The organism is Paenibacillus tepidiphilus (assembly GCF_008635795.1).
Lineage (GTDB): Bacteria > Bacillota > Bacilli > Paenibacillales > Paenibacillaceae > Paenibacillus_AQ > Paenibacillus_AQ tepidiphilus.
In genome coordinates this window covers 1-57,671 of sequence record NZ_VWRQ01000029.1, presented here as the reverse complement: position 1 = coordinate 57,671, position 57,671 = coordinate 1, and the positions used below count along the sequence as shown (strand labels likewise).

Genomic DNA, 57,671 nt, shown 5'->3' with positions numbered 1-57,671 from the left:
GCCGAAGCCGTACGCAATACGATTCTGCTGCCGGAGGGGTTCCGGGTCACAGGTGCAGCGATATGGACACGCGTCGATGATGAATACATCGGCCAGGTAGGCGGCAATGTCGGAAGAGGCCGGCGGTACCGCTTGTCGGAGAATGAAGGCAAGTCGCCTGAGGACGAGCAGATATTTGTCCTGAAAATTTACGGCACCCACAGCTGGGCGTTCTTTGGCCGGAAGCAGATTGCCCAGATTTATGTTCTGTGCTATGCTCTGGGCAAGGAGCATGTGCTGTCTGTACATTTTTCGGGTAATCGTGAACTGACCGCTGAACAGCTGAAATTTTATGTTGAAGAGGTTAATCATGATCTGCTGTCCGCCATCAAAGAGCTTATAGGAGGGATTTCCAGTGAATAAACGACCGCGAAAGACCAATGCCCGTCTATTCGGAACCGGTCCTGTGGCGGCTCTGAGACGGGAGGCGGGCTTGACAGCCCCGGGCAAAGCGGGACAAGAGCTGAAGACAACAAGGTATGTGGGTCCGTCCGTTGAAGGGATAGACGTGCAGTACATCGAGATTGTGAGCGGTGAAATTTCCGACCGGAAGCCATCATTTATCCGTTAAGCAGGAATAATATAATATTATATTGCATGAGGCAGGCGGAGACGTCTGCTTTTTTGCTGTCCGCAGAATTATCTTTAATTGTAGATATTTTTGACAGTATGGTATTTAATTGGGTTAATCATTGAAAGCAAATAAAATCCATGAACCCGGTGTGAAAGGAAGCTGGTTATGAGAACTCTGGTGATTGTTGACGATGAGCCGTCTGTGGTCCACGGGCTGCGCACCTATGTCGATTGGGGGCAGCTGGGCATCTCGCTGATCGGATCGGCCGATGACGGCGATACCGGCCTGGCCCTGATCCGGGAGCTGAAGCCGGACATTGTGCTTACGGACGTGCAAATGCCTGCCATGGACGGCATTACGATGGCGGCCGAGGTCCGCGAAGTTCTGCCCGGCACCAAAATCGTCTTCATCAGCGGGCATAATGATGCCGAATATTTAAAGTCGGCGCTGCAGATTCATGCCGCCGATTATATCTTCAAGCCGGTCAGCCGCAAGGAGCTGGCTGCGGTGCTGAGCCGGGTGACGGCGGCGCTGGATGCCGAGGAGCGCGAGCGGCAGCGGGTGAAGGAGATGCAGGTGAAGCTTGTACAGAGCATGCCGCTCCTGCGCGAGAAATTCCTGCTCTCTGTAATCAGCGACAGCATGGCACCGGACGCGATAGAAGAGAAGCTGCGCTTCCTCGGGCTGCCGCTGCATTCTTCGGCGGGCTACATCATTATGGTCATTGTGATCGACGATGTCCCGCAGGTGATGGATACCCGCTCGGAGCGGGATAAGCAGCTCCTGTCCTATACGGTGCTGAACATTATCCAGGAGCTGATCGACGCGCAGATGCGCGGCATTGCCTTCGAGAAGGAGGCTGGCGAGTATGTGGGCATCCTGCTGCCCAGGCGGCGCCTGCAGGGCCCGGGCGCCGGGAACGGCAAGCCCGGTAAAGCGGGGGAGACGGGAGAGGACGGGGAAGACATTGCCCGGAGAGACAGCGGGGTGAGCGCGAGGTATCACAGCAGCGATGGCCACGGCGGCAACGGGGAGGACGGATATCCCGCCGCAGGAGGCGGGGCGGATATGGAAGAGCTGACGGATAGCGAGCCTTCGCCCGAGCTCGAGCTGCTGACGCTGGCGGAAGCCATCCGGGACAATCTGCGCAAATATCTTAAGCTTAGCGTTACCATCGGGGTAGGGGAAGGCGTAGAGCAGCTGTCAGAAGCGCCTTCCTCTTACAGGCAGGCGAGGGGAGCCGCCGACCAGAAGTGGTACCTGGGCAAGAACCGTATCCTGACCATGGATAATATAGAGGGCGCGGAGCATCTGCAGCACCGGTTTGCGGCGGAATCAGGAGAGAAGGTCACAAGCCTGCTGCGGGCCGGGGACCGCGAGGGGCTGCAGGGCGAGCTGGCGCAAGTTTTTGCGCGGCTGGAGCTGAACCGGGGCGCAGGACCGCGTTATGCCCAGAATGTCAGTCTGCACCTGATTCTGCAGTCGGGACAGGTGCTGCTGGAGCTGGGCGGCATGAGCCCGGAGTGGGAGCAGCGCGAGCTGGAGGCCTGGAAGCTGGTGATGCGGCAGGAGACGATGCATGACCTGCTGGAATATACCGCGGCTTATCTGCAGCGCGTATGTCAATTTGTACAGGGAAAGCGCAGCGGCAAGGCCGGCGATATCATTGAACGGGTGCGGCGGCTGATCGAAGCGCGGTATGCCGACAACCTGACGGTGGCCGACATTGCCGGGGGCGTATATTTGAGTCCCACCTATGTCAGGCTGCTGTTCAAGCAGGAGACGGGCGAGACGCTGTCTGAATATTTGACCAAGGTCCGCATTGACAAGGCCAAGCAGCTGCTGCGCGACCCGCAGCATAAATTCTATGAGGTGTGCTCTGCCGTCGGTTATACCGATCCCAGCCACTTCAGCAAGCTGTTCAAGAAAATGACCGGCAGCACGCCAAGCGCCTACAGGGAGCGGCATTTATGACGCGTGCGCCGCTGGCCTTATTTCATGCCGGGAGAGAGGTGGTGTGCCTATGAAGCTGCGGTGGAGCGATCTGGCCGGACTGGGCCAGGGCATGCTGGCCGCGCGGAAGTGGCTGCTTGCCTACGCCATATTTATCCTGCTGCCTGCCGGGATTATGCTGGCCTCCTTCTTCGAGCGTTCCAGCAGAATTCTGGAACAGGAGGCGATCCGCAGCATGCAGCTCGCGCTGAAGCAGGCGGGGATGAATCTGACCTACAAGCTGGACCATATCCGTGACAGCAGCAACGCGATCTTCATGAATCATGTGCTATATGACAATCTTGCGCCCGGAGACAGCGTGACCGGGCAGCTGCAGCAGATCAAAGAGCTGCGTTATCTGGCCGAGAGCGCCCGTGTGAATGAGGATATTTACCGGCTGCGCCTGTTTGCCGCGCCTTCGCGGCTCTTCGCCGGGGACCGCGTCAACCTCTTTCCGCTTGCCGATATCGAAGAATATCCGTGGTATCCGGCGGTTCTGGAGGCCGGCGGCGGGCTGGTCTGGACGGAGGTCTACAGGGAGGACTACACGGATGCCGGGGAGAAGGCGGTCTTCTCGGCAGCCCGGCTGCTGCGCAACCCGGAATCCTACGATGAAATTATCGGTGCAATGGTGCTTGATATTCCCGGTGAGCTGATCGGCGAAGTGATGTCCGAGCTGCAGTTCTCGGAGGAGTACGCGCCCCTGCTGCTGGACGCCGGGGGAAGACAAATATACGGTCCCGCAGAAAGGGAACTGCCTGGTGCGGAGGCCGGCAAGCTGCCGGAGGCGCTTGCCGCGACCATTGCCGGGACCGGTGAAGGGGTGCTGCAGCGCCGGGAAGACCGCCGGGAGGTGCATGTGGTCTACACCACCATCGGGACGACCGGCTGGAAGCTGGTGGCGCAGGTGTCGCAGCGGGAGATCTCCGACCGGGCCGCCGGGCTGAGCCAGTTCACCAGCGTCGCTGCGCTGATCGGCATCACGGTGATGTTCCTGATTCTGGTGTTTGTGCTGCTGATGTTTATTGTAAAGGAAATGCAGCGCCGGGTGCAGCTGATTCTGAAGATGATGCGCAAGGAAGGCGTCGGCTGGCTGGAGGATCAGCGCGCCCTGCCGGGCGGTGATTTCCGGCTGCTGGAGAGCAGCGTCGATCACCTGATCCGCAGGCTGAACAATCTGATGGAGGAGTCCTATCAGGCGAAGATTCAGGAACGCGAGGCCCAGCTGCGGACGCTGCAGGCGCAGATCAATCCGCATTTTCTGTATAATGCCCTGGACATGATCAACTGGTCGGCCATTGCCCACGGTGCGGAGGATACAAGCCAGATGATCGAGTCGCTGGCCCGTTATTTCCGGCTCAGCCTCAATAAAGGCCGGGACAATGTCAGCATTGAAGACGAGCTGGACCTGGTCAGGGTATTTCTGGAGATTCAGCAGAACCGTTTCCCCTCCACCTTCACCTGCACCATTGAAGCGGAGCCCGGGCTGGGTGCGTACGTCATCCCGAAGCTTACCCTGCAGCCGCTGGTGGAAAATGCGCTGCTGCACGGCATCCGCAAGACGAAGGCGAAGCAAGGAAGCATCCGCGTCACCGCGCGCCGGGAGGACGGAGACATTGTGCTGAGCGTCGCCGACGACGGCATCGGCATGAGCCCGGAGCAGGCGAAGCGGCTCCTGGTCGAGCCGGCCCGGGACGATGCGGCCGGAAGCGCCGGGGGCTCTTACGGACTGTATAACGTCAACGAGCGCATCCGCTTTTTTGCCGGGAACAGGTATGGACTGTCCATTGAGACTGAGCCGGGCCGGGGGACGGTCGTTACCGTGCGGATGAAAGCGGTGGCTGTGGAATAGCGAAAGTCCGGGACTATGGGGCTCTGGGATTTACAGTCGCCTGAGACCAGAAATAATCGGATTACCTCCTACAAGCCTTGCCGGTCCCGGAATTATAATGAACTCATCAAAACATGGAGGTGAGTCATCTTGGGAGCGGGCATTACCGATTTGCAGCGGGAGAGCCGGACACGGGCGGTGAAAGCCAAATCCGGGGGCAAATGGCGGTTAGCCTGGAGAAACAGAGATTATTATATGCTGCTGATTCCCGGCCTCCTCTTTCTGCTGCTGTTTAAATATACGCCGCTCTACGGCGTGCTGATCGCATTCCAGGAGTTCAATATTTTTGACGGCATCCGGGGGAGTGAATGGGTTGGCCTGGAGCAGTTCCGCAAGCTGATGGAATCGGAGGAGTTCGCCCAGGTCTTTACGAATACGCTGCTGATCAGTGTGTACAAAATCGTGCTGCTGTTTCCGATACCGATCTTCATCGCGCTGGTGCTGAACGAAGTACGGCTCATGGCGTTCAAGCGCACGATCCAGACCATCATCTATCTGCCGCATTTTCTGTCCTGGGTCATCATTTCCGGCTTGTTCATCACGATACTGTCCACTTCGGGCGGACTCGTGAACAATATCATCGAATGGTTCGGCGGCGAGCCGGTCGGCTTCTTCGTCGATAACCGCTACTTCCGCAGCTTGCTCGTCTTCACGGCGGGGTGGAAGGAGGTCGGGTGGAACGCGATTGTCTTCATCGCCGCGATCGCCGGCATCGAGCAGGAGCAATATGAAGCCGCTGCCATTGACGGTGCGGGCCGGATTCGCCGCATGCTGCATATCTCCCTTCCCGGCATTCTGCCGACCATTGTGCTGATGTTCATTCTCCGCCTGGGCTCGGTGCTGGATGCCGGAACGGAGCAGATACTGACCATGTATAACCCCGTCGTGTATGAGACCGGCGATGTCATCGGGACGTTCGTCTACCGGATCGGCCTCGGCAAGATGGATTACAGCTTCAGCACTGCAGTAGGCCTGTTCAACTCGGTCGTCGGCTTTATCCTGATTATTTCGGGCAACTACTTCAGCCGCAAGTTCCTGAAGCGCGGCATCTGGTAACGGAAGGAGGTCGCGTTAGCGATGAATAAACGAACCAAAGGCGATCTGGTGCTGGATGTATCCGTGTATGTGTTCCTGCTCCTGCTGGGCCTGATGATGCTGCTGCCGCTGGCGAATGTCTTCTCAAAGGCGGTCAGTGCCGAGTGGGCGATTACTTCGGGGAAGGTGGGCATTTTCCCGGTTGATTTTCAGCTGGATACGATGACTGAAGTCATCTCCTCATCCACGTTCATCCGTGCGTTTGCAGTCTCGGTCGGCGTTACGCTGGTGGGCACTCTTATTTCGATTCTTATGACAGCGCTTACGGCCTACCCGTTGTCCAAAGGCAATCTGCCCGGCATGCCCTTTATCATGGTGCTGTTCATCTTCACCATGCTGTTCAGCGGCGGTCTGATTCCCAATTATCTGCTGATGCGGCAGCTGCATCTGATCGACAATCTGTGGGTGCTGATTCTGCCGGGGATGATCAGCGTCTTCAATATGCTGGTGATCAAAAGCTACTATGAAAGCCTCCCGGAGGCGCTGGAGGAATCGGCGCGGATTGACGGAGCCAAGACGTACACGATTCTGTTCCGGATTATTCTGCCGCTGAGCATGCCGGTCATTGCTACCATTGCACTGTTCTATGCGGTCGGATACTGGAATGACTATTTCGGTCCGATGATATACATCAATGACACCGCCAAAAAGACGCTGCAGCTCTATCTGCAGGATGTGGTCATGAACGCCAGCTCTGCCAATGTGCTGAACAAGAGCATTGATGATCTGATGAATATGTCGCCCGAAGGGGTGCGAGCGGCTACTGTAGTTGCTTCCACAGTTCCGATTCTGTTTGTCTACCCGTTCCTGCAGAAGTATTTTATCAAAGGAGTACTTATCGGCTCGGTCAAAGGCTGAGCAGGCACCTAAAGCATCGCCTGGTTGATTATAAGAATGGTGAAGCCGCTCCGGCAACGGCGCGTTTCATACAAGAAGCTGTTCCCCCACACAAGATTAGGAGGGTTATGCAATGAAGAACAGAAGATGGTTGGCACTCCTGCTAGGTACAGGACTGGTGCTGGCTGCAGCGGGCTGCGGTTCATCGGGCAACAACGGTGCAAATGGAAATAATTCCAGCGGCGGCGAAGCCACCAAGGCTCCGGCCAAGACGGAGGCGCCGGCCACGAAAGAACCTGAAAGCGATACCAAGCCGGAGCTGCGGGTGCTGAACCTCTGGTCGAAGGATGATTACAACACCCATCCGCTGGCAAAAGTGATCGAGGAACGGACCGGCTACAAGGTGAATTATGAGATGCTGCCGGCCGACAAGGCCATGGATAAGCTGAACCTGCTGATCTCCTCCGCAGAAGCTTATGATGTAATCTCCATCGCCGGCGACAAGGCCATTTACACGGATTATGCCAAAATGGGCGCGCTGGTGGACCTCGGACCGCTGATCGAGGAGTATGGCGACAACATCAAAGCCTCCATTTCCGAGGATTCGTTCGAAGCGATGAAGGTGGACGGCAAAATCTACAGCATCCCGAACCGCTCCAGCGAATTCGCCGGTTATAACCTGATGATCCGCACGGATTGGCTGGAGAAGCTGGATCTGCAAATGCCGACGACCCTCGACGAGTTCACAGCTGTGCTGAAGGCCTTCCAGGACAAAGATCCCGGCGGCACCGGCGGCAAGGGTGCGCCGATGTCCATCGACGGTGCGCTTGCAACGGTCGCCAACATTACCGGCGCGTTCGGCATCGCCACAGGTTGGTCGGACCAGGGGGGTAAACTGGTAGCCACCGCACAGAATCCGGGCTTCAAGGAGTACCTGACGTATATGGCCGATCTCTATAAGCAGGGACTGATCGATAAAGAGTTCGCTGTCAACAAGGATGCCACGCTGAAGGAGAAGTTCACCAGCGGACAGATCGGTGTCATCCAGCTGCCCTGGTTTGATATTCCGACCGTGGCGGACGCGCTGAACAAGAACTTCCCGGAGGCGAAGTTCGCTTATCTTCCGGCACTGAAGGGCAAGGACGGCAAAATGGGCATCGGGATGAGCGGAGGGTATGACCGCATCACCTTCATTCCGAAGTCGGCCAAACATCCGGAGGATGCGATTAAATGGATCAACGCGAAGCTTGAGCCGGAGACCTTCAAGCTGATCTCGCTCGGCGAGGAAGGCAAGCATTACACTTACAGTGACGGGGTATACAGCCCGATTCTGCCGATCTTCACCGATGAGCGCGGCCTGGCCAGCAGCTACCTGACCGGTATCGACGAAGTCAATTATCCGATTTACTGGCAGGCGCGGGTCAAGAAGGATGAACGGCTGTTCGCAGGCTTCTCCTATCTGAACAGGGAGATTCCGGCCGAGGGCCGGGTGGCTGATCCGCTGGCCTTTGCCCCGTCTCTGCCGGAGTACGCCAAGAACAATGCTTCGCTCAACCAGATGATCAATGATTTCGCGGTCAAGGTTATCGTCGGCGAAGAATCGCCGGATGCGGTGACTGAATTCGCCGCCAAGTTCGATGCGGCAGGCGGCGCGGCCAGCGCCAAGGAAATCAATGAATGGTATGCAGGAACGAAGAAATAGACAGTTGCGGCGGTGCCGGTAATACAGGCCCGTGCCGTCCGGAAAGAAACCGGTTCCGGACGGTCATGGGCCTGTCTATTTGCGGCTCGGAGGAGCTGGCGGGAGGAAATGACATGAAGACTTACACAATGCGGAGAAGCGAAATTCCGCTGCGCGATGAATGGGATGTCATCGTCGTCGGCGGCGGACCGGCAGGCTGCACGGCCGCTGCTGCGGCGGCGCGCGAAGGAGCGAAGACGCTGCTGATTGAAGCAACGGGAAGCCTCGGCGGCATGGGCACGTCCGGGCTTGTCCCGGCCTGGTGCCCTTTCTCGGACCACGAGAAGATGATCTACCGGGGACTGGCCCGGAAGGTGTTCGAGGCGCTGAAGGCGCAAATGCCCCATGTGCCGCAGGATGCACTGGACTGGGTGCCGATTGAGCCGGAGAAGCTGAAGGTGATCTATGACGATCTGGTACGCGGTGCCGGAGTTACCGTCCTGTTCCTGACCCAGCTTGGCTCGGTCGAGACCGATGACAAGGGCCGCATTAGGGCGCTAATCACCGCCGGGAAGAACGGGCTGCAGGCGATGCATGCCAAGGTCTACGTCGATTGCACCGGTGACGGCGATGTGGCCGCCTGGGCGGGAGCCGAGTATCTGAAGGGCGATACCGCCACCGGCGAGCTGATGCCGGCTACGCACTGCTTCAATCTGGGCAATGTCGATGAGTACGCCTATGTGAACGGGCCGCTGCTGCACGCGAACAACAAGAACAGCCCGATCTTCGATATTCTGCGATCCGGCAAGTATCCGCAGATTCCTGACTCGCATATCTGCAATAACATCATCGCGCCGCGGACGGTCGGCTTCAATGCCGGGCATCTCTGGGATGTCGACAACACCGACGCCTTCTCGGTGTCGGAGGCGCTGATGAACGGCCGGAAGCTGGCGGCAGTCTACCGCGATGCGCTGGCCGACGCGCTGCCGGCAGCCTTCGGCAGCTCGTTCGTGGCCGCGACCGGCGCGCTGATGGGCATCCGCGAGACGCGGCGGATCACGGGCGATTATGTGCTGAGCGCCCAGGATTATATCCGCCGGGCCAGCTTCGACGATGAAATCTGCCGCAACAGCTATTTCATCGATATTCACGGCACGGAGAAGGAAGAGAAGCAGGAGGGCGGCAAGCGGGAGGAAATCAAGCGTTACGGGCCCGGGGAATCGCACGGCATTCCGTACCGCTGCCTGACCCCGCGCGGCCTGATCAACGTGCTGGTCGCCGGGCGGTCGATCTCCTGCGAGCGCGAGGTGCAGGGCAGCGTGCGGGTGATGCCGGTATGCCTGGCGATGGGCGAAGCCGCCGGGATTGCCGCAGCGCATGCGGCAAGCGCCCCGGGGCATGACGTGCACGCCGTCGATGTGATTGCGCTGCGCCGGCGGCTGCGCGAGGAAGGCGCTTACCTGCCGGAGCCCGCAGCGGATGCGGCGGAACGGGCAGCGTCCGCCGGCACCTCCACCGGCGGCGTGCGTTACCACTGAGGGCGGCGGTGTACCCGCGGTCAGGCAACAGAAACAGGCAGTCCCTTGGCGATAGGGATCTGCCTGTTTTTTTGTGGGGAGTGCGGTTACCTCTTGGCTTTACCGGTGTCTACCGGGCGGAAACCACCGTTTAACAATATGGCGTTGATCTCGCCGCCGATCAGAATAATCATTGAGCTGATATAGAGCCAGATTAGGAGGACCATAACGCCGCCAAGGCTGCCGTAGGTCTTGGTGAAATCGCTGAACTGGTTCACATAGACGGAGAAGAGCACAGAGGTGGCGATCCAGCCGACGGTGGCGAATAGCGCACCCGGGACAACCTCCTTCAAAGCCAGGCGGCGGCTGGGGGCAATCCAGTAGAGCAGGGTGAAGACGGCAAACAAAATAAACAGCGGAACCAGATATTGCAGCAGATCCCACAGCTTCTGGAATTCAAGCGGCAAGTCCACCAGCAGGAAGAATTGGGTCTTTAGCCAGCTCCCCAGCACGAGCAGCAGAATGCTGAGCAGCACGACAATGCCGAGAATCAGCGTAGCCAGCAAGGCGATTCCGCGTATTTTCCAGAACACCCGGTCTTCTTCGATGTCATAGGCGCGGTTAAGGCCCTTGATAACGGCATTGATTCCTTTGGAGGCGGCCCACAAAGTGGCCAGCATCCCGAAGGAGAGCAGCGCCTCGCTCCGCCCCGCAGAGACATCCTCCAGAATTTCCTCAATAATCGAAACGGCTTCGACCGGCATAATCCGGTACAGTTCATGAATCCGCTCCTCCAGCGGAATGTTGGCATAGCCGATCAGCGTCATGATGAAGATCAGGAACGGAAACAGGGAAAGAATCAGATAATAGGTGAGCTGGGCGCTGATCCCCTGCACGTCGTCTGCCTTAATATGATGATAGAGCTGCTTGATGAAATCCAGCGGCCCCCCACGGATACTCTCGCGCATAGTGTCCTCCCGGTCTTTGGCGTGCTACAGAACGTGCATGTATATATTTGTATTATTAACACCGGTGTAAAAAGAACAAACCTGGATTGTTCAGCAAGGTTCATAATTCAGAGCAGAGTTCGCTGGATTGTGCAGCTATATAATATGAACCTAAGAGTTATCCGCTGGCAGCTAGCTCTTTGGATAAGATGAACGCTGGGCAGCCCTGTTCGCAGCCGAGTTGGAAAATCGCCACTTAATTTTACACATATGGAGGTTGAACACAAGTCTAGTTGGATTTCCGCCACTTATTATGAGTGAAAATAAGTAAATGCATCAAGATCGCCCAAAATAAGTGGCGATAATCAACCTAGATTGCTGAAACCTGTGAAAAAGGCAAAATTAGTGTGCGATAATCGAACTATTTGTTATGGGCGTTAGCATATCCGCAGCAGAGCTCGTATTCGTGGTATCAAAAAAAAGGCTGCCTTGTGATATTTTACCCACCGGAACATCAGTTCGTGTATTATATTGGAATAAGCGGCGGCGGGAGAGGCTGCCGTCATTATGAAAGTGAGGGATTAAGAGATGGAACGGTTATCGCAAGCGGACTTCACACGGATCGAATGGTGGATGCGGCGTAACGCTCGTCCGCTGGATATGGCCAGATGGAACTATCATTTTGCAGGTGGATCGCAATCGGATGTATTACAGGCATTGGCCGCTTATCAGAATGAAGACGGGGGCTTCGGGCATGCGCTGGAGCCGGACTCCTGGAATCCGCATTCTTCGCCGCTTCAGACTTCCACCGCAATTGAACTGCTGCTGGAGCTGGAAGTGACTGACAACCGTCATCCGATTGTTCAAGGCATTCTGAAGTACCTGCACAGCGGTGCCGATATGGACGGCGACACCTGGCACAATGTGATAACCTCGAACAACGACTATCCCCATGCACCGTGGTGGCATACCGATTCTTCCAGCACCTCGCACAGCCCCTATAATCCGTCCGCTATTCTCGCGGGGTTCATCCTGCGGGTTGCGGATCAGGACAGCAGGATTTACGGGCGCGGGATGGATATTGCTCTGAAGCTGTGCAACACCTATCTGCAGAATCCGGGCATTGAAAGGCATCCGCTGAAATGCGTGCTGATCATGCTGGAATGCATCGGACGCAGCGGCTTACAGGGGCAATTTCCGTATGAACAGCTGGTTGCTGCTGCAGAAGACCGAATCAACCGGTTGCTGGAGGCCAGCGCGGGGGATTGGAGCGGATACAGCACCCGTCCGTCCGTTTTTATCGAGACGCCGGACAGCCTTGGGTTTAAGGCGAATGCAGCCATGCTGGAACGGGATCTGGATTACATCATCGCCGGACGCAACAGTGAAGGTCTCTGGGATTTGACCTGGACCTGGGACGGCTACGATAAGGCGTTCGCGCTCAGCGAGAACTGGTGGAAGGCGGTCATAGCGATCAACAATTTGCGGCTGCTGCGGGCTTTTGGACGCCTGGACGGGGAGTGAAGGCTTTGAAATAATCGAATTAGAATCTGCTGCAAAAGGCAGATTGGCGCAATAAAGAGGACCGGCTGCGCCGGCCCTCTTTACTTGTATACGAATTTATTTGTTAATCCGGATACTTTGAACAATCTGTTCAATGGTCTCTTTATTTCTGTCGTAGACTTTCTTGCTCATCAGAATGCTTACGGCCAAGCCACGGGTGTTATAGCCTTCATCTGCTAATTGATCGTGGTCGAATACATAATAGATCATGACGTCATCCGCAGTGGATTCCGTATATTTGGTCGCCTTCAGACCACTCCGGGTTACGAATTCCTCAGCCGGTGAACCGGCCGCCACAGGCATGTTGAGCGTTCCGAGTTGACCTATGATCATGACCCTCTCTTCCGGAAGGTTCTCAACAAATATACGAATACTGGAATCGGGTATAGCCTCTCTGCTGTCCGTGGCTTCGTAGTTCTCGGCCCCTTCAATCTCTACTTCCCAATTGTCCGGAGCATCCACCCCGAAGTTAAACCGCGGATTATCATAGGCGACAAACTTCGGCGGCGGGCTATGCGCAGCTTCCTTGTTCTCTGATTGACAGCCTGCTATAAGTATACAGGCGAACAGCATTAATACATGAGCGCTGAATCTAACACGCAACACGGTCACCGCTCCTTTGATTGCTTGTCGGTTGGTTTATGGAGAAAGGTATATGTTTGCCGGCCGCCGCACGAACGGAAGCGGATAATATCTGCATTTACTTTTATATCATAATAAATGGTAGATTAGGTTAACAAAATATAACATTATTAAACAATGATTACACTTCATTGCCTTTCTGTATCTCCCACAGTTTTTCTCACTGCCGATTGCAAAGTCATTCCTTATAATAAGGAATGGTTCATTACCTTGGAGGTCAGGGGGATTGGTACAATGACACAGATTATCTGTTCGCCGGCAAAATATATACAAGGCAAAGGAGAGCTGAAGCGGCTTGGCGCATATTGCGCCGCGTTTGAGGTACATGGGGCTTACGCGATTGTGGACCCGTTTGTCCTGGCGAACTATGGAGAGGATGTCACAGGAAGCTTCACCGCCTCGGGCCTTCCGTTGGTACAACGGGAGTTCGCTGGAGAGTGCAGCATGCTGCAGGTGCAGCAGATCGTGGATGAGCTGCAGGGCGGCACAGCCGGAATTATTCTCGGAATCGGGGGCGGCAAGACGCTGGATACGGCAAAAGCGGTCAGTCGGTTAAGCGGCCTGCCGGTCGTTATCGTGCCCACCGTCGCTTCCAGTGACGCGCCTTGCAGCGCCCTGTCGGTGCTGTACACGGAAGACGGCAAGCTTGACCGTTACCTGCCGCTGCTGCACAGCCCGGATATGGTTGTCGCGGATGTGGATATTATCGCCAAAGCGCCGCCAAGACTTCTGGCTGCAGGAATGGGCGACGCGTTGTCCACCTATTTCGAAGCCCGGGCCTGCCGCCGCAGCGGAGCGGTGACCCACGCCGGAGGGAACGGATCAATTGCCGCCTATACGATGGCCCGGGCCTGTCTCGACACGCTGCTGCACGACGGGGCTCAGGCGCTGGCCGATGTGCGGGCAGGTGAAGCATCGGAGGCGGTGGAGCATATTGTCGAGGCCAACATCTATCTCAGCGGCATCGGCTTTGAGAGCGGCGGCCTGGCTGCGGCCCATGCCATTCACAATGGTCTGACCGTGCTTCCGGAATGCCGGCAGCTGCTGCACGGGGAGAAGGTAGCCTTTGCGACGCTGGTTCAGCTTGAGCTTGAAGGCGCGCCGGAATTTGAGATTGAGGAAGCAGCGAGCTTCTGCCGGTCGGTAGACTTGCCCGTAACGCTGGAAGCGATGGGTCTTGCGGCTGTGGAGCCGGAGCGGCTTATGCTTGCCGCCGTGGCCGCCTGTGACCCGGACGGTCCGATGGGCAATATGCCGTTTGCGGTTGCACCCGAAGATGTATATTCCGCGATAATTGCTGCAGACCGCCGCCACCGCGGGAACTGAGTCTGTCTGTTAATAATTAATCACAGCTGCAGTACATATTTAACCTCCTCACTTCAAACAATGAGAACTATGGTTGAAGCTGAAGGAGGTTTTCGATTTTGTTGATGAAATATCCTGTCTGCAAGCGCCGACGTCTGGCCACCACGTTAAGCGCAGCGCTTGCCGTGCTGTGCCTGCTGCAGCCTGCCGCTGCATACTCAGCTTCCGGCGGAGCGGGGACCGTGCAGGCGAGTTCGCCGAATGCGGCCAAGCCGCCTGCCGCAAGTATGGATAACAGAGCTACTGCGAGGCCCAAGGTGGCAATCATCGTCGATGACTTCGGCAATAATATGCGCGGGTCCGAGGACATGTTCAAGCTGCCGGTGCCAATCACCGTGGCCGTCATGCCCTTCCTGCCGACCTCGGAGCAGGATGCCCGCCGGGCGCATGAGCTTGGCTTCGATGTGCTGGTCCATCTGCCGATGGAGCCGCGCCAGGGCAAGCCGGAATGGCTGGGTCCCGGAGCGGTGCTGACGCAGATGAGCGATGCCGAGGTGCGTGAGCGGGTTGAGGCAGCGCTCGACAATGTGCCGTATGCCGTTGGCATCAACAATCATATGGGCTCCAAGGTTACCGGCGACGAGCGGGTGATGAGTGTCATCCTGGCGGTCTGCAAGGAACGCGGGCTGTTCTTTGTGGACAGTCATACGAATTACCGCTCGATTGCCGGAGCGACAGCCCGGAAGTTCGGCCTGCCTCCGGTAGAGAATCATATCTTCCTTGACGATGTTCATAACAGCGGCCATGTGCTGAAGCAGATGCGTCTGGTGAAGGACCATGCATTTGAGCAGCATTACTGCATTACGATCGGCCATGTCGGCATCCAGGGCAAAGAAACCGCTGCCGGGATTCGCAGTGGCATTGCCGAACTTAAGGACAGCATCGAATTTGTCGGAATTTCCGAGCTTGTGAAGTCACAGTGGCACTGGGAATCGCAGCTTACGCCTCCATAAGATAAGCGGCGATCCCGTCGGCAATCGCTTCGGCCAGGGCCTCCTGGCCTTGAGGCGTACATAGCTTTTTGCGGTCCGCCGGACTGCTGATAAATCCCGCCTCGACGATGACCGTTGTGGCGGTTATTTTGTTGAGCAGGTAGAAGGGCCGGCCCTCGCGCGGGTTCTCGCTTGTGCCGTACAAGCCGTTCAGCCGGTCCTGGATGGCCTGGGCAAGCAGATAACTGCGGCCTTCCTTGCGGTAGAGTACGAGCGGTCCATGCTTAGACGGCGATTTGGCCCAGTTGATATGAACGCTGACGACTACATTCGCCGGAAGGGTCTCCGCCAGCTCCTTGCGCTGGGCGAGATCGCGCAGATGGCGCGACTTGCTGCGCAGCCAGCGGTTCTCGTCGCTGGGCGCATAGTCGCCGGTCCGGTTCAGAATGGCGTCAAAGCCGTCGCTGCGCAGCAGCAGGAACAGGCGGCGGGAGATAGCCAGTGTAATGTCCTTCTCCAGAATGTCGCCGTGCGAAGTGCCGCCGTCAATGCCGCCGTGCCCGGCGTCGATCAGAATGATACGCTGGTCATGTCCCAGCATTTGCTGCTTCGTCTCGGCAGCCGACGCGGGTGAAGGCGGGGAATAGTCAGCCTGGGGCAGATAAGGCGGCGTATAAGAAGCGGCGGATGCGGCTTCTCCAGCCGCAAGGGTTAGGAGCGCGGCGGATACAAGGATGAACTTCAGCCGGCGGATTCGGCTGCGGTGAGTAGAATAAGCGTGCTTGTTCAAGTGGATACCTCCTTGTTCAGTTACTTCGGACACCGTATTTTTATAGATTGTGCCGGATTTGCCAGTGCTATTCGGGAATTGTACCGGAAGGTTTAGATGAGGCGTGGGCGGAGCAAACTAATGACAATAGAACCGGAGATAAGCCCTGAGCTTCTTTGGAGAATGGAGGTGGGAGGTATGGCGTCGAGCAGCGGTGATGAGCTGGTGAAGTACATTACTGAAAAGGTCGTCGACTATATGGAAGACCCGCGTGCCAGCCGGGAACGCCGCAAAGCGGACAGGCAGCCCTGGTCCCAGCGTTGGTTCGGCATGCTGCCGCTGAGCTGGTCCATCTGGCGCAGCAAGTGGAGCCGGAGCGGCAGGAAGTAGCTGATATGGGATTCAATGCCACGGTAGAGCGAGACTGCAATGTTGTTTAGAGCTGTGCGATGCTGATGCAAGTGTAAGGCAATCGTTGGACAACTTAAAGAAACCTTCCTCAGCCGGAACTCCGGCTAAGGAAGGTTTCTTTGCGTGCTTCGACAGTGGCGCGATTTGCAGAAACGTTGGGCGGCATTCGCATGGTCCGGCCAGTATGGCGAAAGGGTGACCAAGGGCCAAATTACGCCCCGGCCAAAGGGGCTAATTCCTCGGCAGAGCGGCAACGCTGCCCTTGGCGGCGGCCAGCGCATGCAATGTTCCCCGCTCCTCCAGCAGAGCGAGCGGGAGGAAGCGCCGGCCTTCGGGTCCGGATGCGGCATAGATCAGCGGCGCTAAATCGCCGCTGGTTCCCGCAGGTGCAGGAGCCGGGTTCCAGCATTGGTAGCCTGTTACCATGAACGGCGCGCCGAGCAGATCATTGCGCCCGGCCGACTGGAAGGCCAGGGCGTTGCCCTGGGCCAGCAGCAGGCTAAGGCTGCCAGCCTTGAGCTTGTCCAGCCGGGGAGCGCTCAGCCAGCGCAGATCGGCGTAGGGGTCGTCTTCCCCGCTGCTCCGGTACACTTTCTGGGGCGTGAAGGCTGCTCCCGGACCGGGGGACGACATGGGAGCAGCAGCCTGCCCCTTGAACACTGCCTGTGCCTTGGACTCGTCCCAAGGCAGCAGCTCGGGTTCACCTGCGGCACTAAGGTAGAAGGTCTTCTGCCCCAGCGTCATCTTCCATACCGGAAGCAGCGGGACATAGAGAGCGGTAAGCTCCAATTTGCCGGAATAATCAGAAGGGATAAGTGCTTCCTGCGCCAGTACCCGGCGCAGTTCGGTAAGGCTATACGGGAGGTTGTCAGTTCCGGCCCCGTATTCACTCAGATACAATCCGCCTTGCTCTGCGGCGGTGATAATGAGATATCCTACGCGCTGATCTCCCTTAAGCACATTCACCAGCCAGCCGTGCGTACCAGGCCCCAAAGGAAAGTACTCAGTCTTGGCGTTCTTCCAGTCCGTGAACGGTGCGTTCTTAGCCAGCTTTCCGAGGGTCTGCCGGGTAAATTCCTGCAGAGCTGCAGACGCAGGGAGTTGCTGCAAGGTCAGCGAAGATAGCTTTGCTTCTGCAGTAACAGCTGCAGTTACTGCTAAACGGCTGGAGGAAACCGCCTCTGCTGGATTTATGGCCGCGCCAAACGTAGTACCCAGCAGGCCAAGACAGAGAGCAAGGAGCAACCGGCTGCGGACCGACCGCGGCTGCCGCCTGACGATTTTATTCATGTCGCAGATCACCTTCCTATGCATTCTTCGTCTCTATACTATTTATTGTAGGGGACAAGCCCTGAAAAGGGTGTTGCATGCTGTCCGCTGGCAAAGCGGAATTTAGCTTGTTATTTTGCCTGTCTTTGGCGAGCAGGGTCGCATCCTACGTACTGCGCAGATGAAACAGCCCGTAAATGACGGCGGAAACCGAAATTTGCGGCTCGTACTGCCAGGTGGTCTCCTGGCGGCGGCGGTTGTATTGCTCTTCAATTTCCTTCCGTTTCTCCTCATCGGGTTCTTTGAGCAGCTCCGCATAATAGAGATCGACAATCGACAGCTCCAGCTCCAGACGCTCACGGGCACCATCGGCCCAAGCGAAGTCGAGCGCAGCAAGCTTGCCGGTCAGATAGCCCTCCAGCCGCTCGGCGCCTGCCGTAAGAGACAGCTCATACGGCTGCACATGCACATTCTCCGGCAGGCGCGGCGACAGCTCCCGCTGGCCGAGCATTGCATTAAAATCCGGAACGACCCTGCCGCTGACCAGCGAGATTCCGACAAAATGCAGTTCCTCGCATTTCAGGTCACAGGTCATCTCCGCCTTGTAGCAGACACCGAGCCACGGCTCGTAGGCAGCCGAGAACAGGGTGCTGCGCTGCCGTTCGCCCGGCGCTTCGAACAGGCAGAGGCATTCGCCTTCGGCCCGCGCCGCCGTCCAGATCTGCCGCAGCCGCTTGCTGCCGTATATAACATCCTCGCGGCGGATCATGCCGGGCCCGAAGCGCGGCAGCGCCGGGACGATGCCGAAGTAGCGCCCGAGGATCGTGTCCTGCGGCGCCGCCCCGTCTGGCGGCCCGCTTGCGGCTACACCGACATTCGCAGCGGAGATCACTCCCGGCGAATCCCCTGTGTTCCCGCCAGCGATGCCCGGCGCTCCGCCAGCGCTCCCGCCCGGCGCTTCGCCAGCGCTCCCGCCCGGCGCTTCGCCAGCGACCCCGCCCGGCGCCCCGCCAGCGACCCCGCCCGGCGCTCCGCCAGCGACCCCGCCCGGCGCTCCGCCAGCAAACCCGCCTGGTGCACCCGGCGATCCGTTCGCGCCGGCCTGCCGGCCCGGTGTCCCTTGCGGCTGAGCCTGCGCGTCATAGCTCTCGGGATCGAACACGAAGGTGAACGACAGCGTCTCCGGCTCTACGCCGGTGCGTTCCACGAACCCCCAGTAATAGGGGCGGTCGGTCAGCATCCGGTCCGCACGCGGCGAGAGCTTTACCGTTACATGCAGCGGGGAGACCTCGATCAGGCTGCATTCTGTCGCCTCCAGGTAATCCATGACCTGCCGGCGGACCTGCTCTGCGCTTAAAGTCATAACGGAGCCTCGCTTTCCTTGCGGATATCCCGGGTTAAGCTGCTGAGCGAATCGCCGATGTTATCGAGGCCGCTGCGCAGCTCCTCGTCGCTGCGGGATTCCAGCATGATTTTATACAGACTCTTCTCCAGCGATTCCTTCTGCTCGAACCGTTCCAGAATGACGTCCAGCCCGCCGATCACCATCTCGAACATATTGATCTTCTCATGCAGCAGATGAAGAATATGCTCCTCAATCGTGCCCTGCGTCGACAGATTGTAGATCGCGACATCGTTCTGCTGGCCCAGCCGGTGGACCCGGCCGATCCGCTGCTCGACCCGCATCGGGTTCCAGGGCAGGTCGAAGTTGATCATATGGTGGCAAAATTGCAGATTGATGCCCTCGCCGCCCGCTTCGGTAGCGATCATCACCTGGGCCCGGCCGCGGAACAGGTCCATCATCCAGTCCTTTTTGCCGCGGTTCATGCCCCCGGAGTAGCCGACGCTGACGAGTCCGTGATCGCGGAAATACTGCAGGAGGTATTCCTGAGTCGCCCGGTACTCGGTGAAGACAATCACCTTCTCGTTCATCTCGCGGATCAGCTCCATGGTCTTCTCCGCTTTGGTGTTCGTCTTGACCGAGCGGATGTGCTGAAGCAGGTCCATCATCTTGTCCCGGCGCGGGGAGTCGGCGGGGAGCTTTTTGATCAGATTTACAAGAGTGATGAACACGGCGTCGCGGCTGCTGCACACTTCCCGCTGCAGGGTGACGAGCGAAAGCATGCTGCTGAGATTGCCCCCCGCCTCCTGATATTGGTCTTTGACGAAGCCGGTCACGGCATCGTATAATACTTGTTCGTCAGGCGAGAGTGTGAGCGGAATATTACGCACCCTGCGCTGGGTGAATTGCACGGGCCCTTCGCCGCGCCGGTTGCGGATCATGACCTTGGCCAGCTCGCCGCGCAGCTGTTCTTCGTTCTTCGGCTGCCGCTTGTCGACGACAAAGTTGGCCGCAAAATCCCCCTGATTCCCAAGCTGCCCCGGCTTCAGCACCGTAATGAGATTGAACAGCTCGCTGAGGTCGTTCTGCACCGGAGTTGCGGTGAGGAGGAGGCAGTATTTTTTGCGCAGCTGCTGCACGAACTGGTAGTTGGTGGATTTCTTATTCTTCAGCTTATGCGCTTCATCAATAATCAGCATGTCGAATTCGCCCTGGAGCAGCAGCTCGCGGTGCGGATCGCGCTTTGCGGTGTCCATGGAGGCGACGACGATGTCGTTGCCCCAGGAATAGGCTTTCTTTTGAGCGATGGCGGAAATGCCGAATTTGGTATTCAGCTCGCGTACCCACTGCAGCACCAGCGAAGCCGGCACGAGGATCAGCACTTTGGAAACAAGACCGCGCACCAGATATTCCTTGAGCACCAGCCCGGCTTCAATCGTCTTGCCAAGACCCACTTCGTCGGCGAGAATCGCCCGTCCGGACATTTCGAACAGCACCTTGCGGGCCGTGTCGAGCTGATGCGGCAATGGGGAGAGGCCGGACAGATGCTTCATGCACTGCAGCTCCTCAAAGCTCGTAACCAGACCCGCTTCCTCGCCCTGCAGCGCGAGCCGGGCCAGACGCCAGTCGCCCCACGGGCCTCCTTTATCGAGCCTCCCCTCCAAATCTTGCAGCCAATTGCGGTCAAAAGACAGGGGAACAGGCAGCAGCGGGGCGGGGGTGCCGCTTACTTGCGGCAGGAAATCTCGGGATAATTGCGTCATGTTGCAGCCTCCTCCGGCGCTCAATTATATGAAATACGTAAAAGTAGTATGCGCTCAAAAGAGCAAGTTCATAACTTGGGCAAATTCTATATTTTTTAAAAAAACGAGCAAGAGCGAGCTATTCCCCCTTCTTTCGGCGATTTTCCGCCCGGAGGCTTCTCTTTTCGAAAAAGACCTGTGATACAATATGTGGTATAGTTTAAAGGCTGACGCACACAATATATTGTTACAAAAGCTTGAAATTTTGATTAAACCGGGCTATTGGCGGTTATTTGTTATTGACAAGAGAAACTTCTTGCTGCCTCAATTGCAGGCTATACGCGCGGGAGGTTTTTGTTGTGGGTTACACAAATAAGCCCACAAGTTGGCACGGAACATGAGCTGTATATTTTACACCGGGAGGTTTTTCTATTGAGTACAGTGGAACGCAAGCAGCGTCTGGAAGGTCTGAGTGAGAAAATTTTCTTGGACCGTTACGCCTGGAAGGACGCAGACACCAATAATGCCAAAGTAGGCGATGTGGTACTGGTGTTGACGAAGGATGATCCGAAATTTCCGACCAAGGAAGTCGGGGAGATTGTTGAGCGTAACGGGCGGGTCGTAACAGTGAAGACGCGCAGCGGCGAGCTGGTGAAATCCGACGTCGAGAAGCTGACACTTAATATTGAAAAAACTCCTGAGGAAATGTGGGACCGCCTGGCTGCAGCAATGGCTTCCGTGGAGAAGACCCCGGAGCTGCAGGAGGAATGGACGGCGAAATTCCGTTCGGTGCTGGATGACTGGAAGCTTGTGCCCGGCGGCCGTATCGCAGCAGGTGCTGGCGCCAGCGAAGAGCTGACGCTGTTCAATTGCTATGTGATTCCATCGCCAAAAGACAGCCGTGGCGGGATCATGGAAACACTGTCGGAAATGACCGAAATTATGGCCCGCGGCGGCGGCGTAGGCATCAACCTGTCCTCGCTGCGTCCACGGCGTGCCATTGTGCGCGGCGTGAACGGGTCCTCGAGCGGCTCGGTCTCCTGGGGCGGATTGTTCAGCTACACCACAGGCCTGATTGAGCAGGGCGGCAGCCGCCGCGGCGCGCTGATGCTGATGATCAACGACTGGCACCCGGACGTACTGGACTTCATTACCGTCAAGCAGACGATGGGCCAGGTGACCAATGCGAATCTCTCGGTTTGCGTCAGCAACGGCTTCATGAAGGCAGTCAAAGAGGATCTGGACTGGGAGCTGGTCTTCCCGGATACGACCGATCCGGACTACGACGACATCTGGGACGGCGATCTGGACAAGTGGAAGGCCGCAGGCCGGAACGTGATCCCATACCGCACCGTCAAAGCGCGTGATATTTGGCAGGTCATTATCGAATCGGCCTGGAAATCCGCCGAACCAGGCGTAGTGTTCATGGAATACTATAACCAGATGTCCAACAGCTGGTATTTTAACCCGATCATCTGCACCAATCCTTGCGGTGAGCAAGGTCTGCCGGGCTGGGGTGTCTGCAATCTGTCGGCGGTCAACCTGTCCAAGTTCTATGATGAAGAGAATCATGATGTGGCATGGGCTGATCTGGCGACGACGACCCGCTACTCTGTGCGTTTCCTGGACAATGTCATTGACAAGACGCCGTATCATTTCCCGGAAAATGAAGCGAACCAGCAGAAGGAACGCCGCGTTGGTCTCGGTACGATGGGACTGGCCGAGCTGATGATCAAGCTGGGCATCCGTTACGGCAGTGCGGAATCGCTGGAGTTCCTGGACAAGCTGTACGGCTTCATGGCCCGCGAGGCCTATCTGGCCTCTTCGGAAATTGCCGGGGAGAAGGGCTCGTTCAAGGCTTTTGATGCGGAGAAATATCTGCAGAGCGGATTTATGAAAAATATAACCGAAACCTACCCGCAGGTTGGCGAAGCCATCCGTGCGAACGGTATGCGTAACGTTACTGTGATTACGCAAGCGCCGACGGGAAGCACCGGTACGATGGTCGGAACCTCGACCGGCATCGAGCCTTACTTCGCCTTCAAGTATTTCCGGCAAAGCCGGCTCGGCTATGACGAGCAGTTCGTGCCGATTGCCCAGGAATGGCTGGAAGCCCATCCGGGCGAAGAGCTGCCTGAGCACTTCGTGACCTCGATGGACCTGTCCGCCAAGGATCATATCCGCGTTCAGGCCGCCATTCAGCGCTGGGTGGACAGCTCGATCTCCAAGACGGCGAATTGCCCGAATGACTTTACCGTAGAAGAAACGAAAGAACTGTATGAGCTGGCCTTCGATCTGGGCTGCAAGGGCGTAACAATTTACCGCGACGGCAGCCGCGACGTGCAGGTTCTGGAGACTTCGAAGAAGGACGAGAAGAAGGAAGAGGCTGCCTCCCAAGCCGCTCCGGAAGCCGTGGCCGAAGACAAGGCCATCGCGGCCGCTCCGGCACCAGCACCGGCTGCGCCAGTTGCAGTAGTCCCTGCACCGCAAGCGGGCGTAACGGACAAACAATACAAGAAACGTCCGCAGGTACTGCGCGGCGCAACTTACAAGATCAACACGCCATTCGGCATGGCCTATATCACCATCAATGACCTGGACGGCATTCCGGCCGAAATCTTTCTGAATGTCGGCAAGGCCGGCTCCGACGTCTTCGCTATGGCGGAAGCACTCGGCCGCGTCTGCTCCCTGTTCCTGCGCTACGGTGACCACGGCGAGAAGGTCGAGCTACTGATCAAGCATCTCAAGGGCATCGGCGGCTCCGGCGCTATCGGCTTCGGCGCGAACCGCGTGGAATCCATCGCCGACGCAGTGGCGAAGGCCCTGGAGACCCATGTGCAGAACAACGCACAGGACGACCATGCCGCCGCTCCTATCGCGGCCACGCTGGAGCTCGACTTTAACGAAGCGCTCAGCGCCGAGATCAAAGCGAGTGTCCCTGCTGCGGACCACGGCCACGGCGGCCATGGGGTGCACAGCCACTCCACCGCCTCGCGCGACCTCTGCCCATCCTGCGGCAGCGCCTCGCTGATTAATATCGAGGGCTGCAAGACCTGCGGGAATTGCGGGTATAGCCGGTGCGGGTGAGGCTGTAAGGGATTTGTGAAGTTTAAATAAAAGTTAAGCAATCTATAAACGTGGGGGCAATTTAATGCTTCCCACGTTTTTTTATTATAGCTTATAAAACTTATAGCAGCTTCTCCATCCCCTGCTTTTCGAATACACCAACCTGCCGATAACCCGTTTTCCAATTGTGATGGTTTTGGATAATGCGCGAATCCATAATGCAAAGCTGCTAGCATCGCTGCTCATAGAGATGAAAGAGCGACTGGAACTGTTTGTTCTGCCTCCTTACAGCCCTCAATTGAATATCGTTGAAGGTTTGTGGAAATGGCTTAAATCGGGTCTGATAAATAATGACTTCTACCACACGGTCACTGAAATTCGTACCAACGTGCAACAATTTATGGAGGAGATTATCAAAACGCCTTTAGCCATTGTTGACCGACTTTGTGTGAGGTTCTAGTTAGTCGTCTCTTTATTTCAATCTATATGGATAGGAAGTACTATACTTGCTTACAATATTGTAGCTTTGTCTTTTAGTCATAACTAGAATTTTAATACAACAGTGCTAAGAGGTTTAGGAATAATATGATACAATAGAACAAAATAACAAATAAATGAGGTTGAATTATGACGGGGAGTTATAAATACTTAGAGACTATCCATGAAACAGAATCCTCAATTATTTCTAAGCATTATGATGAGCAAAATGAAAGGTTTATTATAATCAAAGAGCTCAAAGGCTTAGATAAATACGATCGAATGTTTTTTGAGAGAGAGATAAATGCGTTACGACGGCTTAATCAATATAAACAAATAGTTAAGATGTATGATTATAATACTAATCCTGCACATTTCGATCTTAGTAATGGGAAAATTTATCTTGAGTACATTGACGGCGAAAATTTGTCGTTAGTAAATCGAGGACTCATAGAACCGAGTGATAAAATTAAAATAATTTATGAAGTTGTTGATGCGGTGGAAGCAGCTCATAGCCAAGCGATAATACATAGGGATATCAAACCAGCTAACATTATGATAGTCGATTATCAGCATGCTAAACTTATTGACTTTGGTATCTCCAAAATTAAAGGTATGATTACAGGAGACACAATACAAAATTTTAGTACAAACCGTTTTTCAGCACCGGAAGTTAATTATCACCCGGAAAATGCTTCTTACCAAAGCGATATTTATTCTGTTGGTGCAACTATATATTTCCTACTGACAGGTGATGAACCCGACCTACCTTCACACTTTTCAAAAAGCATCGAACAAAACCCAGATATAATTCCTTCCTTAAAAACTATTTTGCTTAAAGCTGTCGATCCTGATTTAAGACATAGATATGAGACAATTACTGATTTAAAGCGTGACCTCAATTCTATTTTAAACGAACTTTTATCCGAAACGAAATTCGCTTTAAGTTTCCCCTTAGAACTTTTAAATAAAGCAAAAAGAAGTAAATTAGTTCCTAACAATACAACCCTTCAAACATTTATTAGTAATCATCTTATGAGATGGTTTAAAGAGACATACGGATTTATTGATTCTAATATGGATGATCTTATGTTAAATGAAGATCATGAAGTTATATTCTATTCACCTGATGGTTATGCTTTAAATTGCTCATATAAGGTTTATGAAGAATACTTTATTATAACCGATATTTTTTATGTACCTCCAAAACAGAGAAACGCAAGATCAAAAAAATATTTAAAACTCCAAGCGAACCCACTATTCTTTCATTCTATGGGAACGATATCCGAAAATGAACATAAGACTTATGAAGTTGTCAATGCATTAATTGATCATCGGTTTGATTATCAATCAGATGAAAATAAACAAAATGAATTTGAAAGGTTTTTTGGTATTTGGACTGAATATTTAGACAAAGAACGTGATCTAATTATTTCTTCAGCTCAATTAGTACGATATGAATCATACTCGTATAACTCATCCGACCGAACTATGGAGTTCATATTGGATACTACTGATATTGATAAGTTAGGGTATTCCAATGATACCACTATGATGTTTGATCCTAAATTAAATGATCCGGAGAGCAAAAAAACAAAACCCACTATAATTGGTAAATTTAAGGAATTAGTTATTCATGAAGACAGAGCTATTTTAATTGTTAAAGTCTCAAAAGAAGTATCTAAATTACCTAAAAGTGGAGTATTAGTAGAAGACTACAATGTTAAATTGTTTTTGATTGAAAAACAAAAGAAAGCAATAAGAGGATTAAGGAATAACGAGTCACAATGCAATGGGAATTTAAAAGATCTGGTTCTCGGTTTTGAAGAGCCTGATTCCATTCAAAACTTTACCGATCTTAATTACTTCAATTCCAATATTGATTCTAATCAAAAAGAGGCAGTTAAAGTTGCTTTGAATACATCTTCGATTGCGCTCATACAAGGTCCTCCAGGAACAGGTAAGACAACAGTGATTCGTGAACTTGTTAATCAGATTTTAAAGAGAAATAATGAGGAAATAAAACAAGAAAAGTACAAAATACTGATTGTTTCTCAATCGCATACAGCTGTAGATCATGTTTTAGAAGGATTAGAAATAGGAGAAGAACTAAATACAAAAGTGATACGTATAGGTGCTAGTGATAATATAATGCCTTCCATTTGGGACACATATAGTGTTATCAATGCACATAATGCATGGGTTGAGAATACAAAGCTTTTATCAAATCAGAAAATAAAACGGTTGGTTTTAGATTATAATATTGATTACAGTTCTTTAATTCAATACGTTGAACTTTATACTAAAATGAAACACTCGACACTCTCAGAACAAGAAGAATTTGAGTTTAAAGCCTTTGAGGAAACATATAAAAGTGATACGGAAAAACAAAGAATAATTCGCACAATAATTATTCAAAATGAGTGGGTGAATCGATTAACTTTAGCGCGAGATTCTGAGTCTAGATTAATAGAAAATGCAACAATTGTTGCTGGTACGTGTACTGGATTCAACTCAAATCCTGCAATTAAAAATATGAAATTTGATTATGTAATTGTTGATGAGGCTGCTAAAGCGAGCGTTCCTGAGCTTTTAATTCCACTGCTTAGAGGTAGTCGTTTAATCCTAGTCGGAGATCAAAATCAACTTCCACCAGTGTTAAACAATAATGTTATAAAAAATTGCGAGAGCGGTAAGTTAGAGGATTTTGAAGATGGACTATTCAAACATCTATTTGATAAGTTCCCAGATTCTAATCGAATCAGACTAACAACTCAATATCGCATGCATAGAACAATCGGAAATATGATAAGTAGGGTCTTTTATGATGGTAATATACTTACTGGTATTAGTGATGAAAAACGAACTCATAACCTTACAGCGTTTAAAGGAAAACAACTAATTTGGATGAGTACAAGTAAACTATTTAATCGTAAAGAAAAGTTTAATGAGAAAAACAAAACTTATAAAAATAATTGCGAACGAGATGTAATAACTAAAATTCTAAAAGACATAGACAAAGATGAATCATCTAAAGAGTATGAAATTGCAATTATTACAGGTTATAGCCTTCAAAAATCTGTAATTAGAGAATACACAAATCGAACTGATTTCAAAAACATAAAAGATATTGAAGTTGATACTGTTGATTCTTACCAAGGTAGAGACAAAGATATTGTGATTTTTAGTACAGTCAGAAGTAATTCGAAAAAAGATATTGGCTTTCAAAAATCGTATAAACGAATCAATGTAGCGCTATCGAGAGCCCGAAAACTAGTCATTATAGTTGGAGATATGGAACATTTTAAGGCAAATCAAGAATTAACTAATAAAATGCCTGAGATAATTCATTATATTTCACAAACAGATGGTTGTAATCTAGTTGAGTGTAGGAGAGAAAATAATGCAAACTGAAAAACTCCTCGAGGTTAAAAGTAGAGTTCCTAAGCTATATGATGGACTTAATTTTCTGAGATCAATATCCGTTGGAGTCCCTTATGCAAGGATGAAACTTAATATCACAACTCGCAAAGAGTATCAAATACCATTAACTCATGAAATTGTGCTTAAACTGATAGATGAAAAGTGGACTAATTATGATGAAGTCCGTATGTTGCTTGGAGTTGATGAAGACTATTTTTTGAATATATTACTTGAGCTAGGAGCAAGCGATTACATCACTCATATGGGAAAACAGATTGCCCTTACTGAGCAGGGACGTAAAGTTTTGAGAGAATTGAAATCAATTAAAATCGAACCGGATTTAATGGAGAATGTATACATTAATATGTTAAAGGGTACAATAGTTTATGATGAAAACAATAGTTATTCAAAATATCGAGAAAAAATGAATTGCAATGTTTATCTAAATAAAATAGAGGATATCTCGGGTGACTTCCTCGTAAAAAGAGAAGGCGATATTCGAGACTTGTACACTGAGAGGATCATTGGTGAAACAAGACGCTCACTAATCGATGATAACATAGTCCGAGATGAACTATATCGAGTAATTAGCATTGAAGAATATGATATTGTTTACGAAGAAGTTGAAGCTCATTTATACTATGGAGATAATGGTTTTTTGACTTATACTTTTATAAGTGGAAATTCATCAGATGATGAAGTTTACTATAATTCTTTTAAAAATCAATTTAAAGATCATCCTAAGTCTTTTGATCGTTTTTATGATACTCGTTACTATTATCAGAATAAAGAAATGTTCTCTCAGAACGAAATAAATATTGATGACTATGATTCTTTGTTTAGTAAAAGAGAAGAGCTTAGCTCATTATTTAGTGACTTGAATATTAAATATGAAAAAATAGCTAACAATTATTATGACAATAGGTTACTTTTTTATCGTGAATACCAGGATGTTTTAAGTAATCTCATTCATAAAACTCCACAAGAAATTACAATTATCTCTGATCATTTTTATGATTTGCAAAAGAGTGAGTATAGTTTAGTGTCGTTATTCGAAGCCATATCGAGTAAATCCAAAGTTAATATTGGATTTAATGAAAAGAATACGAACTCTTTAAGAGTTGTTGACATCTTAAGAAAGAAGAAAAGTGGAAATTTTAATCTAAAAAAAATCAATAATATTAATCAAACAACTATTATTATTGATAATGAATTCATGATTAAGGTTTATTATAAGCCGCTTTTCTTTGGGAAAGAAATTATTTTGGAGGAAACTTCGATCATGGTGGTTAATCATGACCTGATTAAAGAGGAAAAAGAAAAGTATAAGGAGTTTTACTATTAAATATTCTTAGGATGAGAAAACCAAATCTTATGTCAAAGATTTGGTTTTTTTTCTATGATATTTAAATGAAATTGACCTTTTAAATACAGTTTTACGATCATAGGCTCAGTTCAGTTATAATGATATTTTATTTTTCTATACACAGTATACATTTTTTTTAATAAAAGTCTAATGTATTTCGATGAATAGCTTTGGTGATCCACCACAATAAAAAGTTAAGCAATCTAAAAAAACGTGGGGGCATTTAATGCTTCCCACGTTTTTTTATGGCTATTAAAACTCATAGCAGCTTCTCCATCCCCAGCTTCTCGAAAACACCAACCTGCCGAAACCTATTTTCCGATATAATCCTTGGCCACAATGATTAAATGGAAAAGTAAAGGGAAAGATTTTATAGAAGCTGCCCCATAACAAGCAAAGCAGTGGAAGTAAGGGTTTAGGTAGGGCTAGCAGATACCTTCAACCTCTCCTTTTAGTCACTAAAATCGATTATAATTAAATTTATGTTCAAGTCGATTACCTATCTTAAGTTAACAGGAAAATCATACGCAAATAGAGTTTTCAAATACACACTTAAGTACAAGAGGTGGCGAATGATATGACGATAACGATAATGCCTGTTATAGTAATGATCTTTGTATTTGTACCTGCCATTGTACTCATGGTAAGCATGCCTTATTTAACAAGAGAGACGATAAGTTTTGGGGTCATTGTCAGAGCTGTTCAATTCCACAGTGAGCCTCTGCGCCAGATGCGGAAATCATATGCTAGGATTAGTGCTACCTTGCATACCATCCTATTCATTGTATGTATCATTTGCCTAATATACGGTGATGAACATTCCAAGCAACAAAGTTGGATCATTGTCACTTATTCACTCCTCATGGTCGTAATCTCCCTAGTCATAAACATTAGCTATCATTTCAAAATGAAAAGTTTGCTAACTATGCTGTCCATTGCTCCGGAACCATCGATCATGGCAGTAGACACTGGCTTTCGGAAAAGAAACATTGGCTTGTCTAGTATTTGGTTCCTCATTCATGTATTAATTATTGTTGCTAGTATTGTAACTGTGCTACGCAACTACGATCTGATTCCTGATCAGATTCCGATCCATTACAACAGCAGTTGGAACGTAGACCGCTATGTGGATAAATCTTATAGTTCTGTGTTTATGCCTACGATAATGCAAGTGTTCATAATACTTTTGTTCGTATTTGAGAATTGGAGTATTCACAGAGTGAAGCAGCAGTTTCAACCCACTGATCCTAAACGTTCCATCAGACAAGACGAATCTTTCCGCCGTACATGGTCATGTTTTATGATTGCAGCAAGCTTCTTAATAGTTATCCTGTTTTCCGTCGTGCAACTAAACATGATATCTCTGCTTAACATCAATTTCGCTATCCCCATTATCCTAATCATAATAGCCTTTATTATCCTGTTCGCCTTCGCCTTATCGTTCTGGGCTGGTCAGGGCGGAAGCCTCTTGGAGTGATCTGCCGATTGCTCCAATGTCAGACCTGTCAAGGAAATCATCATAGGCAGAACGGAACGAACGGTCTATAAATAAATATATGCGTGCTTATCGCAAAGTAGGTGTAGCTGGACGCTTTTTCTCATTGGCGAATATTTCAAACGGAAGTTTGGATGCAGCTACACGAACCCCCCGTATATCTAAGTGACGGGATGTATGACAACGGTTTCAACTTGGATTTTTGGTACACTTTTGATAATATAAATATAACGAACGTACATTCCTGTTTTTGATTATTTCGAATCGAGGTCCACCTGAACCAAGCGTACCAACACTTCTTCCGTAATCCTTCCTCCGGTTTTCCGAACTGGAAATCCCGTAAACATCCCAATCAATGGAGCCCTTAATTGCATAGCATTATTCATTTACTGTGACGTTACCGCCCTTCAGGGATTGGAATGAAAATCGGATATATTAGGACTACATGGACTGAAAGATGAGATTCTGAGTTGGAGGTAACTTATGGAGAATGGAAGAATCTTAGGAATAGCCTACAATGTAATTCCTGTTTCCAACATCGGGAGATCCGCAGAATGGTTCGTTAAACATTTTGGATTCAACATTAGAAACCGGAGGAAGGCTACTTAAGCTTGTTCAGAGGAAATAGGCCGATAATCGACCTGGTACAAAGTGATGGTGAAACAAGAGCAGTGTTTGAGATCAATAATAAGAAGCGATGGGTCATAACTTTTTTTACAGATGATATTGTATCTCTGCATAGCTATTTGAAATCCGAAGAGGTTAAAGTTGGAGAGATTAGTGATGAAGGCCGATATGGAAAGTTCTTTGAATTAGAAGATCTGGATGGTAATTTATTTGATGTGTGGGAGCATAAAGACTGTGAACTGATCTTTTGATTGTATTAAATCGATTCGGAGGAGGTATCGTTATGGGATACAAATCGACTATTTTAGTAGTTGAAGATGTGGTCCAATCCAGAATGTTGTATGAAGAATGGCTGGGATGCAAAGTGGATTCAGATTTTGGCATACATAATGTGGGCTTTGAGGGTGGTCTAGCTCTTTATCAGAAATCGCTTTTTGCAGAATTGATTAATAGTAATGATATTGTATCGAAAGCACAGAATTTGGCTGTTTACTTTGAATTTGCTGATATCCACTCGTTAAGAGATCAGATTTTCGCTAGTGGATTCGAGCTTGTGCATGATATTAAAGAACAACCGTGGGGACAGATGGTTTTACGTTTCTATGATTATGATAACCATATCATTGAGATCGCGGAGGATATGGATGCTGTTCTGGTTAGAATGGTTAAATCAGGAATGTCAGAATCAGCGATTGCCAATAAAACGGGTTACTCTGAAGATCACGTGAAGAATATATTAATTAACCTGAAGAAAGAAGAACAGGAGGAATACAAGTGATATCACCCGTTATCCATTTTTCAGGGAATTGCTTGGTGGCAATTGGTTTGTATGAGAAAGCATTTAAAGTTGCCAATAAACAAGTAACGTTGTATAAGGATGCACCTGATAATCATGGAATGGATATTACTAATGATATGTTTGATCTTGTGATGCATTCGACCATTACTTTATGTGGTACAGAGTTTAATATGAGCGATGTAATGGAAAATAAAACAGCAGGAAATATGGTATGTTTTAATGTGTTCCTGGACTCGGAAGATGAGTTTCTTAATGCCTTTGAAGTACTAAGCAATGATGGGAAGGTTATTCAAGAGGTTGGACCACAGTTCTTTAGTAAGTTGTACACTGTTATTATCGACCGGTTTGGAATAAGGTGGCAGATGATACTAGCCTAAAGGAAACCTTAACTAAGATAAGATTGATTCAAAATATAATAACCACTATTGGAGGGGAGAAGCTAATGAAAACACATCTTAATCATGTCAGAGTCAATGTATCCGATATAACTAGGGCATTGCAATGGTATGAAGAGATTCTGGGATTTGAGAATGACGGTGGATGGCCTGTTGATAACCCTACATATTACGATTTTAAATCGGAAGAAGGCGCCAAGTTTGCGATAATGGAAGTGAAGGATAAGCATTCACATGGCCGAATGAACTTTGAGGTTGATCATGTAGATGAGCTCTGGGAAACATTAAAGGACAAGGTCGAGATTGTTGAAGCTTTGTTTGATACCCCATGGGGAACCCGTAAATTCACAATTAGAGACTTGGATGGAAACGAATTGGGGTTTGGAGGAAAAGTAAATGATCATTAAGTATCATTGTGTTAATATTTCGTCTATTCATCCGAAAGCGTTGGTTGAATTCTATAATGAAACATTAGGAATTCCTATCATAGAGCCAGATGAAAATTATGATGGTGTTTCTTTGGGGTTTATGGAAGATGCTCCAGTCATAGTGATTTGGGATGAAGTGAAGTGGGGGAAATCAAGTGAAGGGAAAGTAAACTTTGTGTTCAATTGTGATGATCTTGATAGAACCTATGCAGAATTGAAAGAGAAGATTACGAATCTACAACCGCCAACGACGGCAGTATGGGGAGGCAAGGAGCTTACTTTTTGCGATCCCGATGGAAACAAAATATTGCTTCTATGATGCTTCTAACGGTATCTCAAAATCTAATATAGTGAGGTTATATCTATGGGAGTAACAAATATTGAAACAGACAGACTACTGATCATTCCAATAACATATTCAATGGCCAATTCGATACTACATAGCGATTACAAAGCATTTGATAATATGGGTGTTCATTTGAGTGGGAAATGGCCCAAACAAGATACTTTAGATATTCTACATTTTATAAAAGATACACTTAGTAAAGATGATGAAGTTGATGGATTTGGTGTATGGATGATTGTGAAAAAAGAAGATATGACTGCGATTGGAGATGCAGGCTTTAAAGGCGGACCCGATGAAAATGGAGCAATTGAAATTGGATTTGGTCTAGTTGAAGAGGAACAGCGAAAGGGTTATGGATATGAAGCGGCAAGTTCGTTACTAGAATGGGGGTCACAAATTGCCGGGGTGAAGGTTATAAAGGCGGACTGTTTAATAGATAATGCAGGTTCCATTCATTTATTAAAGAAATGTGGAATGCGTGAGACAGGAAGAGATCTGGAATTAATTTATTGGGAAAAGAATGTGTCTCTTCATTAGAAAACGTAAAGTGAAATTTTGAGGGAAAAGCATATCTTTTACCATAATCTCAGTGTACTATGCAACCATCATATGGTTTTCACAAATAGGTTGAACTGCAATGTAAAAAACGTGGGTAGCTCTAGTTGCTCCCACGTTACGCACTGAGTTTTACGGTAAACTCAAAGCAGCTTCTCCATAATCATCACATCAATAAACGCTCCGTCCATAATCCCCTGCTTCTCAAATACACCAACCTGCCGGTAGCCCATCTTCCGGTACAGTCCTTGACCACTCTCATTGAACGGAAAGGTAAAGAGAACAATTTTATAAAAACCGTTTTCCTTTGCGATCTTATGTAATGTCTCCAGGAGAGAGCTGCCGACACCCTGGCCACGAAAGCTGCGGTCAATGTAGACGGAGAGGTCAGCGACCCCGTTATAAGCGCAGCGGTGGGAGTATCGGTTAAGGGAAGCCCAGCCAATGACTTCGCCTTTTCGTTCAGCGACCAAAACGCTAAAGCGGCCTTGGTGACCATTGAACCATGCCTCCATATATGAAGAGTCTTTTGACTCTGTTTCCAGTGTAGCGATCCGGTCCTCGATCCCCTGATTGTAGATACGTAGGATACTTTCGATGTCCGCTGGTGTGGCCTGACGAACTGTTAATGTAGTCATCATATGCACATCCCCTTAAGTTTACTTTCTCGCTTTAATTACAGCAGAAACAATATATTGATCAACGTTCGCACCGGGGACCCAGTCTTTGAGGAAGGTTCTGGATTCGTCTTTTGGTTCAATGCTGATCTCAGTAAAGCCGCTTTCCCGAAGCATCCATTCTATCTCTGCAATGGAAGAGGCGCCGGAGATACAACCGGAATAGTATTCGTTCATGTCATTTTTGATCTCAGGGGGAAGCTCGGCTGTAGTTACGATATCAGATATGGCCAGACGGCCGCCGGACCGAAGGACACGATAGGCCTCATGGAATACTTGCTGTTTGTCCGGTGAGAGGTTAATCACGCAGTTGGAGATAATGACATGTACAGAATTGTCGGCGACGGGAAGATGTTCAATTTCGCCCAATCTGAATTCAGTGTTATTGAATTTACCTTTAATGGCATTTTCTCTTGCCCGGCTGATCATCTCAGGTGTCATGTCCACACCAATAACAAGGCCTTGGTCACCTACCTGCCGGGAAGCCAGGAAGCAATCGAAGCCGCCACCGCTTCCGAGGTCCAGAACATGTTCACCTGCCTGCAGTTCAGCAATCGCCTGGGGATTTCCGCATCCAAGGCCTAAATTTGCACCTTCAGGAGCTGCCGCGAGATCCTCACTAGAATAACCGAGCTTGGCAGATATAGCATCAAAATCGGCTGGTGAGTCACAGCAGCTGCTCTCAGCGGGTGAACAGCAGGAAGAGGAAGCTTCGGGCTTTTTCACAGCAATCTTTTGATAGCGCCCCCGTACATTCTGACGGATCTGGTCGTTTGTAAGTTTGCTCATCAGTTGACACTCCTTATTATTAAAATAATTTGCAAATTGCAAGTATTAGCGGAGAGAAATCACCCTTTTACAGGTGCGCAGCAGTTGCTGGATTTCCCCATGGCTTCGTTAAACAGCTTAATGGATCTTAGTAATGTTTCTACTTCAAACTCACTCATGTGCGAGAAGGCTTCATTCAGGTATTCATTCATTTGCTGATCAATCGTTGCAGCCACCATTTTTCCTTCAGGAGTAAGTGACAGGTTATAAATTCTTCGGTCTGTGGGATCAGGTGTCTTGTTAACCAGACTCATCTTGACCAGGGACTGTACTTGCCTGCTAAAGGTTGTAATATCAGTGCCAAGTGTTTCGGCGACTTGCTGCATGGATGGATTATGGCTCCGGTCTATCTCGTATAGCAGGTGGCTTTGGGTCGCGGAAAGATTACATCCCCCTACGCTGCAGCAGTCCTTATTGAGCAATCCTAAACGCCGGGTCATGATTTGGAATAATTCTCGTGGGGTTTCCATTGCGTTCACCTCTTGGTTTAGTTATAGCGTATTTAATTGCAATTTGCAAATAATATTTAGGTTGGTTGATAATTGATCACAAAGGTCTTAATATATAAGTATTGTCTTATGTACGTGAGAGGAGTGTTTACAATAGATTTACTAAATGATCTTACGGAAGATTTAAAGCTCCTTGGCGATAAAACACGTCTCATGATTCTTACTCTTCTAAAAGAGCGGGAGTGGTGCGTATGTGAATTTGTGGACCTTTTCGACATCTCACAGCCAGCCGTCAGCCAGCATCTGCGCAAACTCAAAAGCAGTGGATTGGTAAAGGAACAGAAAAAGGGTCAGTGGGTGTATTATTCATTAAATATTGAAGATAAGCCTCATGTTAAGGCCATTTTAAATTTTACACCTGAAGCGGGTACCCTTTTATCTAATTTGAATAAGTCGTCTAATACGGTTTGCTGCGAATAGCATCTTTGTTGTTGAATATATAAGTATATAATTATATAATGATGTTTGACGTCAATTGGAGGAATTCGTTTGGTAGCTCTGGCAAGTCTTATATTTATAGTCACATTGATTTTTGTCATTTGGCAGCCTAAACATCTGTCCATTGGATGGTCTGCCTGCGGCGGAGCGTTACTCGCTTTACTTGCCGGTGTAGTCAGCTTTAATGATGTTCTGGATGTTACGCGGATTGTATGGAATGCCACACTGGCCTTTGTGGCAATCATCCTGATCTCACTGATCCTTGATAAAATTGGCTTCTTCGAATGGGCTGCTTTGCATATGGCCAAAGATGCCTGTGGGAATGGAACCCGGATGTTTATCTATGTCATCTTTCTTGGCGCCATCGTAGCTGCATTTTTTGCTAATGACGGAGCGGCACTCATTCTAACACCGATTGTGCTGGCTATGGTCCGCGCGCTTAATTTTGATGAGAAAAAGGTTTTTCCATTCATCATTGCCAGCGGGTTCATAGCAGATACTACCTCTTTGCCGCTGGTTGTAAGCAATCTGGTCAATATCGTATCGGCTGATTTTTTCGGACTGACCTTTGTGGAGTATGCCGGGCGGATGTTCATGCCCACCTTATTTTCCTTAGGGGCAAGCATCCTTGTGCTCTATTTATTCTTCCGTAAGAGTATTCCAAGAGACTTTGATAGCTCCCAGCTGAAAAAACCTGAAGAAGCTATTAAAGACAAGCAGATGTTCAAGCTGTCCTGGTTTGTACTTGCGGTTCTGCTGGCAGGATACTTTGTCAGTGAGTTCCTGAGCATTCCGGTATCTGTAGTGGCCGGTATCATCGCGGTCTTTTTCCTGCTCATGGCAAGGAAAAGTCCTGCTGTACCCACCATAGAAGTGGTGAAGGGGGCGCCTTGGGCCATTGTTTTCTTTTCCATCGGCATGTATGTTGTCGTGTACGGGCTGCGTAACGCAGGTCTAACGGATGTGTTGGCTGATATCATTCAGGCCGTTGCAGATCAAGGGCTGTTCGCAGCAACGATTGGGATGGGCTTTATTGCTGCAGTGATCTCCTCCATAATGAATAACATGCCTACCGTAATGATTGATGCACTGGCCATTGATGCTACGCACACTTCGGGACTTATTAAGGAAGCCTTGATTTATGCGAATGTTATTGGTTCAGACTTGGGACCCAAGATTACACCGATTGGTTCACTGGCTACCTTACTGTGGCTGCATGTGCTTTCCACCAAAGGAGTAAAGATATCCTGGGGGACGTATTTCAAAACAGGCATTATTTTGACGATCCCTACGCTGTTCATCACGCTGCTAGGTCTATATATGACATTGACTCTATTTTAAACTCAAAGGAGATTGCGACTCATGGATAAGAAGACCATTTACTTTTTGTGTACAGGAAACTCCTGCCGGAGCCAGATGGCCGAAGGCTGGGCCAAGAAATATTTAAGCGATGAATGGAATGTATACAGTGCCGGTATAGAAGCTCACGGTTTGAATCCGAAAGCTGTTAAGGCAATGAGCGAAGTGGGAATTGATATCGCAAATCAAACATCAGATATTATTGATCCGCAGCTGCTGAACAGCTCCGATCTCGTCATTACATTGTGCGGCGATGCGGCAGATAAATGCCCGGTTACCCCGCCTGAGGTGAAACGAGAGCACTGGGGATTCGATGATCCGGCGAAAGCGCAAGGCACAGATGAGGAGAAGTGGGCGGTCTTCCAGCGGGTTCGCGATCAGGTGGGCGAGCGCATCAGAGAGTTTGCTGAAACGGGAAAATAGTTTTATATAGTGCAGTGCAGCCCCGGTTACCACTGCACAGTGGGGTTTATTGGATGGTATACCTGTATATTGAAGAACAGAGTAGTGAAGGGGGGACTGCTTGCATAGGGCGGTCTCCTTTTTGTATTTCATTAAATACTTCAATCTGCCTGTTCCTTGGTATACTGAATTACAGGAGGTGAGACCGGGAATACAGTCCAGGGAAATTTGAATTGCCAATAAGCTCTATAAGATATGTGAGAACCCTTTCATTGATAGAATTGGGGGCACTAGGCCCTCCGCACGGAGGAGATGGACATCGCGGTAACTGTAAATGACATTTTATCTCTGAAAAGCTTTGCCGACGTTTATGTAAAGGCCGGGGCGGAAGGTATGTCCAACGTAGTGGAAAATGTCTTTTTCATGGAGGTTCCCGATATTTACAAATATGTTGATCCGTTCGGCTTGCTGCTGACCACGCTATATCCGATTGCGAACGACAAGGAAGCGATCGGGCGCTTCATTCCCAATCTGGTGGAGAAGCAGGTCTCCTGCGTGGCCCTGAAGCTGGGGCGTTACATCCATGATGTACCGCCGGTGATGCTTGAGCAAGCCGACCGGTTCCGGATGCCGCTCATGATTCTGCCCAACAACGCCAATCTGTCAAAGCTCAGCAACGATATTCTGGGGCTGTTTCTCGGCAGCAAGACCAGCATGCTGGAATACCGGGACAATATCCACAGCAAATTGATGGGCCTGCTGCTCGAAGGCGCGGACCTGCATAAGCTGGTGAAGACGGTTTCGGATTTGTTCAGCTTGCCGGTGCTCGTTGTGGACCGATATTTCCACCTGCAGTCGGCCTCGTTCGCCGCAGGTACAGGGTATAGCTTGTCCAAGGGCGATGACTCGGTAACGTGGGATGAAGCCTTGTCCGGCGGCAGGCTGACAGTCCATGCATCAGGCACCAGCTACAGCGGTCTGCAGGTGCTTTACCGGCCGATAGCGGACGGCAGCGAGAACCTGGGGTATCTGATCGCACTGCTGGAAGAGGATGCCGATGCCACCAACCTGACCATCGGGCTGGAGCAGGCTTCGATGCTGTGCGCGTTTCTCTTCCAGCGGGAGCTGGCCATGCGGCAAACGGAGCGGAATTATCTGGACTCTTTCATCCGCGACATGTTCAGCGGCAAATTTCCGCACCAGCAGGAGGCGGAGGAGAAGGCGAAGTTCTTCGATTGGGATCTCACCTTTCCCATGACAGTGCTGGCGATTGAAGTGCTGGAGGCAGAACAGGAGCGGCAGCGGAGCAGCTATGCCGACCTGCTGGCCGAAGGTATTGTGGAACAGGAATTGACCGCAGGTCTCGGACTGGGCCCGCGCAGTTGCAAGATCGTCCACCGTGACGACGCGCTGCTCTGCCTCATCAGCCTGCCCGGCGGGCAAAATCTGCGCGAGCGGCTGAAGGAGCGAGCCGAAGGCATCCTCGCCTACTATAAGGACAAATATAAGCTGGGGATCGGCATTTCCAATCCGGCACCGTACTTTGAGCGGCTGAAGGATGCCAAGGATGAAGCCAAATTTGTACTGGATATGATTAATAAACTGCGCGGGCCCGAGCCCTTTGTCGCGTTCTATGCCGAGACGGGGATTTACAAGCTGCTGCACCACATTTCGGAGACGGACGCGCTAAGCCGCTATGTGGAGGAGAAACTCGGGTTTCTGCTTAACAACGGCGGCAAGGAAAGTGAATTGCTGGAGACGCTGCTCTGCCTGCTGAAGAACGGATTCAATCTGCAAAAAACAGCCAAGGAGCTGTTCATTCATTACAATACGCTGCGCTACCGCCTTGACAAGCTGAAGGAATACGGAATCGACACCGGGGATGGACTGGAGCTGGCTGAGCTGGCGCTGGCCTATCAGATGCACACGTACCTGCTGGCGGAGTCCGGCCGTAAACCGGTGAGATAAAGCACAAATTAACCGTTTATTTATCTTTTGTATAAAATTGACTTAATACATCCGCGTCCGGGACTTTCCCGGGCGGTTTTTTGTCGAAATGTGCCAAAAAGCGCTGCGCTTTTTTATATAGTTCTGCCATGGTCTGCTGCGGTGTGTCTCTCTATAATAAAGATGTAAGTGCTTACAAAAGTGCATGCTGAACTATTGGAGGCTCATTTATGCAAATCCTGGTACTACTGCCGCTGCTGGTCATGCTGGTGCTTGTCCTGCGGAACAAGCATATGATCCTGGCCGGACTCGCCGGGGGGCTGGCGGCGATGCTTGTAGGCGGAATCGGCTTTGCCGAAGCCGGTAAAATCGTAGCGGACTCGATCCCCGGCATGACGGGCATCATTACGCCCGTCATCTATTCCGCCGTGGCTCTCGTGCTGGCCAAGCTTGGCGGCTTTGAAGCGCTGCTCGGGCTCAGCCGCCGGATCATCGGCCGGCGGCAATATCTGATCGCCGCCGCCATTGTGCTGATCCAGGCGCTGGCTACCTATGCCGCGGGGCTCGGCGCGGGCAATACCATGGTGACGGGGCCGCTGGCGTTCACCGTCATCGGGGCGGCGCCGCCGCTCATCGCCGGCATGGCCATTGTGACGGCTGCGAGCTTCATGACCTCGCCCTCGGGTGCGGACGCCGCAGCCATCTCCAAAATCTCCGGCGCGGAAATCTCGGCTTACAGCGAAACTATGTTTCCGCTGGCAGTCGGCCTGTGGGTGCTGGGTATGGCGGTCGCCGCCTTCGGCGTATGGAGAAGCGGCAGCCTGATGAAAGAGGAAGGGGAGGCCGCATCCGTCAACCTGAAGGAGCAGCTGATCAAGGCGCTGCCGCCGATTTATTTCCTGATCGTGGTCGTCGCCGGCAAGAACCTGAACGGCCTGATCGACTATTCGCTGTTCGGCCCTGTGTTCAACATGTTCAGTACGCTGCTGCTGGCCTTTGCCGTAACGCGGCAGCCGCCGGGCAAAATCGCCGAGGAGCTGGTGCAAAATTCCTCGTTTCTGCTGACCAAGCTGTTTGCAATCGGTATTTTCCTCGGCTTCATCAATATTTTGGCGGAAATCGGGACCTTCACCTATATTGCGGGCTTCATCAAGTCGGTGCCGAGCTTCGTGACCCTTCCCGTCGCCGTGCTGATCGCGTTCTGCATTGCCATACCGGCAGGGGGCTACAGCGTCGGTGTCAGCACACTGGTCATGCCGATCATGGTGGAATCGGGGCTGTCCCTGCTGCAGATCGGCCTCGCAGCGCTCGCCATCGGTGTCGGCACCCAGATGAGCCCCGTACAGATCAACGTAGCCTCCCTGTCGCAATCGTTCAAGCTGGATATCCAGCGCATCGTCAGGATCAACGCTCCTTATATGGTGGCGGTGGCGGCGCTGCTCTGTATCCTCGGATTCTTTATCTAACCTATATCACTTGGAGGAATGAAACGATGCAAAAAGTCGAAGTATTCCGGATTCCCACTTCTTCGCCGGATGATGTGAGCGGTTTGAAAAAGCTGATCGACGAAGGCACGCTCGACCCCCGCGATATCATCGCCGTGCTGGGCAAGACGGAGGGGAACGGCTGCGTCAACGATTTTACGCGAGGCTTCGCTACGCAGACCCTGTCCTATTTCATGGCCGAGCAGCTTGAGCTGCCGGTGAAAGAGGTACAGGAGCGGATCGCATTCGTCATGTCGGGCGGCACCGAGGGCGTCATGTCTCCCCATTTGACCGTATTTGCCCGTAAAGAAACGAACGAGCCGGCGAAGGAAGGCAAGCGCCTGGCGGCCGGCATCTCCTTTACCCGGGATTTCCGCCCGGAGGAGATCGGCACGATGGCCCAGGTGAAGGAAGTGGCCGACGGCGTGCGCGCCGCGATGAAGGACGCGGGCATCGAGGACCCGCAGGATGTGCATTTTGTACAGATCAAATGCCCGTTGCTGACAGCCGACCGCATCGAGGAGGCCAAGGCGCGGGGACAAAAGGTGGCTGTGCAGGACACCTATAAATCCATGGCCTACTCACGGGGCGCTTCCGCACTCGGCGTGGCGCTTGCACTGGGGGAGGTCGAAGAAGAGCGGCTCTCCAATGAAGTGATCTGCAAGGACTGGAGCCTGTACTCCGGCGTGGCATCCACCTCGGCCGGTGTAGAGCTGCTGAAGGATGAGATCATTGTGATCGGCAATGCCGGCAATTCCGCCAGCGATCTCGCGATCGGGCATGCGGTGATGCAGGATGCCATCGATATCGACGCCCTGTTTGCGGCCATGCGGCAGGCGGGACTGCAATTCGAAGGCCTGCCGCCGCAGGAGGAGCTGGACCGCATCGTCAACGTGCTCGCCAAAGCGGAGGCCAGCTCGACCGGAGCGGTGCGCGGCAGAAGAAACACGATGCAGGACGATTCGGATATCAATCATACCCGCTCGGCGCGGGCTGTCGTCAACGCTGCCATTGCCGCCATTACGCGCGACCCGCTTGTGTATGTATCCGGGGGAGCGGAGCATCAGGGCCCTGATGGGGGCGGCCCGGTGTGCGTGATCGCCCGGGTATAACGGCGACATCCTTTAGAGTTATTATGCCGGACAAGGAGGGGCGGGCTGCCTGCGGCGGCTGTTCCTCTCCCGTAAGCGGGAAGACTCCGGGCCCGCTTTTATTCTTCATTGAGAGGTGAGCCGCGTGAACAACCGTTTTGTCGGGATTGAGGAGAAGCCTCCCTTTCCTTCTCTGCTTGTGCTTGGCGTCCAGCATGTGCTGGCCCTGTTCTCCGGTCTGGCCGCCGTGCCGCTCATCGTCGGTGCGGCGCTCGGACTATCCAGCGCCGAAATTACGATTCTTGTGCAGGGGAGCTTATTGATGAGCGGACTCGGCACGCTCATTCAGTGCCTTGGACTGGGGCATCTGGGCGCAAAGCTGCCCATTTGTATGGGCTCAGCTTTTGTCTTTATCGCCCCGAGCATCAGCATCGGGACGGAGATGGGTATCCAGGCCGTGTTCGGCGCCTCTATGGTGTGCGGGGTTATTGCCTATGTGCTGAGCTTTTTTATCGGGCGGCTGCAGCAGCTGATTCCGCCGCTGGTGACGGGAACCATCGTAGCACTGATCGGCATCGGCCTGCTGCCGCTGGGATTCACCTGGCTGGCAGGAGGGGACGGCGCTTTCTACGGCAAGCCGTCCAGCTTCATCGTCGGAGGACTGGTGCTGGTTGTGCTGCTGGTAACGAGCCAATCCCGCAAAGGCCTGCTATCCTCCTTCTCCGTCATCATCGCTATTGCAGTAGGATATGCGGCCTCGGCCTTGTTCGGCATGCTGGAGCTCAGCCATGTGCAGGAAGCGGCCTGGGTGTCCTTCCCCGATCTGCTGCACTTTGGCTGGCCGACCTTCTCCTATTCGGCAGTCGTCATTATGATGATCGCCCAGCTGACTGCAGTGCTTGAGAGCATCGGGAACACCTACGGCACCGGAGCGGCGGTTAAGAAGGAAATTACCCGCAAGCATCTCTCCGGGGCCATTTCCGTGGACGGCATCGGTTCCATCCTGGCGCCGCTATTTAATGGATTTCCCTTGACCTGCTTCGCGCAGAACATCGGAGTCATCAGCATCACCCGGGTTGCCAGCCGCTATGCGGTCGCAGCCGCCGGAGGCGTGCTGATCGCGCTCGGGCTGATTCCCAAATTCTCGGCGGTGGTCGCGGGCATGCCCGCCCCGGTGCTGGGCGGAGCAGCGCTGATCATGTTCGGGTCGATTGTCGGCTCCGGCGTATCGCAGATGAAGGATGCCGGTCCGTTCGACCGGCGCTCGGCCATGATCTTCTCGACCTCGCTGGCCCTGGGCGTCGGCTTCGGCCTCGCGCCGGAAAGTGCATTTCAGCATTTTCCGTCCTCGCTGGCGGTGCTGCTGGAATCGGGCGTCGCCATCGGAGGCTTTACCGCAATTGCGCTGAACGGCATCCTTCCCCGGCGGAGCCCGTCCGGGATGGATGAATAAGAGAGGAGCAGGCATCGTCATGAGCGAAGGAAGTCTGGTGCTGCAGGCCACCGAGCGGGAGGAAGGCATCCGCCTTCCCTCTGCCGCCGGGGGCAGGTGGGCCGGAGCTTATATACACAGCGTCTACAAATCTACAATCAATATTGCCGGCAAGGACGGACAGCTGCTGTTGTCTCTTGCCGTCCGTCCGGCCATTCTTGCGCCGGGTATGGCGATCCTTGACTGGGAAGGGGATTTTACCGGGCTTTTCTCACCCCATAAACCTTGTAATCAAATACGAATAGTAGGTTCAAGCCTACAGCTCTCAGAATGGCTGATATGCGATTTGTCCGCCGCCCGCCTTGTTTCCCTGGCCATTCCGGGCCCCATGGCCGCTGCGCCGCCGGAACGGCTCGCGGAGCTGACGGAAGCGCTGCGCCGCTTTGGCAAGCCGGGAGGTGCAGGGCGGCCATGGCTGCGGGCCGCCGGCTGGCCGGCTCCGCTGGAAACGCTGCATGAGCGGGCGCTGTATAGCCAATTGATGAAGCTTGCGCTCCTGGCACGCAGCGGCGGGGAGCGGGAACTGTACGGGGCATTGACCGGATTTGCGGGCCTGGGGATCGGATTGACGCCGTCCGCGGATGATTTCATCACCGGCTTCTTCGGCATCATGCTTGCCGCGCGGCCGGAATGCCGGCAATGGGCAGAGCACTGCGGAGCCGGCTGGCTGGCTCGCGTGCAGGCAAGGACCACCTTTCTTGGCTATGAGATGCTGCGCCAGGCGCTGGCCGGGAAGGTGAACCGGGCGGCTCTTGCCGTCATCACAGCCTGTCTTGAAGGCGACGGCCGTAGATTGGAGGCGGCTGCCTGCGGACTGGCGGCCCTGGGTTCGACCTCGGGCACGGACATGCTGGCCGGCATCGCCTTCGGACTTGATACTTTATATGTTTGGAAGCGGAGGGAAAGCAATGCAGATCAGAATTGCCATTCAGAAGAACGCTTACCATGATTCGGTGGCCTTGATGTCGCTGACCGGCCAAATCAACGGCCTGGACGGCATTGAAGAGGCCGTGGTGTCGATGGGGACACCCATGAACAAGGAGCTGCTCGCCAATGTCGGCATGCTGACGGAAGAAGCTGCCGCTTGCGGCGACAACGATTTGATCCTTGCAGTCAAGGCGGAGTCGGAGGAAGCGCTGGAACAGGCGTTTCAGGAGATCGACGGGCTGCTGCACGCGCAAAGAGGGAACAAGAAAAAAGGCGGCGCCCCGGTCCAGACATGGGGAGCGGCGGTTCAGGCCTTGCCGGAGGCCAATCTGGCCATTATCTCCGTGCCGGGCGAGTATGCGGCACGCGAAGCGGAGAAAGCGCTGAAGCAGGGTATGCATGTCATGATCTTCAGCGACAACGTGACGCTGGCGGAGGAGAAGCGCGTCAAGGAGCTGGCTGCGGGCAAAGGCCTGCTCGTGATGGGGCCGGACTGCGGTACGGCCATCATCAATGGCGTCGGCCTTTGCTTCGCCAACGAGGTCCGGCGCGGGTCCGTAGGTCTCGTCGCCGCGTCGGGTACGGGCCTGCAGGAGGTCACAGTGCAGCTGCACCGGCTGGGTCTGGGGGTCTCGCAGGCCATCGGCACCGGCGGACGTGACCTGCATGAGGAGATCGGCGGCATTATGATGCTTGAAGGCATCCGTGCCCTTCAGGCCGATGAGAAGACGGAGGTTATCGTGCTGATCTCCAAGCCGCCCCATCCTTCGGTGCAGGAGAGGATGCTGCGCGAGCTGGAGGGCTCGGCCAAGCCGGCCGTCGTCTGCTTTCTGGACGGGGACGCCGAAGCGCTGCGCGAGGCAGGCTTTACGGCGGCGACCACGCTGCTGGACACGGCGCAACTTGCAGCAGGTCACCTGAAGGCAGAGCCGGCGGGCGGGACCGGAGCCGGAGAACGCTTCCGGAAGCTGCTGGACGAGGCGGACCGGCAGCGGAGCCGGCTCGCAGCGGGACAGACCGATGTGCGGGGGCTGTTCTGCGGCGGCACGCTGACGGCGGAGGCACTCTCCATACTGCGCGGCGAAGGGCTGGCCGTCAGAAGCAATGTGGCGAAGAAACCGGAAGAGAAGCTGCAGGACGTGTCCGTGAGCACAGGCCATACGCTGCTGGATCTAGGGGACGACGAATTTACGCGCGGCCGCCCGCATCCGATGATCGAGCCCGGCCTGCGCAACGAGCGGATCGTCCAGGAGGGACGCGACCCCGCAGCAGCCGTGCTGTATCTGGACTTTGAGCTGGGCTACGGCTCGCATGCCGACCCGGCCGGCGTCAGCATCGAAGCCATCCGCGAGGCGCGGCGGGCGGCGGAGGCGGAGGGGCGGTACCTGCCCGTTGTCGCCTATGTCTGCGGCACGGAGCTGGACAAGCAGGACAAGGCGTCCCAGACCCGGCTGCTGGAGGAAGCCGGCGTTCTGGTCGCGGAGAGCAACAAGGAAGCCGCGCTGCTTGCCGCAAGGTTGGCGGGCCGGAGCATAAAGGAGGAAGCATAGATGGGATACAGCCTGTTTCAGGAGGAGCTTAACATCATCAATATCGGCACTTCCATCTTCAAGGACGATCTGGATGTACAGCGGGCGTCATCGGTGCAGTTCAGCTGGAAGCCGCCTGCCGGCGGCAGCCCCGCTCTGCTGCAGGCGCTCGACCGGGTCGCGGAGTGGGAGCAGATTGAAGCTGCCAACCGCCTGGCCGTCCAGCGCATCCGGGAGGCCCACCCTTATCTGGTGGATATGGGGACGGCGCTCACGTCCATTCCCGGCATGGAGCCCGACCTGATCCTGCACGCCGGTCCGCCCATCGCCTGGAAAGACATGTGCGGGCCGATGCAGGGAGCAATTATTGGCGCGCTGCTGTTCGAGGAAAAGGCCCGGAATGAGGCAGAGGCGCGCGAGCTGGCCGCTTCGGGTGCGGTCCGGTTTGCGCCGTGCAACGAATACGCTGCGGTAGGGCCCATGGCCGGCATCATCTCGCCTTCAATGCCCGTCCATATCATCGAGAACCGGGAGCACGGCAATAAAGCTTACTGTACGGTAAACGAAGGACTCGGTAAGGTGCTGCGCTTCGGCGCATTCTCGGGCGAGGTCATCAGCCGCCTGAACTGGATCAGGGATGTGTTCGCGCCGGCCATAAAGCGCGGGCTTGCAGAAAGCGGGGGCATCGACTTGAAGGCGATTACCGCCCAGGCGCTGCATATGGGGGATGAATGCCACAACCGCAACAAAGCGGCGACTTCGCTGTTCTACAAGGAAATCAGCGGGCATCTGCTCGCTGCCGGACTGGACGGTGAAGGTTTACGCGACACGCTCGCTTTTATCCGGAATAACGATCATTACTTCCTGAACCTGTCGATGCCGGCCTGCAAGGCCGCGCTGGATGCGGGGCATGGCGTTGAATATTCCACCATAGTGACGACGATGGCGCGGAACGGTGTTGAGTTCGGCATCCGGGTAAGCGGAATGCAGAAGGATGAATGGTTCACCTTCGCAGCCAACAAAGTGCAGGGGCTATTGTTCCCGGGCTACACCGTGGACGACGCCGCTCCCGATCTGGGGGACAGTGCCATTACGGAGACGATGGGCATCGGCGGCTTCGCCATGGGCGGCGCCCCGGCTATTGTGCAGTTTGTGGGCGGAACCGTCGAGGATGCTGTCGGCTACAGTGCGCAGATGTATGAAATCTGTGCAGCGGAGAACCCCCAGTTCACCATCCCGAACCTGGATTTCCGCGGGTCGGCGCTCGGAATCGACATTCGTAAGGTGCTGGAGACCGGCATCCTGCCGGTAATCAACACCGGCATGGCCCATCAAGAGGCGGGAGTCGGCCAGATCGGGGCCGGAATTGTCCATCCGCCGCAGCAATGCTTTGAACAGGCGCTGCTTGCCTATGCAAGCCGCTATGACGGGAAGGAGTAGAGACAGCATGAGCAAAATCATGATTGCCCTGGGCGGAAACGCCCTCGGAAGCACTCCGGCAGAGCAGCGGCAATTGGCTGCCCACGCCTCCAAGGCGATTGCCGACCTCATTGCGCAGGGACATCAAGTCGTCGTTTCCCACGGAAACGGTCCGCAGGCCGGGATGATCGAGTCCGCATTCCGTCTGGCGAGCACGGCCGACAGCTCCATTCCGGCGGTGCCGCTGAACGATTGCGTGGCCATGAGCCAGGCATATATTGGCTATCACCTGCAGAACGCGCTGCGCGAGGAGCTGCTGCGCCGCGGCATCCGCAAGGAGGTGGTCTCCGTGGTAACGCAGGCGGTGGTGGACGAGAAAGACCCGGCGTTCCTCCAGCCGAGCAAGCCGATCGGCAGCTTCTATTCACGCGAGGAGGCGCAGCTAAAGGCAGAGTCGGAGCAGATGCGCTTCGTCGAGGATTCGGGACGCGGCTACAGGCAGGTTGTAGCCTCTCCGCAGCCGGTGCGGATTGTGGAGGCGGAAGCGGTGCGGAAGCTGATCGCCTCCGGCCAGATCGTGATTACGGCGGGCGGCGGCGGCATTCCCGTCTTTGAACAGAGCGGTGCGCTCATTCCGGCACAGGCGGTCATCGACAAGGATGCCGCCAGCGCCAGGCTGGCCGCCGAGCTTGATCTGGACGACCTGTTCATCCTGACGGCGGTGGACAAGGTGGCGATCCATTACGGTACGCCGCAGCAGCGGGATCTGGATAAGGTAACGCCGGAGGAAGCGCGGGCCTGGATCGCCGAAGGGCAATTCCCGTCCGGCAGCATGCTGCCTAAGGTGGAATCGGCTCTGCGCTTTGTAGAATCCAAGCCCGGACGGCGCGCGGTGATTACCTCGCTGGAGAAAGCGGGAGCGGCGATCCGCGGCGAGACCGGAACGTTCTTCTGCAGCGGCGCCGCCGCCTCTGCCCGCTCGTCCGCGCCTTTCTTCGGAGCATAGCGGTGCCGGTACAGAGGAGGCAGGCTTCATTATAACGAAAGCGGCGGATGGCAATTCAGGAGTACAAGACACAGGGCTGCAATCGCCGAACAGGCGGATTGCAGCCCTGTGTCGGGCAGACCGTTCAGTAGATTTGGAGAGAGAACTGCAGCAAAATCCAGCAAGCTTGAACAAAGTCGCAAAAGTTGCGACTTTTTTGTTTTATTTACGTATATGAAGCTTTATAGGGACTTACATCCGCAAAAAGGAGCGATGCATCTTGGATTTCATGAATGGGAATGGCGGCAATCCGGCGCCGGAACGCAAAATGCCGGAGCTGAAGCCGGGAACGTACAAGAAGATTGGATGGGGGGTAGCCGTTGCCGCAGTGTTGATTTACCTGGGCTCCACTTCGTTTTATACCGTGCAGGAGCAAGAACGTGCGGCGATCCTGACATTTGGCAAGTATACGAACGAGTCTTCGGCGGGACTTCATTTCAAATGGCCTTATCCTATACAGGAAGTAGTTACGGTGCCTGCGGAGCTGACCCAGCGGATACATATCGGGTACCGGCAGGAGGCTGAAGGCTCTGTAGCCGTTGAAGATGAAGCGATGATGATTACAGGCGATGAGAATATCGTATCTGCCGATGCTGTAGTCCAGTGGAAGATCAGCAATATTCACGATTATCTGTATAACATTGACGACCCGGACAAATTCCTGCGGAACTCGGCCAGTTCATCCATTCGTGCCGTAATTGGCTCCGAGAAGCTGGATTATGCGATTACCGACGGAAAGACAGTGATTCAGGATAAGGTCCGCGAGCTGCTGGTTGACCTGCAGAAGAAATACAACACCGGCATCCAGATCATTGATATCAAATTCCAGGATATCGAGCCGCCGAGCGGCCAGGTCGAGGAGGCCTTCCGCGAGGTAACCAATGCCCGTGAAGAGAAGAACACGAAGATCAACAACGCCAAGAAATATGAGAACGATATCATTCCCAAAGCACGCGGTGAAGCGCAGGCGCTGCTTGAGAACGCCGAAGGGGAGAAAAAGTCGCGTATCCTGAACGCGCAGGGCGACGTAGCCCAGTTCAATGCCATTTATGCGGAGTACGCCAACAACCAGAGCGTAACCGAAAGCCGGTTGATTCTGGAGACGCTGGAGACCATTCTGCCTAACGCCAAAATCTTCATTACCAATTCGAATAGCGATACTGTGAATTATCTGCCGCTGAATGAGCTGATGCGCAGCACCCCGGCCAGCACGCCTGCTCCGGCAACTGTGAATCCGCCAGCTACGGCCGCACCGCAAGGAGGAGACGCCCAGTGAAAAGAAACCATATCATTGCCCTGATCTCATCGGTAGTTCTGGTGATCCTGCTTGCCGGCTCCATGTATATCGTGAAGGAGGGGGAATACAAGGTAGTCCTCCGTTTCGGTGAAGCGATGCGTACCGTTGAGGAGCCCGGACTGAAGCTTAAAATTCCTTTTATCGAGAATGTCACGGAGCTTCCTAAATATCAGATGACGTACGAAAGCTCGCCAACCAGCATTCTGACCAAGGACCAGAAGCCGATTGTGGTTGATAATTATACGGTCTGGAGAATTACCAATGCCTCGCAGTTCCTGAGAACCGTACAATCGGTAAGCGGCGGGATTCAGCGTATTGATGAAGCGGTATATAACTCGGTACGCCGCAAGCTGTCAGAGGTCAATTATGAGAATATTATCAGCGAGGACACCGGACGGGGCAATATTAATGATGAGATCACCAAGGATGTCATAGCCGCCTTAACCCGCGATAATTACGGGATTGAAGTGATTGACGTACGGATCAAGCGTACGGATCTGCCGGAAGAGAACAAACAAAGTGTATACAACCGGATGATTTCGGACCGCCAATCCATTGCCGCGCGTTATCTGTCCGAAGGGGATGAGGAATCCAAGAAAATTACTTCCAAGGCCGACCGTACCTCCACGGAGCTGATGGCCCAGGCCGAAGCCGACGCCAAGAAAATCATCGCTGAAGGCGAAGGGGAAGCCGCCAGAATCTATAATCAGGCCTATGGCAAGTCTCCACAGTTCTACAGCTTCTACCGTACGCTGGAGAGTTATGTAACCACGCTGCAGAATGAGCCGGTGATCATGATCCCGATTGATTCGCCTTATGCCAAGATATTAATGGGGCAATAGGTCAAGCTGGGTCGATATAATGTAACTTTGTGAAGTCAACAAACAAGCGATCATCGAGAAGGAGGGTCACCTCAATTCTCTATGGATCGCTTGTTTTGTTGTTACCCGATCCGCCGCAACCTGCTATTGTACAATAAGCACCGGCGGGTGTATTCTTATGTCTCCCTGTAAATGCTATGATTTCGTACGCATCAAGAGGGGGGAGAGACCATCCGTTATCTGTACGAGTTTATTCAGCATCAGGAAGATCAGCCGATGAAGCTCTTCGTCAACAGCGTACAGCATGTCGATTTCCATTGGCATAAGGAAGTGGAGCTGGTCTATGTCCTTCATGGCTCCGTCACCATCTATTTGAATCAGCAGCAGTATACGCTCCATGAGGATGACGTAATTGTGATTAACAGCATGTCTGTCCATAAAATCGAGCGGACCCAGCAGGACAATGTGCTGCTGACCTTGCAGTTCGGGCCGGAGCTGCTGAACAATAATACCTTTATCTCCTGTAATTCGGCCATGAACAGGAATGGGGCAGACGACCATATCACCAGCATCAAGCATAATCTGGCGCAAATGGTCTGGGAGCTCAACAAGAAATCGCCGGGCTACCGGAATTATACGCAGGGCCGCTTGCAGGCGTTATGCGGATGCCTTCTGCGGTATTTCGCCGCCGGAACGAATCCCGACACGGAGGAGAGCGGCAAGGAGTACGATTATAAAAGGCTGAACCGGGTGCTGGCCTATATCGACAGTCACTATAATGAGAAGATTACGCTGCAGGATATCGCGGATTCGGAGCATCTGAGCATGCATTACTTCTCCCACTTCTTTACTGGTAAAATCGGCATCCCCTTCCAGAAGTACCTGACGCTCATCCGTCTGGAAAAGGCCCAGGGGCAGCTGACCGCCAGCGAGAAGACGATTTCGGAGATTGCCCTCGATTGCGGCTTCGCCAACATCAAGCTGTTCAATAAATACTTCAAGGAGAAGTATGGATGTACCCCCGGCGCCTACCGGGAGGCTGCACTTGCGCCGGAGCTCTCGAAGCTGAACCTGAACCGCAAGCCCCAGACGTATGAGGAATCCTCCAGCGGCGTTTATTATGAGGTGGATACGCTGAATGCGATAGGCGCATTGTACCGGTATCTGGATGCGGGATCGGATGCAGCCCAGGCGCTGCCTGCGCCGTCCGCATCTCTGGCGGCAGAGCAACACAGTATCGAGATCAGTGGGGAGCACCCTTCGGTTGCCTACGAGAAGCACTGGAATATCACCATGACCGCCGGCCGGGCGGCCGAAGGATTGCGCGAGGATTGGCGGAGGCAGCTGAGCGGCATCAGGTCCCGGATTCCGTTTCGCTACATCCGGTTTCACGGCATATTCAATGACGAGATGATGGTGTACAGCGAGAATGCGGACGGAAGCCCCAGCTACAATTGGTCCTATGTAGACAAGCTCTATGATTTCCTGCTGGAACAGGGAGTCCGGCCGTTTGTAGAGCTAAGCTACATGCCAAGCCAGCTGGCGCGGTCCAGGGAAACGCTGTTCTGGTGGAAAGGGAATATCAGTCCGCCGGCCAATCCGGCCCAGTGGGAAGCGCTGATCCGCGAATTCATCCGCCATTGCCTGAACCGTTACGGGGCGGAGGAAGTGAAGCAGTGGTATTTCGAGGTGTGGAATGAGCCTGACCTGGCCGGGGTCTGCTGGGCCGGCAGCAAGGAGGAGTATTTCGCCTTCTATGAATCCACTGTTCACGCCATCAAATCGGTGATGCCCGGGCTGAGAACGGGCGGTCCGGCCATGGGCTACGGCTCCCTCTGGAACGATACCTGGGCTGAGGATTTCCTGGAGTATTGCCGGGAGCGTGAGGTGCCGCTGGACTTCTTCTCGTTCCATATTTATTCGGAGTATCCCAAGCTGAAGTCGGAAGAGGATCGCCTGACCAGGATTATGGCGCCTTCCTTCTATAAGGAGAGCATTGACCGGCTGCGCCGGAAAATGAAGGCGTCCTTGTACGAAGAGGTTGAGCTTCACATTACCGAGTGGAACTTCTCCTTGTATGACCGCAATCTGCTTCATGATACGATGTTCATGGCTCCGTTCGTCATCTACCATACGATGAATACGCTCGGTGATGCCAAGGCAATGGGCTTCTGGTCCTTTACGGATATCTTTGAAGAAAGCATTGTTCCCGCTTCCCCGTTCTATGGCGGGTTCGGCCTGATCAACCGCGACGGGCTGAAGAAGCCGGCTTATTATGCGTTCGAGCTGATGCAGAAGCTGGGAGATGAGCTGCTGATCCGGGGGGATGGTTATGTCGGAACCCGGACACATGACGGAAGCATGCAGTTTCTATTTTACCACTATGTTCATGTGGATCAGCTGTTTGCGAGTGGTGACTGGTCGGAATTATCCGATTCTGCGCGTTATGAAGTGTTCGAGGAGAAAGGCAGCAAGGCCTTCGAGCTCGCGCTGGGTTCACTCCCAGGTACATATAAATGTGTTACTTACCGGCTGGACCGGGAGCACGGATCAGTCTTTGACGAGTGGGTCCGTATGGGGGCGCCCCATGCTTTAACGGAGGAAGAGATCGCATATTTAAACGGCAGAAGCGGCCCGGTCATCCGGACAGAGCTGGTGCAGGAGGAGCGTTGGCGCAAAGAGATTGTGCTGCCTCCACACGGCGTATTGCTGCTTACGCTCGACCGGCAGTATTAACCGGAACTGAAGTTTTGGCTCTTGAAGCATCCTTTCCTTAGCGGAGGGATGTTTTTTGTTGTTTATTTCGGGAAATGAAAGAGAAACTGATGCTAAGGACCTGAAGTGAACAAAAAACGAACCTATATGCGGCAAGTTACAACAAGAAAGCGATATCATTTCACTTTATACTAGGTTTGTAGCAGCTAAGAGAAAGATAGGGGGAAATAAGATGAAGCGTTTTATGCAGTGGATGTCCGAATCGTTTGCACCCAAATTGGAGGCGTTTACGAAGAATATCTGGGTAGCATCGATTCAAGAAGCCATTATGGTTGCGATCCCGATGATTTTTATCGGCTCGATTATTACGTTAATTTCAATTTTGAAGGATTTCATTCCGGGAATGCCTGACCTGACACCCATCACGACGTTCAGCTTCGGCTTGCTCGGGTTGTTCATTGCCTTTCTGACGCCTTATGTGGTGATGGAGAAGAAGGAACGCCACAAAATCAAGCTGCTTGCAGGGATGACGGGGGTTTCGCTCTTCGTGATGCTGCTTGGCCCGACTGTGAACGAGGATGGAACCATTCAGTTCATTCTGGAACGGTTTGGCCCCTCCGGGATGATTACGGCGCTCCTGGTGGGCGTATTCGTTGCCGTGGTCATGAATGTATGCAATAAGTTTTCCTTCTTTAAAAAAGGCTCCTCGCTTCCCGAATTCATCATGGACTGGTTCGATTTTCTCGTGCCCATCGCCTTGGTCTTAACGACAGGCTGGCTGCTGGTGTACCAGCTGCATTTCGACATCTTCGCGCTGATCGTGAACGTATTTGAGCCTATCAATGCTGTGGGGCAAAGCCTGACCGGATTTGTACTCTTCAACTTCATTGGCGTCGTGCTCTATTCCTTCGGCGTAAGCCCGTGGGTCATGACACCGATCTGGTATGCCATCTGGATACCCGCCATTGAAGAGAATGCCGCTCTTGTCGCGGCCGGCTCCGATCCGGTCAATATCAACACCTTCGAGACCTTTTTCTCCGGATGGCTGGGCATTGGGGGAATGGGGGCAACACTGCCGCTCGTCATCTGGTTCCTGATGGCCAAATCGAAGAAACTGAAGTCTGTCGGCAAGGCGACCATTGTCCCGTCTCTCTTCAATATTAACGAGCCTGTCGTCTACGGGGCTCCGATTGCCTTCAACCCGCTGCTTATGGTACCGATGTGGATCAACGGGCTCATTACGCCGATTATTGTGTATTTGGCGCTGGATATGGGCTTCGCACGGATTCCTAGTCAGATCTTCCAGCTGTGGTATACACCGATCGGGCTGTCGACTTACCTGATGTCCGGAGTGGGCGGACTCCTGCTGCTGGCGGTGGTCCTGCTGATTGTATTCGTGGTCTGGTTCCCGTTCTTCAAGCTGTATGATGCCCAGGAGCTGAAGAAGGAACAGGAAATCAATGGATTGGAGAGTGGAAATGTATGAATAAATCGGTCAACGAACTCTTGAAGGAATTGACGCTTCACGAAAAAGCCGCCATTTGCGCCGGTTTAAATATGTGGATGACCAAAGGGATCGAACGGCTGAACATCCCGCCCGTTCATATGTATGACGGAACCAACGGTATTCGTAAGACCAACAGCGATGAGGAAATGGGGATTACGACGGAGAATGTTCCGGCGACCTGTTACCCGACAGGCTCTGCGATTGGCTCCTCCTGGAATACGGAGCTGCTGCATGAGGTTGGCGTTGCACTGGGCCGTGAATCGAAGGCCATGGATGTGGAGCTGCTGCTGGGGCCGGGTGTAAACATGAAGAGAACGCCGCTGGGGGGAAGAAACTTCGAATATTATTCCGAAGACCCTTGCCTGACCGGTGAACTCGGGGCCGCCTTCATCAACGGTATTCAGAGCGAAGGAGTGGGCGCTTCCCTCAAACACTTTGCTGGCAACAACCAGGAGTTTGAGAAGATGGTGACCAGCTCGGAAATCGATGAGCGGACGCTGCGTGAGATTTACCTGAGCGCCTTTGAACGCATCATCAAGAAATCCGACCCTTGGACAGTGATGTGCTCCTATAACCTGCTGAATGGAACGTATGCAAGTGAGAACGAGCATTTGCTGAATGATATTTTAAGAGAAGAGTGGGGCTATGAGGGGGTTGTCCTGTCGGACTGGACGGCCGTCAATGACCGGATACGCGGGCTGAAGGCCGGACTTGATCTGGAAATGCCGGGTCCTGCCGATTACAACACCAAGGCGATTATGGAAGCCGTCAAGAATGGAACTTTGGCCGAAGAGCAGCTGGACCGGAGCGTAGCGCGTATCCTGAAGCTGGTGGAGCGGGTTACCGGTAACCAAACTGCGGACCATGGCGAAGCGCCTGACTACCATGCGCTTTCCCGCCAAGCGGCGGCCGAAAGCATTGTGCTGCTGAAGAACGAGAACTCGATTCTCCCGCTCCGGCAGGAAGCCCTATCTTCCATTGCTGTCATTGGACGTTTTGCCAAGAAACCGAGAATTCAGGGGGCAGGCAGTGCCAAGGTTACCCCTACCCGGGTCGATATCCCCTGGGATGAAATGCAGGAGCTTGCCGGAGCCTCGGTTACCCTGGGCTATGCGGAAGGCTATCCAGAGGATGACTCCGTGAGTGAAGCTCTGATCCGGGAGAGTGTGGCGTTGGCTGTGAATTCCGATGTAGCTGTGCTGTTCGTCGGCCAGCCGGAATATGCCGAATCGGAGATGCATGATTTGCAGGGCATCGAGCTTCCGGAGCATCAGGTGAAGCTGATTCAGGCGGTTGCAGCCGTACAGCCGAAGTGCATCGTGGTGACCAGCAGCGGCTCGGCCTTGGTCATGCGTCCATGGGTGCAGCATGTGCCTGGCGTTATTCATTCCTGGTTGTCCGGCCAAGGGATGGGCAGAGCGGTCGCAGAGGTCCTGTTCGGACAGGCGAACCCGTCGGGTAAATTGTCCGAGACCTTCCCGGTGAAGCTGTCGGATAACCCGTCGCACATGCGGATTCGGGGAGAGAACGGCAAGCTGTACTACCGCGAAGGCCTGTTCGTAGGGTACCGTTATTACGACCGTAAAGAACAATACCAAGTATAACCGCTGGGTTGCGGAAAGCGGATATTTCCAGATCGCGCTGGGCAGCTCCTCCCGGGATATCCGGATCACGGAACGGCTGTATTGCGACTTTGGGAAAGAAGAGATCACCTTCCACAAGTTCAGCCTGCTGAGCGAATGGATAAGCGATCCTGCGGCGAAGGATGTACTAGAGCAGACGCTGAATGAAATGAACGAGCATGTGACGGACAAGGTGTACCTGAACGAGGAATTCGTCGGGTTCTGGGAGGACTTCCCGGTCATCAAAGTGTTCCAGATGTTCGGGCAGAAATGGCTGGCTGAGCGGTCACCGGACGATTTGGTCGGCGAACTGATCTCACGCGTCGGACAGGCACGGAATCATTAAATTATAATTGTGAGACGAAGCGGGGGTGATTGCTTCGTCTCTTTTTGTGTCCTGGAAATGATCAAGGTGGCATGCAGGGAAAAGGGGAAAAGCAATATAGGTGATCCGTGTCCTATAACCGAATACTCCAACGTAAGATCAGCACAATTATAAACGTAATTTCACGGTGCATTGAATCACATCACACCTTTCTAATAATTGAAGCCTCTGGAACGGAGGCTGCTGCAAAAAAATTATCCATATGCTCTATATTATATAAGTTGAACTTAAGATTAGCCTGAATAAGGCCGGAAAGTGAATTAAAGTTATGGACTTCCGTACGCTGCCCATTCCCGATCTCCAGATGAATACCGCTAGTTGCTGTTGAGTTCGCTGGCAGCAGGCTCTGTCCGGCTCTGTTTAGGTATGATGAACGGAAAGCAACCCCTATTCAACAAGGATAAATGTATTTCGTACAACTATTTGTTAGGTATGCACCCATTTTTGAAGGATAGATGTATTTTGTGCAACTAAAATCAGCATATAGCGATCAAACGGATGGCGTAAAATAAGTTGTGTACCAAGATTTGGGGCCTAGTCAGGCAACAAAAAAGTAGGGTATTCTCGGGATTGTTGAAGTCCACCAAGAAAG

The 57,671-nt window shown here is 52.4% G+C and carries 49 protein-coding genes (1 of these 49 running past the window's edge); 40 read left to right on the top strand and 9 right to left on the bottom strand.

The annotated features are described in order from the left end of the window. The 8 genes from F1379_RS26510 to F1379_RS26475 all read left to right on the top strand — a co-directional run. Window positions 1-402, top strand: partial view of a TIR domain-containing protein gene (locus tag F1379_RS26510; RefSeq protein WP_239004834.1) — the final stretch only. It extends 621 nt beyond the left edge of the window; only the last 402 of its 1,023 coding nucleotides appear in the window; its start codon lies off the left edge, out of view; its stop codon occupies window positions 400-402. Beyond that, window positions 395-610 (top strand): hypothetical protein, encoded by a 216-nt coding sequence (locus tag F1379_RS26505; RefSeq protein WP_150275478.1) that lies wholly within the window; start codon window positions 395-397, stop codon window positions 608-610. Before F1379_RS26510 ends, F1379_RS26505 begins: the two co-directional genes overlap by 8 nt. Before the next feature lie 168 nt (window positions 611-778). Then, window positions 779-2,587 (top strand): response regulator, encoded by a 1,809-nt coding sequence (locus F1379_RS26500; RefSeq protein WP_150275477.1) that lies wholly within the window; start codon window positions 779-781, stop codon window positions 2,585-2,587. Between the two features lie 49 nt (window positions 2,588-2,636). Next, complete coding sequence (locus F1379_RS26495) at window positions 2,637-4,457, top strand: cache domain-containing sensor histidine kinase (protein ID WP_150275476.1); 1,821 nt, start codon at window positions 2,637-2,639, stop codon at window positions 4,455-4,457. A gap of 234 nt (window positions 4,458-4,691) precedes the next feature. Beyond that, window positions 4,692-5,552 (top strand): ABC transporter permease, encoded by an 861-nt coding sequence (locus F1379_RS26490; RefSeq protein WP_150275499.1) that lies wholly within the window; start codon window positions 4,692-4,694, stop codon window positions 5,550-5,552. A gap of 21 nt (window positions 5,553-5,573) precedes the next feature. Further along, on the top strand, window positions 5,574-6,449 hold the full coding sequence (locus tag F1379_RS26485; RefSeq protein WP_150275475.1) for a carbohydrate ABC transporter permease: 876 nt from the start codon (window positions 5,574-5,576) through the stop codon (window positions 6,447-6,449). A gap of 112 nt (window positions 6,450-6,561) precedes the next feature. After that, a complete protein-coding gene (locus tag F1379_RS26480; RefSeq protein ID WP_150275474.1) occupies window positions 6,562-8,130 on the top strand; it encodes an extracellular solute-binding protein in 1,569 nt (522 codons plus the stop codon). A gap of 113 nt (window positions 8,131-8,243) precedes the next feature. Further along, a complete protein-coding gene (locus F1379_RS26475) occupies window positions 8,244-9,647 on the top strand; it encodes an FAD-dependent oxidoreductase (protein WP_150275473.1) in 1,404 nt (467 codons plus the stop codon). A gap of 86 nt (window positions 9,648-9,733) precedes the next feature. Here the strand turns inward: F1379_RS26475 and F1379_RS26470 are convergent, their stop codons facing one another. Beyond that, a complete protein-coding gene (locus tag F1379_RS26470; protein ID WP_150275472.1) occupies window positions 9,734-10,594 on the bottom strand; it encodes a YihY/virulence factor BrkB family protein in 861 nt (286 codons plus the stop codon). A 567-nt stretch (window positions 10,595-11,161) separates the two neighbouring features. Here F1379_RS26470 and F1379_RS26465 point away from each other — a divergent pair. After that, window positions 11,162-12,097 carry a hypothetical protein gene (locus F1379_RS26465; protein WP_150275471.1) on the top strand — a complete coding sequence of 312 codons (936 nt, stop codon included), beginning with the start codon at window positions 11,162-11,164 and terminating at the stop codon, window positions 12,095-12,097. Between the two features lie 96 nt (window positions 12,098-12,193). Here the strand turns inward: F1379_RS26465 and F1379_RS26460 are convergent, their stop codons facing one another. Beyond that, entirely contained in the window at window positions 12,194-12,742 is a 549-nt protein-coding gene (locus F1379_RS26460) for a hypothetical protein (RefSeq protein ID WP_150275470.1), read from the bottom strand. A gap of 270 nt (window positions 12,743-13,012) precedes the next feature. Here F1379_RS26460 and F1379_RS26455 point away from each other — a divergent pair, with 270 nt between their 5' ends. Further along, window positions 13,013-14,104, top strand: coding sequence for a glycerol dehydrogenase (locus F1379_RS26455; protein ID WP_150275469.1), 1,092 nt, complete (start codon window positions 13,013-13,015; stop codon window positions 14,102-14,104). Window positions 14,105-14,208: 104 nt separating this feature from the next. Next, window positions 14,209-15,096 carry a divergent polysaccharide deacetylase family protein gene (locus F1379_RS26450; protein WP_239004836.1) on the top strand — a complete coding sequence of 296 codons (888 nt, stop codon included), beginning with the start codon at window positions 14,209-14,211 and terminating at the stop codon, window positions 15,094-15,096. Here F1379_RS26450 and F1379_RS26445 read toward each other — a convergent pair. Next, the gene (locus F1379_RS26445; RefSeq protein WP_239004833.1) at window positions 15,083-15,865 is read right to left on the bottom strand and encodes an N-acetylmuramoyl-L-alanine amidase family protein; all 783 of its coding nucleotides are present in this window, start codon (window positions 15,863-15,865) and stop codon (window positions 15,083-15,085) included. The genes F1379_RS26450 and F1379_RS26445 overlap by 14 nt on opposite strands. Window positions 15,866-16,042: 177 nt before the next feature. Here F1379_RS26445 and F1379_RS26440 point away from each other — a divergent pair, with 177 nt between their 5' ends. Beyond that, a complete protein-coding gene (locus F1379_RS26440; protein WP_150275468.1) occupies window positions 16,043-16,234 on the top strand; it encodes a YqzE family protein in 192 nt (63 codons plus the stop codon). Window positions 16,235-16,486: 252 nt separating this feature from the next. On the opposite strand, the gene F1379_RS26435 is transcribed toward F1379_RS26440, so the two are convergent. The 3 genes from F1379_RS26435 to F1379_RS26415 all read right to left on the bottom strand — a co-directional run bounded on the left by F1379_RS26435 (window position 16,487) and on the right by F1379_RS26415 (window position 20,629). After that, window positions 16,487-17,545 (bottom strand): hypothetical protein, encoded by a 1,059-nt coding sequence (locus F1379_RS26435; RefSeq protein WP_150275467.1) that lies wholly within the window; start codon window positions 17,543-17,545, stop codon window positions 16,487-16,489. 145 nt (window positions 17,546-17,690) lie between these two features. Further along, window positions 17,691-18,887 carry a YqhG family protein gene (locus F1379_RS30105; RefSeq protein ID WP_239004832.1) on the bottom strand — a complete coding sequence of 399 codons (1,197 nt, stop codon included), beginning with the start codon at window positions 18,885-18,887 and terminating at the stop codon, window positions 17,691-17,693. Then, window positions 18,884-20,629: a DEAD/DEAH box helicase gene (locus F1379_RS26415; protein ID WP_150275466.1), complete on the bottom strand. Its 1,746-nt coding sequence runs from the start codon at window positions 20,627-20,629 to the stop codon at window positions 18,884-18,886. Before F1379_RS26415 ends, F1379_RS30105 begins: the two co-directional genes overlap by 4 nt. A 411-nt stretch (window positions 20,630-21,040) precedes the next feature. On the opposite strand from F1379_RS26415, the gene F1379_RS26410 reads away from it, so the two are divergent. The 11 genes from F1379_RS26410 (at window position 21,041) to F1379_RS26360 (ending at window position 33,567) form a co-directional block, all read left to right on the top strand. Beyond that, window positions 21,041-23,695, top strand: a complete 2,655-nt coding sequence (locus F1379_RS26410) for an adenosylcobalamin-dependent ribonucleoside-diphosphate reductase (RefSeq protein ID WP_150275465.1) — start codon at window positions 21,041-21,043, stop codon at window positions 23,693-23,695. A 169-nt stretch (window positions 23,696-23,864) separates the two neighbouring features. Further along, window positions 23,865-24,134 carry a transposase gene (locus F1379_RS26405; protein WP_420850543.1) on the top strand — a complete coding sequence of 90 codons (270 nt, stop codon included), beginning with the start codon at window positions 23,865-23,867 and terminating at the stop codon, window positions 24,132-24,134. Window positions 24,135-24,301: 167 nt separating this feature from the next. Beyond that, a complete protein-coding gene (locus F1379_RS26400) occupies window positions 24,302-27,565 on the top strand; it encodes a serine/threonine-protein kinase (protein ID WP_150275463.1) in 3,264 nt (1,087 codons plus the stop codon). Further along, on the top strand, window positions 27,555-28,919 hold the full coding sequence (locus F1379_RS26395; protein ID WP_150275462.1) for a hypothetical protein: 1,365 nt from the start codon (window positions 27,555-27,557) through the stop codon (window positions 28,917-28,919). The genes F1379_RS26400 and F1379_RS26395 overlap by 11 nt, the downstream gene beginning before the upstream one ends. A gap of 598 nt (window positions 28,920-29,517) precedes the next feature. Further along, the gene (locus F1379_RS26390) at window positions 29,518-30,417 is read left to right on the top strand and encodes a DUF1648 domain-containing protein (RefSeq protein WP_150275461.1); all 900 of its coding nucleotides are present in this window, start codon (window positions 29,518-29,520) and stop codon (window positions 30,415-30,417) included. 629 nt (window positions 30,418-31,046) lie between these two features. Further along, window positions 31,047-31,313 carry a VOC family protein gene (locus tag F1379_RS26385; protein ID WP_239004831.1) on the top strand — a complete coding sequence of 89 codons (267 nt, stop codon included), beginning with the start codon at window positions 31,047-31,049 and terminating at the stop codon, window positions 31,311-31,313. Between the two features lie 32 nt (window positions 31,314-31,345). Beyond that, window positions 31,346-31,840: a VOC family protein gene (locus F1379_RS26380; protein WP_150275460.1), complete on the top strand. Its 495-nt coding sequence runs from the start codon at window positions 31,346-31,348 to the stop codon at window positions 31,838-31,840. Beyond that, window positions 31,837-32,238, top strand: coding sequence for a VOC family protein (locus F1379_RS26375; RefSeq protein ID WP_162551292.1), 402 nt, complete (start codon window positions 31,837-31,839; stop codon window positions 32,236-32,238). The genes F1379_RS26380 and F1379_RS26375 overlap by 4 nt, the downstream gene beginning before the upstream one ends. A 65-nt stretch (window positions 32,239-32,303) precedes the next feature. Continuing rightward, a complete protein-coding gene (locus F1379_RS26370; RefSeq protein WP_150275458.1) occupies window positions 32,304-32,663 on the top strand; it encodes a VOC family protein in 360 nt (119 codons plus the stop codon). Next, complete coding sequence (locus F1379_RS26365; RefSeq protein ID WP_150275457.1) at window positions 32,653-33,003, top strand: VOC family protein; 351 nt, start codon at window positions 32,653-32,655, stop codon at window positions 33,001-33,003. The genes F1379_RS26370 and F1379_RS26365 overlap by 11 nt, the downstream gene beginning before the upstream one ends. Window positions 33,004-33,048: 45 nt before the next feature. Then, window positions 33,049-33,567 (top strand): GNAT family N-acetyltransferase, encoded by a 519-nt coding sequence (locus F1379_RS26360; protein WP_150275456.1) that lies wholly within the window; start codon window positions 33,049-33,051, stop codon window positions 33,565-33,567. 161 nt (window positions 33,568-33,728) lie between these two features. On the opposite strand, the gene F1379_RS26355 is transcribed toward F1379_RS26360, so the two are convergent. Genes F1379_RS26355 through F1379_RS26345 form a run of 3 tightly spaced genes read right to left on the bottom strand, consistent with a single transcriptional unit; the run spans window position 33,729 to window position 35,560 of the window. Further along, complete coding sequence (locus tag F1379_RS26355) at window positions 33,729-34,223, bottom strand: arsinothricin resistance N-acetyltransferase ArsN1 family A (RefSeq protein WP_150275495.1); 495 nt, start codon at window positions 34,221-34,223, stop codon at window positions 33,729-33,731. A gap of 21 nt (window positions 34,224-34,244) precedes the next feature. After that, a complete protein-coding gene (locus tag F1379_RS26350; RefSeq protein WP_150275455.1) occupies window positions 34,245-35,051 on the bottom strand; it encodes an arsenite methyltransferase in 807 nt (268 codons plus the stop codon). A gap of 59 nt (window positions 35,052-35,110) precedes the next feature. Next, complete coding sequence (locus F1379_RS26345; RefSeq protein WP_150275454.1) at window positions 35,111-35,560, bottom strand: MarR family winged helix-turn-helix transcriptional regulator; 450 nt, start codon at window positions 35,558-35,560, stop codon at window positions 35,111-35,113. A gap of 132 nt (window positions 35,561-35,692) precedes the next feature. Here F1379_RS26345 and F1379_RS26340 point away from each other — a divergent pair, with 132 nt between their 5' ends. The 17 genes from F1379_RS26340 to F1379_RS30465 all read left to right on the top strand — a co-directional run bounded on the left by F1379_RS26340 (window position 35,693) and on the right by F1379_RS30465 (window position 57,040). Further along, a complete protein-coding gene (locus F1379_RS26340; protein ID WP_150275494.1) occupies window positions 35,693-36,019 on the top strand; it encodes an ArsR/SmtB family transcription factor in 327 nt (108 codons plus the stop codon). Between the two features lie 63 nt (window positions 36,020-36,082). Continuing rightward, complete coding sequence (locus F1379_RS26335; RefSeq protein WP_150275493.1) at window positions 36,083-37,378, top strand: arsenic transporter; 1,296 nt, start codon at window positions 36,083-36,085, stop codon at window positions 37,376-37,378. Window positions 37,379-37,399: 21 nt separating this feature from the next. Further along, entirely contained in the window at window positions 37,400-37,819 is a 420-nt protein-coding gene (gene arsC / locus F1379_RS26330) for an arsenate reductase (thioredoxin) (RefSeq protein WP_150275453.1), read from the top strand. Between the two features lie 291 nt (window positions 37,820-38,110). After that, window positions 38,111-39,766, top strand: coding sequence for a PucR family transcriptional regulator (locus tag F1379_RS26325; protein ID WP_150275452.1), 1,656 nt, complete (start codon window positions 38,111-38,113; stop codon window positions 39,764-39,766). A gap of 209 nt (window positions 39,767-39,975) precedes the next feature. Continuing rightward, window positions 39,976-41,211, top strand: a complete 1,236-nt coding sequence (locus F1379_RS26320) for a hypothetical protein (RefSeq protein ID WP_150275451.1) — start codon at window positions 39,976-39,978, stop codon at window positions 41,209-41,211. 26 nt (window positions 41,212-41,237) lie between these two features. Beyond that, on the top strand, window positions 41,238-42,341 hold the full coding sequence (atzD, locus tag F1379_RS26315; protein WP_150275450.1) for a cyanuric acid amidohydrolase: 1,104 nt from the start codon (window positions 41,238-41,240) through the stop codon (window positions 42,339-42,341). 124 nt (window positions 42,342-42,465) lie between these two features. Then, window positions 42,466-43,773, top strand: coding sequence for a nucleobase:cation symporter-2 family protein (locus tag F1379_RS26310; RefSeq protein ID WP_150275449.1), 1,308 nt, complete (start codon window positions 42,466-42,468; stop codon window positions 43,771-43,773). Window positions 43,774-43,792: 19 nt separating this feature from the next. Continuing rightward, entirely contained in the window at window positions 43,793-44,761 is a 969-nt protein-coding gene (locus F1379_RS26305; protein WP_162551291.1) for an oxamate carbamoyltransferase subunit AllH family protein, read from the top strand. Continuing rightward, window positions 44,721-46,289, top strand: coding sequence for an acyl-CoA synthetase FdrA (fdrA, locus tag F1379_RS26300; protein WP_150275447.1), 1,569 nt, complete (start codon window positions 44,721-44,723; stop codon window positions 46,287-46,289). The genes F1379_RS26305 and fdrA overlap by 41 nt, the downstream gene beginning before the upstream one ends. Then, window positions 46,290-47,708: a YlbE family protein gene (locus F1379_RS26295; protein WP_150275446.1), complete on the top strand. Its 1,419-nt coding sequence runs from the start codon at window positions 46,290-46,292 to the stop codon at window positions 47,706-47,708. A gap of 7 nt (window positions 47,709-47,715) precedes the next feature. Next, window positions 47,716-48,693, top strand: coding sequence for a carbamate kinase (arcC, locus tag F1379_RS26290; protein ID WP_150275445.1), 978 nt, complete (start codon window positions 47,716-47,718; stop codon window positions 48,691-48,693). A 268-nt stretch (window positions 48,694-48,961) separates the two neighbouring features. Continuing rightward, window positions 48,962-50,008 (top strand): FtsH protease activity modulator HflK, encoded by a 1,047-nt coding sequence (gene hflK, locus F1379_RS26285; RefSeq protein WP_150275492.1) that lies wholly within the window; start codon window positions 48,962-48,964, stop codon window positions 50,006-50,008. Next, window positions 50,005-50,871 carry a protease modulator HflC gene (hflC, locus tag F1379_RS26280; protein ID WP_239004829.1) on the top strand — a complete coding sequence of 289 codons (867 nt, stop codon included), beginning with the start codon at window positions 50,005-50,007 and terminating at the stop codon, window positions 50,869-50,871. The genes hflK and hflC overlap by 4 nt, the downstream gene beginning before the upstream one ends. Window positions 50,872-51,126: 255 nt before the next feature. Next, entirely contained in the window at window positions 51,127-53,586 is a 2,460-nt protein-coding gene (locus tag F1379_RS26275; RefSeq protein ID WP_150275444.1) for a GH39 family glycosyl hydrolase, read from the top strand. 211 nt (window positions 53,587-53,797) lie between these two features. Beyond that, entirely contained in the window at window positions 53,798-55,051 is a 1,254-nt protein-coding gene (locus F1379_RS26270; protein WP_150275443.1) for a PTS sugar transporter subunit IIC, read from the top strand. Next, window positions 55,048-56,676: a glycoside hydrolase family 3 protein gene (locus tag F1379_RS26265; protein WP_239004828.1), complete on the top strand. Its 1,629-nt coding sequence runs from the start codon at window positions 55,048-55,050 to the stop codon at window positions 56,674-56,676. The genes F1379_RS26270 and F1379_RS26265 overlap by 4 nt, the downstream gene beginning before the upstream one ends. A 187-nt stretch (window positions 56,677-56,863) precedes the next feature. Continuing rightward, entirely contained in the window at window positions 56,864-57,040 is a 177-nt protein-coding gene (locus tag F1379_RS30465; RefSeq protein WP_239004827.1) for a hypothetical protein, read from the top strand. Window positions 57,041-57,671 lie beyond the last annotated feature (631 nt).

Coding starts and splice junctions, on each gene's coding strand:
- F1379_RS26500 (WP_150275477.1), top strand. CDS start 779: ATGAGAACTCTGGTGATTGTTGACGATGAGCCGTCTGTGGTCCACGGG.
- F1379_RS26495 (WP_150275476.1), top strand. CDS start 2,637: ATGAAGCTGCGGTGGAGCGATCTGGCCGGACTGGGCCAGGGCATGCTG.
- F1379_RS26490 (WP_150275499.1), top strand. CDS start 4,692: ATGCTGCTGATTCCCGGCCTCCTCTTTCTGCTGCTGTTTAAATATACG.
- F1379_RS26485 (WP_150275475.1), top strand. CDS start 5,574: ATGAATAAACGAACCAAAGGCGATCTGGTGCTGGATGTATCCGTGTAT.
- F1379_RS26480 (WP_150275474.1), top strand. CDS start 6,562: ATGAAGAACAGAAGATGGTTGGCACTCCTGCTAGGTACAGGACTGGTG.
- F1379_RS26475 (WP_150275473.1), top strand. CDS start 8,244: ATGAAGACTTACACAATGCGGAGAAGCGAAATTCCGCTGCGCGATGAA.
- F1379_RS26470 (WP_150275472.1), bottom strand. CDS start 10,594: ATGCGCGAGAGTATCCGTGGGGGGCCGCTGGATTTCATCAAGCAGCTC.
- F1379_RS26465 (WP_150275471.1), top strand. CDS start 11,162: ATGGAACGGTTATCGCAAGCGGACTTCACACGGATCGAATGGTGGATG.
- F1379_RS26455 (WP_150275469.1), top strand. CDS start 13,013: ATGACACAGATTATCTGTTCGCCGGCAAAATATATACAAGGCAAAGGA.
- F1379_RS26450 (WP_239004836.1), top strand. CDS start 14,209: ATGAAATATCCTGTCTGCAAGCGCCGACGTCTGGCCACCACGTTAAGC.
- F1379_RS26440 (WP_150275468.1), top strand. CDS start 16,043: ATGGCGTCGAGCAGCGGTGATGAGCTGGTGAAGTACATTACTGAAAAG.
- F1379_RS26435 (WP_150275467.1), bottom strand. CDS start 17,545: ATGAATAAAATCGTCAGGCGGCAGCCGCGGTCGGTCCGCAGCCGGTTG.
- F1379_RS30105 (WP_239004832.1), bottom strand. CDS start 18,887: ATGACTTTAAGCGCAGAGCAGGTCCGCCGGCAGGTCATGGATTACCTG.
- F1379_RS26415 (WP_150275466.1), bottom strand. CDS start 20,629: ATGACGCAATTATCCCGAGATTTCCTGCCGCAAGTAAGCGGCACCCCC.
- F1379_RS26405 (WP_420850543.1), top strand. CDS start 23,865: ATGGTTTTGGATAATGCGCGAATCCATAATGCAAAGCTGCTAGCATCG.
- F1379_RS26400 (WP_150275463.1), top strand. CDS start 24,302: ATGACGGGGAGTTATAAATACTTAGAGACTATCCATGAAACAGAATCC.
- F1379_RS26395 (WP_150275462.1), top strand. CDS start 27,555: ATGCAAACTGAAAAACTCCTCGAGGTTAAAAGTAGAGTTCCTAAGCTA.
- F1379_RS26390 (WP_150275461.1), top strand. CDS start 29,518: ATGACGATAACGATAATGCCTGTTATAGTAATGATCTTTGTATTTGTA.
- F1379_RS26380 (WP_150275460.1), top strand. CDS start 31,346: ATGGGATACAAATCGACTATTTTAGTAGTTGAAGATGTGGTCCAATCC.
- F1379_RS26370 (WP_150275458.1), top strand. CDS start 32,304: ATGAAAACACATCTTAATCATGTCAGAGTCAATGTATCCGATATAACT.
- F1379_RS26365 (WP_150275457.1), top strand. CDS start 32,653: ATGATCATTAAGTATCATTGTGTTAATATTTCGTCTATTCATCCGAAA.
- F1379_RS26360 (WP_150275456.1), top strand. CDS start 33,049: ATGGGAGTAACAAATATTGAAACAGACAGACTACTGATCATTCCAATA.
- F1379_RS26355 (WP_150275495.1), bottom strand. CDS start 34,223: ATGACTACATTAACAGTTCGTCAGGCCACACCAGCGGACATCGAAAGT.
- F1379_RS26350 (WP_150275455.1), bottom strand. CDS start 35,051: ATGAGCAAACTTACAAACGACCAGATCCGTCAGAATGTACGGGGGCGC.
- F1379_RS26345 (WP_150275454.1), bottom strand. CDS start 35,560: ATGGAAACCCCACGAGAATTATTCCAAATCATGACCCGGCGTTTAGGA.
- arsC (WP_150275453.1), top strand. CDS start 37,400: ATGGATAAGAAGACCATTTACTTTTTGTGTACAGGAAACTCCTGCCGG.
- F1379_RS26325 (WP_150275452.1), top strand. CDS start 38,111: ATGGACATCGCGGTAACTGTAAATGACATTTTATCTCTGAAAAGCTTT.
- F1379_RS26320 (WP_150275451.1), top strand. CDS start 39,976: ATGCAAATCCTGGTACTACTGCCGCTGCTGGTCATGCTGGTGCTTGTC.
- atzD (WP_150275450.1), top strand. CDS start 41,238: ATGCAAAAAGTCGAAGTATTCCGGATTCCCACTTCTTCGCCGGATGAT.
- F1379_RS26305 (WP_162551291.1), top strand. CDS start 43,793: ATGAGCGAAGGAAGTCTGGTGCTGCAGGCCACCGAGCGGGAGGAAGGC.
- fdrA (WP_150275447.1), top strand. CDS start 44,721: ATGCAGATCAGAATTGCCATTCAGAAGAACGCTTACCATGATTCGGTG.
- F1379_RS26295 (WP_150275446.1), top strand. CDS start 46,290: ATGGGATACAGCCTGTTTCAGGAGGAGCTTAACATCATCAATATCGGC.
- arcC (WP_150275445.1), top strand. CDS start 47,716: ATGAGCAAAATCATGATTGCCCTGGGCGGAAACGCCCTCGGAAGCACT.
- hflK (WP_150275492.1), top strand. CDS start 48,962: ATGAATGGGAATGGCGGCAATCCGGCGCCGGAACGCAAAATGCCGGAG.
- F1379_RS26275 (WP_150275444.1), top strand. CDS start 51,127: ATGAAGCTCTTCGTCAACAGCGTACAGCATGTCGATTTCCATTGGCAT.
- F1379_RS26270 (WP_150275443.1), top strand. CDS start 53,798: ATGAAGCGTTTTATGCAGTGGATGTCCGAATCGTTTGCACCCAAATTG.
- F1379_RS26265 (WP_239004828.1), top strand. CDS start 55,048: ATGAATAAATCGGTCAACGAACTCTTGAAGGAATTGACGCTTCACGAA.
- F1379_RS30465 (WP_239004827.1), top strand. CDS start 56,864: ATGAACGAGCATGTGACGGACAAGGTGTACCTGAACGAGGAATTCGTC.